Below are 57671 nucleotides of genomic sequence, written 5' to 3'. Positions count from 1 at the left end.
CATGCGCATGAGCGTTGGTTCGGAAACGCCAATGCGCTGCGCCCACGCCTTCAAGGGCTCGCGCCGGCGCTTGCGCGCGATGGACAAGTCCTCGCCCAGGCGGCGCAGGTGTGCCAGCACGGCGGAGGGCAGGCTGTCTATGGCACCGGAGCGTTTTGGCATACATATATATTAGTATCTGCAATGAAATACAAAAATTAATATTTGCTGGCCAATAAACTTGTTGATGCTCCTCACCAGCGGTTTTCGTAGCCCGCAAGCCTGGGCGGCGCGTCCCCTACCTCGTCATGCCCGCGAAGGCGGGCATCCACGAGCGCCGAGGTGGAGCCTTCGAACCGCATCGCTCAGGGCCAATGCCGGCGCGCCAGCACCCAGGCAGGCGTGGATACCCGCCTTCGCGCACTGCTGTCCGGGGAAAACTGAGAAGGACTTCGTATCCCGTGAGCCCATGCGTTTCGCCCCCTACGTCGTCATGCCCGCGAAAGCGGGCATCCACGAGCGCAGGGGTAGGACCTTCGAACTGCGTTGCCCAGGGCCAGTGCCTGCACGCCAGCACCGCGGCAGGCGTGGATACCCGCTTTCGCGGGTATGACGGATGAGGGTGCGAAGCGCTCTTGCCTCAGGGCTGACGGGGCGTCACCACTTTTCCAGAACAGCAGTGCACCTGCGCAGGGATGACGAAGCAACAGGTGCAGCACAACACCTTGCAGCTTGCGGTCGGCGACTTTTGTACCTCGCACACCCGCACGGCCTTTGTGTGTGGCGAGCCCTCAACAGAATTACTGCGCATTCCCGCGCATTCACGCGCAGCACCCCGCCCCGCTTCACTTCCTCCCCAGCAGCCCATCCAGCCGCATCAAGAACCCCGGCACGTCAATCGGCTTGGTCCAGAAATCCGCAAAGCCCGCCGCCAGCGCCCGCTTCACGTTGTCGGGCATGGCGTCGGCCGAGAGGGCGATGCAGCACAGGTCGCGCGTGGCCTCATCCGCCCGCAGGGCCGCCAGCACCTCGTAGCCCGTCATGTCGGGCAGGTTCATGTCCGTCAGGATCAGGTCCGGCTGCAGCCGACGCGCCATCGCGATGCCGGCGGCGCCATCGGCGGCCTCGTGCAGCGTGCAGTTGGGCCGCAGCGCCAGGATGTGCTTCACCAGCAGCGCGTTGACCGGGTCGTCCTCGATGTAGAGCACCGAGGCCGGCGCGGCGGGCACCGCCGCCTCGCCACCCGCGGGCCCGCCCTGCGGTGCCGCGGCGGGCTGCGCCACGGCCGGCACAGCAGCCTCAGGCGGGTGCGCTCGCGGCAGCTCCAGCGTGAACACGCTGCCCCCGCCCTCGCGCTGCGCCGCATGCAGCTCGCCTTGCATGAGCTGCGCCAGCCCCTTGGCAATGACCAGCCCCAGGCCCGCGCCCTCGATGTCCGTCTTCTCCGCGCCCAAGCGGTTGAAGGGTTGGAAGAGATGCGCGAGCTGCTCGTCGGTGAGGCCGCGGCCGCAGTCGGCCACCTCGATGCGCACGCGCCCCGATTCCTCCCGCGCCGACAGCCGCACCCAGCCGCCGCGCACGTTGTACTTGACGGCGTTGGCGGCCAGGTTGAGCAGCACCTGGTGCAGCCGCAGGCCGTCGGCCAGCACGGCCGGGGCGCCGGCACCCACGTCGTTGATGAGGCGCACGCCCGCGGCCTCGGCCAGCGGCTCCACGCTGCCCAAGCTGCCGCGCACCAGGGCATGCAGGTCCAGCGCCTGCAGCGCCAGCGGCGTGCTGCCGGCCTCTATGCTGGCCAGGTCCAGGATCTCGCTGATCATCGCCAGCAGGTGGCGCCCGGCGGCGTGCACCTTGCGCAGCCGCTCGGCCTGCGCGCCGCGCAAGGGTGCGTCGGCATCCATCTCCATCATCTGCGCAAAGCCCAGGATGGCGTTGAGCGGCGTGCGCAGCTCGTGGCTGATGCGCGCCAGGAAGCGGCTCTTGGCCTCGCTGGCCTGCTCGGCGGTGCGGCGCGCGGCGCGCTCCCGCTCGGCCTGCTCGCGCTCCGTCACGTCGCGGAAGTACACGGTGATGCCGCCGTCGTCCGACGGGTAGGCCGACACCTCGTAGCGCTTGCCCAGCGGCGGGTAGTGCTCCTCGAAGCGCACCACCGTGCCCGTGCGCATGCACAGCTCGTACTCGCGCTGGAAGCGCGAGCCCACGGCCTCGGGGAACTCGTCCCACACCGTGCGCCCAAGCAGCTCGCCGCGCCGGCGCGCCAGGAACACCTCGGCCTGGCCGTTGACGTAGGTGAAACGCCAGCCGTCGTCCAGCGAGAAGATGCCGTCGGTGATGCTCTCCATCGTGGCCGTGAGCCGCGTGGCCAGGGCGCGCGCCTCCTGCTCCAGCCGCTTGTGGTCGTGGATGTCCACCGAGGAGCCATACCAGGCCATGGTGGCGCCGCCGTCGATGTTGACCGGCTGCGCGCTGATGAGGTGCCAGCGCCAGGCGCCGTCGAAGCGGCGCAGCCGGTACTCGATCTCGAAGGGTTTCAACTGCTTCACGGCCTCGCCCCAGCGCTGCACCAGCGCGGCCTTGTCGTCGGGGTGCACCAGCGCCAGCCAGCCATGGGGAATGGCCTGCTCCACCGGCACGCCGGTGTAGCGCTCCAGGCGCGAGGAGGCGAAGTCCAGCGTTCCGTCCTGCCGCGCCGTCCACACCACGATGGGCATGGATTCGGCCAACAGCCGCCATTTCTGCATTTGCACGTGCTGCTCGGTGTTGTCCCGGAAATAGACGGCCAGCCCCTCGTCGGTGGCGAAGGCCGAGATGTCGTGCCAGCGGTCCTGCGGCCGGTAGTGAAACTCCAGCCGCCGCGTGCGGCCGTCGGCCATGGTGGCGCGGTACAGCTGCTCCAGCGGCGAGCCCACGGTGGCCGGGAAGGCCTCCCACAGGGTGTGGCCCAGCAGCTCGCGGCGGCTGCGCCCCAGCAGCCGCTCGGCCGCGGCGTTGAAGTAGAGGAAGCGCCAGTGGCCGTCGAGCAGGTAGAAGGCGTCGCTCATGCGCTCCAGCGTGGCCTGCAGTTGCCGGCCGACCTGGTAGGCCGCCTCCACCGCCTCCACCTGCTGCGAGATGTCCTGGAAGATGCCGTGCACCCGCACCACCGCGCTCGAGCCGGCGCCCGGGCCTGCCACGCCGCGCACGGGCTTGCCCACCGAGCGCGTCCAGCGCGTGAGGCCCTTGCGGCAGGTGAACTTGAGCACCAGGTCGTAAGGCGTGCCGTGCTCGCAGGCCTGCTCGAAGGCCAGAGAGATGGCGCGCTGGTGGCCGGGCTCGAACAGGGCGATCACCTGCTGCGGCGTGGGCGTTTCCGCCGGCTCGAAGCCCAGGATGCGCAGGTACTCCGCGTCGCCGTGCAGGCGCTGGCGCAGCACGTCGAACTCCCAGGTGCCCAGGTGGCCCATCTCGCAGGCCAGGCGCAGCCGCTCGCCGGCGCGCTCCAGCGCCTGCGAGCGCTGCTGCAGCGCCAGCAGGGCTTCGTGCTCGGCCGTGACGTCCTGGATGGTGCCGGCCAGCCGCTGGCCGAAGGGCTCGGGGCCTTCGCGCAGCGCGGCGCGCTCGTGCACGCAGCGCCGGCTGCCGTCGGGGCGCAGCACGCGCACGCGCAGGTCCATGGGCGCCTCGCCCGCGCGCGCGATGGCGTGCTCCAGGCGCGGCCTGTCCTCGGGGTGGACCAGCGCGAAGTACGCCTCCCGCGAGGGCACGAAGGTGCTCTCGTCCAGCCCAAGAATGCGAAACACCTCCGCCGACCACTGCACCGAGCCCGACGCCAGCTCACGCGACCAGGTCCCCACGTGGCTGAGCGACTGGATGTCGGCCAGTTGCTGCGCCGTTTCCTCGTGGCGGCGGCGCTCCAGTTGCCGCTCCAGCAGGCACACGGCCTGGCGGGCCAGGGTGCGCAGCCAGTCGCGCGCCGCCTCGTCCAGGCGCCGCGCGCAGGTGTCGAAGACCGAGAGCGCGCCCACGCGAGCGCCGTCGGCCAGGGCCAGGGGCACGCAGGCGCAGAAGGCAATGTGCGGCGGGCCGCTCACCGGGGCCAGGCCGCGCAAGGCCGCGTCGCGCGTGGCGTCCTCGACCTCGAAGAAGTCCCCTGCCCCCAGCGCCCGCGCGCAAAGGGAGTCCTCGCGCGAGACCTCCGGCATGGGCGGGCCGAAGGTGGCCTTGGGCCAGGTGCGGTGCTCGTCCACCAGCGTGAGCGCGGCCGACGGCGTGCCGCACAGCGTGGCGGCCAGGCGGGCCAGATCGTCGTACTCGGCCTGCGGCGCCGTGTCCAGCAGGGCCAGCTCGTGCAGCGTGCGCAGGCGGCGGACTTCTTCGTTCATCGGCCTGGCGGTGCTCCCTGTACTGTTGCGTGGACGGTTGGCTGTTTCCCGAGGGCCGCGGGTTCGTCCTGGGCCAGTCATTGCGCAGCGGGGCGGCAAACCAGATGCCCAGCCCGGGCCGTGGGGCACGGCCACGGGAGCGCCCGCCAGGCGCCGCGCCCACGGCTTGGAACACCGGAAGCTGCGGCACACTGCCGGCGCTTCGCACCGCCGCAGCACACAAGGACTTGCCCATGCCCCTTCCGGACACCGCCCGCCCCTGGCTCGTTGACAGCCCCGCCGTTGCCGCCGCGCGCGCGGCCGGGCGACCGCTGGTGGCGCTGGAATCCACCATCGTCGCGCACGGCATGCCTTACCCGGAGAACGTGCGCACGGCGCGCGAGGTGGAGGCCGTCATACGCGCGCACGGCGCCGAGCCCGCGACCATCGCCGTGATGGACGGCCGCCTGCGCATAGGCCTGGCCGACGACGAGCTGGAATTGCTGGGCCGCAGCGGCCAGGCGCAAAAGGTCAGCCGCCGCGATCTACCGGCCGTGCTGGCCAGCGGCGAGATGGGCGCCACCACCGTGTCGGCCACCATGATTGGCGCGCAACTCGCGGGCATCGAGGTGTTCGTCACCGGCGGCATTGGCGGCGTGCACCGCCAGGCGCAGCAGACCATGGATATATCGGCCGATTTGCAGGAGCTGGCCCGCACGTCCGTGGCCGTGGTCTGCGCCGGGGCCAAATCCATTCTCGATATCGGCCTGACGCTGGAATACCTGGAAACCCACGGCGTGCCGGTGATTTCCGTGGGCCAGGAGAATTTCCCGGCCTTTTATACGCGCGACAGCGGCTATAAGGCCGATCGCCGCGTGGACGATCCGGCGGATATGGCCCGCATCGTCCGCACCAAGTGGGATCTGGGTTTGGAAGGCGGCGTGGTCGTGGGCGTGCCCGTGCCGGAAAGCGATGCGATGGCCCGCGATGAAATCGACGCCATCATCGAGCAGGCGTTGTCGGAAGCTCAATCCCGCGGCATCGCCGGCAAGGAGGTGACGCCCTTCCTGCTGGCCCGCATCAAGGCGCTGACCGGGGGGCGCAGCCTGGCGGCCAATATCGCGCTCGTGAAAAACAACGCGGCGATGGGGGCGAAACTCGCGATGGAATTGGGCCGCGGGCGCGGCGGAAAAACCGGCATGTGGGTTTGAAGCAATTTCAAACCCGGCCACGCTCCTCGGCGTGAATTTGCGCAATCGTCTGCCGTATCAATTGCCGCGTGGTGTCACGCAGCGGGCCGGACGAGTTTCTGCGGCGCAGCAATATTTTCAGCGCTGATTCGGCGATGACTTTCATGATTCAACTCCGTTGACTTCATGGATGCCTTCGCGCGCTCATTTTCAAACATCCACGCCCCCAATATAGAAACCGCCGGCGCGGTTCGGTCGTAGGGATGCGACACGGTCTTGTGCGTTTGCGACATGCGCGCTGGCCGCGCCGGTATCGGCCCCGTCCTACAGCCGCGCCCGCCCCTTTCCGATGTTCCCGGCCGCTGCCGGTGTGAACCATGGGGCGCATGTCCGCGCACAAACCTCTCGTCTGGCTGCCGGCCTGCCACCGCAACCTCGACCTCTGCGACCCCGGCGGCTACACCGTGCTGGCCGACCGCTATGCCGCGGCCGTCTGCGGGCTGGGGCTGCAGCCCGTGCTGTTTCCCATGGCGGGCGCGGCCGACGTGGCCGACCTGCTGCCGCTGGTGGACGGCGTGCTGCTCACGGGCTCGCCCTCCAACGTCGAGGCCTCGCACTTCGGCGCCTCGGCCCTGGCCTCGGACCTGCTGGACCCGCGCCGCGACCGGCTGACCATGGCGCTCGTCCCCGCAGCCGTTGCCGCCGGCACGCCGCTCTTTGGCGTGTGCCGCGGGCTGCAGGAGATGAACGTCGCCCTGGGCGGCAGCCTCTACCAGCAGGTGCACGTCGAAACCGGCCTCCTGGACCACCGGGAGCCAGAAGGCGAGCCGGAAGAGGTGCAGTTCGCCGTGCGGCACGAAGTCATCTTCAAGAGCGGCAGCGCCTTCATGGACTGGGCCGGCGGCGAGCGCGCCATGGTCAATTCGCTGCATGGCCAGGGCATCAAGCGCCTGGGCCAGGGGCTGATGGCCGAGGCCATGGCGCCGGACGGGCTGGTGGAAGGCGTGCACGTGGAAGGCGCGCGGGCCTTCGCCTATGGCGTGCAGTGGCACCCGGAGTGGCGGCACGAGCAGACGCCCTTCTACCAGCGCACGCTGCAGGCCTTTGCCCAGGCCTGCCGCGAGCATTGCCGCGAGCGCATGGGGCCCTGCCTGTGACGCCGGCTGACTCCCACCCCGGCGGCACCGCCGCCGCCGCGTTGACCACCGGACTTCCCGCCGAGGCCGTGCCCTGCGTCTGGGTCGTGGCCAGCCACCGCGAGCTGGGCAACGAGCACGGGCACCCGCAGCCCTACACCGTCATGGACGAAGGCGGCCTGCGCACGCTGGTCAGCCGCGGGCTGCAGCCGGTGTGCTTCCCGCGCGTGCCCGCCGGACGGCTGCCGCTGATGCTGGAGCACGTGCAGGGCGTACTGTTGGGCGGCTCGGCCACCAACGTGCATCCGCGCCACTACGCGGAGGAGCCCGTCAGCGAGGACATGGAATTCGACCCCGACCGCGAGGCCGTCTCGCTGCCGCTCATACGCCTGTGCATCGAGCGTGGCGTGCCGCTGGTCGGCTTTTGCCGCGGCTCGCACGAGATCAACGTCGCCATGGGCGGCAGCCTGCACCAGCGACTGCAGGCCCTGGGCGGCGGCGTGGTGCACTGGGAAGACCCGGAAGAATCGCTGGCCCAGCAGTACGCCGAGCGCCACGAGGTGGGCGTCGTGCCCGGCGGCGAGCTGGAGCGCATCACCGGCTGCCAGCGCTTCGCGGTGAGCTCGCTGCATTCACAGGGCGTGAAGCGCCTGGCGCCGGGGCTGGTGGCCGAGGCCCATGCCGACGACGGCCTGGTGGAGGCCTTCCGCTGGCACGACGCGGCGCAGTTCGCCTGGGGTTTCCAATTCCATCCCGAATGGGGCCACCAGCTGCACCCGCGCTACGGACGGATCATGGAAGCCTTCGTGGACGCGTGTTGGGCGCGCTTGCGGGCCCAGGCGGAGCCGGCCGCTGCCGCCGCGCGGGAAACAGCTTGAATCGTCCGCCTCGCGGGCAGGTGCATCCTTGGCGCGCTGCCCCGCCGCTGCCCCGCCACTGACCCACGAGCGGGCGCACGGCCTGCCTGCAACCGCCCCGCCCAGGAGAACGCCCCCATGCCGGAAGACCTGACCACGCCCGCCGCCGAGCTTTCCGCCGCGGACCCAACGGCCCCCGACCAGGCCCCCAGCGAGCTGCTCTCGCGCCGCCACCAGATGTTCCCGCTGCTGAGCGCGGCCGACGTGCAGCGCATGCGCCGCTTTGCGCACGAGTGCAGCTTCGACGCCGGCAGCCTGCTGCTGCAGGCCGGCCAGCCCGGCGCGGGGCTGTACGTGCTGCTGCAGGGCGCGGTGGAGGTGGTGCAGCGCGACGGGCTGGGGCACGAGCGCCCCATCATCACCATGCGCGCCGGGCACTTCGTGGGCGAGGTGGGCTCGCTCACCGGCAAGCCCTCGCTGGTGGACGCTCGCGCGCAGGAGGGCGTGCACGCCCTGTGCCTGCCGCCGGAGCAGTTGCGCGCGCTGATCATCGCGGAGGCCGACCTGGGCGAGCGGATGGTGCGCTCGCTCATCTTGCGCCGCGTGGGCCTCATCGAGGCCGGCGCCAGCGGCCCTGTGCTCATAGGCCGGCCGGACTCGGCCGACCTGCTGCGGCTGCAGAACTTTCTTCGCCGCAACGGCCACCCCTACCAGCACCTGGACGCCACCCGCGACGCCGAGGCTGCCTCGCTCATGGCCCAGTACGGCGCCGCGCCCGCCGACGCGCTGGCCGTGTGCCCCGACGGCTCGGTGCTGCTCAACCCGGACAACGAGGCCCTTGGGCGCTGCATGGGCATGGTGGACGAGGCGACGTTGGCCGAGGTGGTGGACGTGGCCATCGTGGGCGCCGGCCCCGCGGGCCTGGCCACCGCCGTCTATGCCGCCTCCGAAGGGCTGCTCGTGGCCGTGCTCGACTGCCGCGCCTTCGGCGGGCAGGCCGGCGCCAGCGCCCGCATCGAGAACTACCTGGGCTTTCCCACCGGCATCTCCGGCCAGGCGCTGGCCGGGCGCGCCTACGTGCAGGCGCAGAAGTTCGGCGCGCGCATGCTCATTCCGGCGCAGGTGGCGCATCTGCAATGCCACCGCGAGGCGGGCGCTGGCACAGACGCGAACGCGGCCGCGGGGCAGGACCAGCGCGGCGCCGCCGCGGCCAAGGCGGCCAAGACGGTGGACGGAGGCGACGCCGGGGCGGGCGCGGGTGCGGCCGGTCCCTTGTCCGTGGAGCTGACCGACGGCCGGCGCCTGCGCGCGCGCTGCGTGGTGGTGGCCAGCGGCGCGCGCTACCGGCGCCCAAGCGTGCCGCGGCTGGAGGATTTCGAGGGCCGGGGCGTGTGGTACTGGGCTTCGCCGGTGGAGGCGCGCATGTGCGCGCGCACGGAGGTGGCGCTGGTGGGCGGTGGCAACTCGGCCGGGCAGGCGGCCGTGTTCCTCAGCGGCCATGCGTCGCGCGTGTACATGCTGGTGCGCGGCGCCGGGCTGGCCGCGAGCATGTCGCGCTACCTCATAGACCGCATAGAGGCCACGCCCAACATCGAGCTGCTCACGCACACCGAGATCACGCAACTCGAAGGCGGCGACTCGGGGCTGGAGGCCGTCACCTGGCGCCACCGCCAAAGCGGCGAGCAAAGCCGCCGCAACCTGCGCAACCTGTTCCTGTTCGTCGGCGCCGACCCGGAGACCGACTGGCTGCAGGGCTGCGGCGTGGAGCTCGATTCACAAGGTTTCGTGCGCACCGGTGGGGCGGTGGAACGGCGCAAGGGCGGCACGCCGCCCGCGCCGCTGGAAACCAGCGTGCCGGGCGTGTTCGCGGTGGGCGACGTGCGCGCCGGCTCCGTCAAGCGCGTGGGCGCCGCCATCGGCGAAGGGGCGGCGGCGGTGGCGCAGATTCACCAGGTGCTGGCGGGGCTGTGAGCGCGGTGTAGGGGCGTAGGAATCGCGCCACGCGACAGGCGCCGCCGCCCGACCCCACTGCTACGCTTGAGGGTTACGGCCTGTACAGGCCGGCCCCGCCCTTCGCAGTAACGCTCCTGGCCGCCCGGCCGCGAACTCAGCCGTACCGGTTCTCCGCTCCTACATGACTCCTCAAAACCTCTCGGCCTTCATCTGGTCCGTCGCCGACTTGCTGCGCGGCGACTACAAGCAAAGCGAATACGGCCGCGTCATCCTTCCCTTCACCGTGCTGCGCCGCCTGGACTGCGTGCTGGAGAGCACCAAGCCCGCCGTGCTGGCCGAGTACGAGGCCAGGACCAAGGCCGGGCTGAACGCCGACCCCTTCCTGCTGCGCAAGGCGGGCCAGAGCTTCTACAACACCTCGCCGCTGGACCTGAACAAGCTCCTGGGCGACCAGGACCATATCCGCCAGAACCTCTACGCCTACGTGCAGGCCTTCTCGCCGTCGGCGCGCGACATCTTCGAGCGCTTTGACTTCCATACGCAGGTGGAGCGGTTGGCCAAGGCGGGCTTGCTGTACCTCGTCGTTGAAAAATTCGCCCACATCGACCTGCACCCCGAGGCGGTGGACAACGCCAGCATGGGCCTGGTGTTCGAGGAGCTGATCCGCAAGTTCGCGGAAATCTCCAACGAGACGGCCGGTGAGCACTTCACGCCGCGCGAGGTCATCCGCCTCATGGTGAGCCTGCTGTTCATCGAAGACGACGACGTGCTCACCGCCGGTAACGCCGTGGTGCGCACCATCTACGACCCGACGGCGGGCACGGGCGGCATGCTCTCCGTGGCGGGCGAATACCTGCTGGAGCACAACCCGCAGGCGCGGCTGACCATGTACGGGCAGGAGCTCAACGACGAGTCCTATGCCATCTGCAAGGCCGACATGCTCATCAAGGGCCAGGAGGTGCGCAACATCGTCGCCGGCAACACGCTCAGCGACGACGGCCACGCCGGCCAGAAGTTCGACTACATGCTCTCCAACCCGCCCTTCGGCGTGGAGTGGAAGAAGGTCGAGAAGGTCGTCCGGCAGGAGCACGAGCAAAGGGGCTTCGACGGCCGCTTCGGCCCCGGCCTGCCGCGCGTGAGCGACGGCTCCATGCTGTTCCTGCTGCACCTGCTGTCCAAGATGCGCCCGGCACAGGACGGCGGCAGCCGCTTCGGCATCGTGCTCAACGGCTCGCCGCTGTTCACGGGCGGCGCGGGCAGCGGCGAGAGCGAAATCCGCCGCTACGTGCTGGAGAACGACCTGGTGGAGGCCATCGTCGGCCTGCCCACCGACATGTTCTACAACACCGGCATCGCGACCTACGTCTGGATCATTTCCAACCGCAAGACCGACGATCGCCAGGGCTACGTGCAGCTCATAGACGCCAGCGGCTTCTGGCAAAAGATGCGCAAGAGCCTGGGCTCCAAGCGCAAGGAAATGAGCGAGCAGCACATCGCCACCGTGACGCGGCTCTTCGGCGACTTCACCGAGGCCGAGTTCGTCACCGTGCTGGACGCGGACGGCAAGCCGCAGGGCGAAGCCCAGCTCGTCACCAACAACGACATGCCGCCCGTGGCGCCGGAGGGCGGGCGGCTCAAGCGCGTGCCCATCTCGCGCATCTTCCGCAACGAGGATTTCGGCTACACGACCATCACCGTCGAGCGTCCGCTGCTCGATGAGAGCGGCAAGCCGGTGCTGGGCGTGAAGGGCAAGCAAAAGGGCAAGCCGCAACCGGATTCATCGCTGCGCGACACCGAGAACGTGCCACTGGCCGAGGACATTGGCGACTATTTCAAGCGCGAGGTCTTGCCGCACGCGCCGGATGCCTGGATTGACGAAGAGAAAAGCAAGGTGGGCTATGAGATTCCGTTCAACCGGCATTTCTACGTGTTCGAGCCGCCTCGCAGCCTGCATGCGATTGATGAGGAATTGAAGGCGGTGTCGGCGCGGATCATGGGGATGCTGGGAGAGCTGGCGGAATGAGGGGCCGAGCCGCGCCAGTGCAAACGATGAGCAGTCCACCCGGCGAAGGAGGCGGCCATGCGTGAGGCCGCCGATCTGCTGCGGGAGTTGAACGAGCTCGACGAGTCCATTGGCATCGAAGCCAAGCGCGCCAGTGAGGTCGGCAAGTCGATCCTGCAAACCGTGGTGGCCTTCGCCAACGAGCCGGGGCTTGGCGGCGGCCACCTGCTGCTGGGCATCGACTGGAAGACCGACGAGAAAGGCGACGTGGTGTATTGGGCCGCCGGCCTGCCTAACCCGGACAAGGTGCAACTCGACCTGGCCAGCCAGTGCGCAAGCATGTTGAGCACCGTGCTGCGGCCTGAAATGCGCGTCGAATCCATTGACGGCCGGCCGGTGCTGGTCGTTTTCGTGCCGGAGGTGGACGCCTCCCAAAAGCCCGTCTACCTCAAGGCCTCGGGGCTGCCTTTGGGCGCGTACCGCCGTATCGGTTCGTCGGACCAACGCTGCGTCGAAGAGGACATCTGGGTGCTGCGCGGGGAAACGCAGCCGCAGATGGGCCCGGACATGATGGTCATGGCAGACGCCTCCCGCGACGACCTCGATCCCCAAGCCATTGCCGAGTACCGGCGGCTGCGTGCCGAGGCCAACCCGGGCGCTGAGGAATTGAGCTACGCGGACGACGAGTTGCTGGAAGCCATCTGTGCGCTGCGCCGCAGCCAAGGTCAGCTCAAGCCCACCGTGGCTGGCATCGTCCTGTTCGGCAAGCCATTGACGCTGCGGCGCTTGATGCCCGCGCTGCGCGTGGACTACGTGCGCGTTGCCGGTACGCAGTGGGTGGAGGACGCTGACGAGCGTTTCGTGAGCACGCTGGACGTGCGCAAGCCGCTGCTGCTGACGCTGCGGCAGATGCAAAACACGATTCTTGATGAGCTGCCCCGGGGCTTCAGGCTGGACGCCGGGGAGCTGCAAAGCCGCCAGGAGCCGGTGCTACCGCGCAAGGTGATACGCGAGGCGCTGGCCAACGCCACCATGCATCGCAGCTACCAGGTGAACAGCCCGGTGCAGGTCGTGCGCTACAGCAACCGCATCGAGATCATCAATCCGGGCTTTTCGCTCAAGCACCTGGCCGACTTGGGCACGCCAGGTTCACGGTTGCGCAATCCGGCCATCGCGGCCGTGCTGCATGACTTGCACTGGGCGGAGACCAAGGGGTCGGGCGTGCGCACCATGCGCCGACTGTCCCTGGACGCTGGCCTGCCCTCACCGGAGTTCCAGTCCGACCGCCAGCGCAACGAGTTCAAGGTCACGCTGTTTTTGCATCACCTGCTGACCGAGGACGACTACCGCTGGCTCCGGGTGCTGGCGGGCGACACCTTGTCCGCCGACGAGGCCAAGGTGCTGATCTACGCGCGCGAAACGGGCGCGGTGGACAACACGGCGTGCCGTGACGTGTCGGGCCTGGACACCCTGACGGCCAGCCGCGTGCTCCGGCGCCTGCGCGACCGCGGGCTGCTGGCGAAACAGGATTCTGGAAGCCGCACCCACTACACCCTGGCCCGCCAGGACGCGCCGCAGCCCTCGCCCCCGCAACGCGAGCTGCCGCTGGACACGGCCGCCGCATTCCCCCCAGCTCCGCCGGCAGCAGGGTGGGATTGCGGCAATCCCCCCCTGCTCCAGCCCGAATCCCCCCCTGCTGCGCCAGACATCCCCACGGGGTTGAAAGAGCGCATTGCCGCGGCGGGACGCAAGCCACGGCAGGCGGTGCTGAGGGCGCTGTTGGTAGAGCTTTGCGCGCTGCGCCCTTTCACCGTGGCCGAGTTGTGCCGATTATTGGAGCGCAGCGACCCCAAGGAATTGCGCCGCAATCACCTGCGCCCATTGCGTGAGGCCGGGTTGTTGAGCCTGCTGTACCCGGAAACCGAAAAACACCCCCATCAAGCCTATACCACGGCAAAAAAACAGAAGGAGCCCGATGCGGGCTGAGTCAGCCAAATATGGTTTTGGAATTCATGTGCCAAAGGCGCGTGAACCAATTCAGCCTACGGGACATGAGGAACAAAAATGAAGCGGTATTCTGAATATAAGGACAGTGGGGTGGCTTGGTTGGGCGATATTCCTGCGCATTGGCAGGCAAGCCGGCTCAAGAAAATCGTTCACAGCATTGACTCTGGTGTCAGCGTGAACGCGGTTGACGAACCGGCCGAAACCAATGCATATGGCGTATTGAAAACCAGCTGCGTATATCAAGGCTTTTTCGATCCAAGCGAGAACAAAGCCGTTCTTCCTGAGGAAATGGGCCGGGTAGCATGCCCCGTGATGGCCAATACGCTGATCGTTAGCAGGATGAATACCCCGGCACTTGTGGGCGCAGCAGGCCTAGTAACGAGGAATTTTCCAAAACTGTTCTTACCTGATCGCTTATGGCAAGTTCGCTTTACTGACGCCCTACCCAAATTCGTCCACTACTGGACACAGTCACCCTTTTATAGAACTCAGGTTCAAATGGCTTGCGCAGGCTCAAGCGCCAGCATGCAAAACCTTTCCCAGGATGATTTTCTTGGCTTTTTCCTGGCTTTGCCGGAAATCGATGAACAAGCCACTATTGCTTGCTTCCTTGATTTGGAAACTGCCAAAATTGACGCCCTGATCGCCGAGCAGGAAAAACTCATTTCCCTGCTGGCCGAAAAGCGGCAGGCCACTGTCTCGCACGCGGTTACCAAGGGGCTTGATCCGCAGGTGCCGATGAAGGATTCCGGGGTAGCGTGGCTGGGAGAAGTGCCGGCACATTGGGAAGTTGTTCGCATTCGACACGCCTTGACCATAGATAACAGTCCGCGCCTTCCAATCAATCGCGAAGAGAGGGCAAAAATGGCAGGGCAGTATCCCTATTGGGGGCCAACTGGGATTATTGATCACATCGATCATTTCCGATATGAGGGTGCCCGTGCATTGATCGGTGAGGATGGCGACCATTTCACCAAGCATTCGATCTGGCCAATGACCCAGTGGACGACAGGCCAGTTCAATGTCAACAACCATGCGCATGTAATTGCTGATGGCCCCAGGTGCACAGCCAAGTGGTTCTACTTTTCTTTCCTCCACCGAGACATTGGCAACGATTTGATCGCTCAAGGTGTTTCGCGACTCAAACTCACCCGCGAAGGGCTGTCGAATTTGTGGCTGGCAGTCCCGCCATTAGACGAACAGCTCGCAATAATTTCCGATTCAGAAGCAACGCTTGAGCGCCATATTGAGCTAACCAAATCTGTTCAGCGTCAAATATCTCTTCTAGAAGAACGCCGCAACGCCATAATCGCCGCCGCTGTCACCGGCCAGATCGACGTGCGAAATTCGCCCGCCGCACCTACTAAAACAACCGAAGAAATTCAAGAAGCCTTGCAATGAGCTATACCCTCACCGCCAAGGAAAAGCCGCTGGCCAAGATATTCAGCGCGGATTACGTCTTCACCATTCCCGGTTATCAACGCCCGTACTCCTGGGGCATTGAGCAGGCCAAGGAACTGCTTGAGGACTTATTGGGTTACATGCAGGACAACGGCGCCCCATCCAATACCTCGGCACCTTATTTTCTCGGCAGCATCGTCCTTATCAAAGACGAACACTCAGCCGATGCCACCGTGGTGGATGGCCAGCAACGCCTCACCACGTTGACACTGTTGCTGTCCGCCATTCGTGCTTCGATAAAAGATTCCACTGCCCAAAATAGCATCACCAAATGCATTTATGAGCACGGCGACGACATATTTGGCAATCACGCCTGCTACAGGCTCTCACTGCGCGAGCGTGACAGGGATTTTTTCCGGGACTACGTCCAGCATGAGGACGGCATATCCAAGCTGGTTACTTTTGAAGGCATATTGTCAGACCCGCAGAACCGGCTGCGCACCAACGCCCGGTATTTCATGGATACGCTACGTGTACTGGATCAGAAAACCCTTGCAAGCTTGACGAAGTTTATTGTCACGCGCTGCTATCTCGTCACCGTATCCACACCCGATCTCGACTCGGCATTCCGCATTTTCGGCATACTCAACAGCCGTGGCTTGGACCTGAGCGCCACGGACATTCTCAAAGCCGAGATTATTGGCTTCATCACCGAAGATGGGCGAAAGGTTTACACCGACAAATGGGAATCCATTGAGGAGAAACTGGGGCGGGACGATTTTGGCGACCTGTTCAGCCATATCCGGATGATATACCGCAGGGCCAAGCCAAAAAATAACCTGCTCAAGGAATTCCGGGACCATGTAGATATATCCCAACCGGTTGATTTTATCAGCCAAGTTTTGATGCCTGCATCGGAAGCGTACCTGGCTATCGTGAACGCGAACCACGCAAGCACCAAGCACGCGGAGCAGATTAACGAGCATTTCAGCTGGCTCAATCGCATTGAATTCAAGGATTGGCTGCCACCTGCCTTGGCATTTTTCATGAAGCATCGCCATGATTCTGAGGCCATGCTGGTTTTTTTCAGGGACCTGGAGCGACTGACCTATTCAATGCTGGTGCGCAAAACGGGCATCAATGACCGTATTGAACGGTTTTCAAGCCTGACCGGTGCTATCGAGAAAAATACGGACCTGCAGGCCGATACATCGCCCCTGCAATTGACGCCAGAAGATCAGCATGCGACTTACGAAATGCTGTCCGGCCCGCTGTACGAAACCCATTCGGCCCGCGCCCTGGCTGTCATTCTGCTGAGGCTGGACCGATTACTGGCCGACACGGGCGCCTCTTACGATGACAAGGTTGTGAGCGTTGAGCATGTTCTGCCACAGTCACCGCCGCAGAGCAGCCAGTGGCTGCAGTGGGTTTCCGACCCCGCTGACCGGCTGTACTGGACACATCGGCTTGGAAACCTAACCCTGCTCAGCCGACGCAAGAACAGTGCCGCCAGCAACTATGAATTCGAAAAGAAGAAAAACACCTATTTCGCCAAAGGCGGCATATGTCCATTCATGCTGACGGTCCAAGTGTTGCAACAGCACGAATGGTCACAGGATGTGATGGAGGCCCGCCATGCCCAGCTACTCGCGGTTTTGGAGGAACACTGGAAACTCGAAGACCGGCAAAGTCCAAATGCGTGGGCAGAGAGGGAGCTGATTGATTTGACGGGCACTGACGATTTACCTGTCTTTGAGTTAAAAAACCCAAAAACCGGCTTAAAGACGTTTGCTCGCGAAATTGCCGGAAAATTCGTTGTCCAGGCTGGTTCTCAGGCAAGGCGCAAATGGATTGGCCAAGATCACAGCTATCGGCAGTTGCATGCCTCCTTGATCGAAGACAAAACCCTGCGCGATACTGGCGGCGATTATCTTGAGTTTGCCGCGAACTATTCTTTCAAAAGCCCAAGCGCCGCATCGGCTGTTTCTCTGGGCCGCCCAGACCAAGGAACAACGAGCTGGTGTTTACAAGGCACTGGCATCACCTATGCGGCCTGGAAGAAGAGCCAAGGTGCGACGGCATCCAAGGCTGCGCCTTAGTTAAAGGAAATCGCCGAACGGACCACTGCACTAGGGAGAACCCGTGGATCTGCACAAAGAGGCCCGCTTCGAGGCCGAGATCTGCCAGCACCTCGCCGCCCACGGGTGGCTCTACGCCGAAGGCGACGCCGCCCACTTCGACCGCACCTCCGGCCTCTTCTTCCCCGACCTCCTGGCCTGGATAGAAGCCGCCCAGCCGGACGCCTGGCAGCGCCTGAACAAAACCCACGGCCCGGCGCTGCGGCAGATGCTCGCCGAGCGGGTGCGCAAAAGCCTCAACGAGCGCGGCACGCTGGACGTGTTGCGCCGCGGCGTGGAAATGGTGGGCCTGAAGGAACCGCTGCTGCTGGCCCAGTTCAAGCCCGCGCTGGCGCTCAACCCCGAGACGCAGGCCCGCTACGCCGCCAACCGGCTGCGCGTGGTGCGGCAGGTGAACCACTCGCCCAATCACCCGAAAGACGCGCTGGACCTGGTGCTGTTCCTCAACGGCATCGCCGTCGCCACGGCCGAGCTGAAGTCGGACTTCACGCAAAGCGTGCACGACGCGGTGGACCAGTACCGCTTCGACCGCCACCCCGCCCCCAAGGCCGGCCTGCTGGAGCCGCTGCTGGCCTTCCCCGGCGGAGCGCTGGTGCACTTCGCCGTCAGCCAGTCGGAAGTGATGATGAGCACCCGGCTCGCCGGCCCCTCTACCGCCTTCCTGCCCTTCAACCGCGGCAACAACGGCGGCGCGGGCAACGCACCGAATCCCGAGGGCTTTGCCACGGCCTACCTGTGGGAGCAGGTGTGGGCGCGCGAGAGCTGGCTGGACATCCTGCACCGCTACCTCATCGGCAAGCGCGACGAGAAAAAGCAGCTTCAGGCCGTCATCTTCCCGCGCTTCCACCAGCTCGACGCCACCCGAAAACTCGTGGCCGACGTCCTCTCCCTCGGCCCCGGCCAGCGCTATCTCATCCAGCACTCCGCGGGGTCGGGCAAGACCAACTCCATCGCCTGGACCGCCCACTTCCTGGCCGACCTGCACGACGCGCAGCACCAAAAAATCTTCGACAGCGTGCTGGTGGTCAGCGACCGCAACGTGCTGGACGCGCAGCTGCAAGAGGCCATCTTCGACTTCGAGCGCACCACCGGCGTGGTCGCCAGCATCACCAGCGAGCACGGCAGCAAGAGCGCGCAGCTCTCGCAGGCGCTCAAGGACGGCAAGAAGATCATCGTCTGCACCATCCAGACCTTCCCCTTCGCGCTGGCCGCCGTGCAGGAGCTGGCGGCGACGGAGGGCAAGCGCTTTGCCGTCATCGCCGACGAGGCCCACAGCTCGCAGACCGGCGAGGCCGCGGCCAAGCTCAAGCAACTGCTTTCCGCCCAGGAATGGGCCGAGTTGCAGGACGGCGGCGAGATCGACACCGAGGCGCTGCTGGCCGCGCAGATGGAAGCGCGTGCCGGCGCCGCGGGCCTGACCTACGTGGCCTTCACCGCCACGCCCAAGGCCAAGACGCTGGAGCTGTTCGGCCGCAAGGGCGCGGACGGCAAGCCCGAGCCCTTCCACGTCTACTCCATGCGCCAGGCCATAGAGGAAGGCTTCATCCTCGACGTGCTCAGGAACTACACCAGCTACAAGCTGGCGTTCAAGCTGGCCCACGAAGGCCAGGCCTACGACGAGCAGACCGTCGAGCGCAGCGCCGCCATGAAGGGAATCATGCAGTGGGTGCGGCTGCACCCCTACAACATCGCGCAGAAGGTGCAGATCGTCGTCGAGCACTACCGCGAGAACGTGCAGCCGCTGCTGGCCGGCCGCGCCAAGGCCATGGTGGTGGTCAGCAGCCGCAAGGAGGCCGTGCGCTGGCAAAAGGCCATATGCGCCTACGTCGCGCGCCAGGGCTACCCGCTGGGCGTGCTCGCGGCCTTCTCCGGCGAGGTGGACGACCCCGAGAGCTTCCCCGGCCCCGTCACCGAGGCCAGCAAGGACCTCAACCCCGGCCTCAAGGGCCGCGACATCCGCGAGGCTTTCAACGAGGCCAACCACCACCTGCTGCTGGTGGCCAACAAGTTCCAGACCGGCTTCGACCAGCCGCTGCTGTGCGGCATGTACGTGGACAAGATGCTCGGCGGCATTCAGGCCGTGCAAACGCTCTCGCGCCTGAACCGCGCGCACCCGGGCAAGGACACCACCTACATCCTCGACTTCGTCAACGAGCCGGCCGCCATCCTCGAAGCCTTCCAGACCTACTACAAGACGGCCGAGCTGCAGGCCACCACCGACCCCAACCTGGTCTACGACCTGCGCGCCAAGCTCGACGCCTCAGGCCACTACGACGAGTTCGAGGTGGAGCGCGTCGCCAAGGTGGACCTGGACCCCAACGGGACCCAGAAGGCGCTGGATGCCGCCATCGCCCCCGTGGCCGACCGCCTGCTCAAGCACTACAAGGCCGCGCAGCAGCAGAAGCTGGACGCTGAATCACAAGGCGACGACAAGGCGGCCCAAGCCGCGAAGGACACGCTGGACGCGCTGCTGCTGTTCAAGGGCGACATGGGCGCCTACGTGCGCCTCTACGCCTTCCTGAGCCAGATTTTTGATTACGGCAACACCGGCATCGAGAAGCGCTTCCTGTTCTTCAAGCGCCTCATCCCGCTGCTGGACTTTGGCCGCGAGCGCGACACGGTGGACCTGAGCAAGGTGGTGCTCACGCACCACACGCTGAAGAACCGCGGCGCCAGGGCCATGGCGCTCAATCCCGACGGCAGCTACAAGCTCCAGCCCCTGGACGCCGTGGGCAGCGGCGCGGTGCAGGAGAAGCAGAAGGACTACCTCGCCGAGATCATCCAGAAGGTCAACGGCCTCTTCGAGGGCGACCTCAGCGATGGCGACCAGCTCGTCTACGTCAACGGCGTGATCAAGGGCAAGCTGCTGGAAAACGCCACGCTCGTGCAGCAGGCCGCCAGCAACAGCAAGGAGCAGTTCGCCAACTCGCCGGACCTGAAGGACGCGCTGCTGGACGCGATCATGGACGCCTTCGAGGCCCACCAAGCCATGAGTACGCAGGCCCTGGGCTCCGAGCGCGTGCGCGACGGGCTGTGCGACATCCTGCTGGGCCCGGCGCAGTTGTGGGAGGCGCTGCGGGCCAAGGCGGGGCCGGGCGCCGCCGCGGTTCGGTAAGCGTTGTCAGCGGCGGCCGTCAGCCGCCCTGTTCAATGGCCTGCGCCGGGCTGCCCAAAGGTCAGGACAGCCCTCTGAGCCTCAAACGCTCCAGGCCGGCGCCCCACCGCCCACGCCGCGCTGCTGCGGCTGCGCCGGCGCGGGGGCCAGGCCGCTGTGGCGGCCGGAGTCGCGGAACAGCGTCACCGCCTCGGCCAGGCGTTCGGCCTGGCGGCTCAGCGACGAGGCCGCCGCGGCGCTCTCCTCCACCAGCGAGGCGTTTTGCTGCGTGGTGCCGTCCAGCTCCATCAGCGCCTGGTGGATCTGCGCCACGCCCAGGCCCTGCTGCATGGAGGCGTCCGAAATCTCCGACACCAGCTTGGAGACGCGGCGCACCTGCTCCACGATGCGCTCCATGGTCGCGCCGGCCTGCTCCACGTGGCGGCCGCCGGAGTCCACGCGCTGCACCGTCTCGTCGATCAGCGCCTTGATCTCGCGCGCGGCCGTGGCCGAGCGCTGCGCCAGCGAGCGCACCTCGCCGGCCACCACCGCAAAGCCGCGCCCCGCCTCGCCCGCGCGCGCGGCTTCCACCGCGGCGTTCAGGGCCAGGATGTTGGTCTGGAAGGCAATGCCGTCGATCACGCCGCTGATGTCGGAGATGCGCTGGCTGTGGCTCTGGATGCCGGCCATCTCCGAGCGCACCTGCTGCATGGCCTCGCCGCCGTGGGCGGCCACGTCGAAGGCCTGCTCCGACACGCGGCGCGCCTCGTCGGCCATCTCGGTGTTGTGGCTGATGGTCTGCGTGATCTCTTCCATGGAGGCCGCCGTCTCCTCCAGGTTGGCCGCCGAGGCCTCGGTGCGCCGGCTCAGGTCCGTGCTGCCCGCGGCGATCTGGCTGCTGGCGCTGGCCACGCCGTCGGTCTGCTCGGCCACGTCGTCCACCACCGCGCGCAGGTTCAGCCCCGCCTGGTTGACCGCGCGCATGAGCAGGCCGATCTCGTCCACGCGGTTGAACGGCTGCGCCGGCGCGGTCAGCCCGCTGGCCACGTTGTTGGCGTGCGCCAGGATGTCGCGCACCGGCGACACCACCTGCGCCTGCAGCACCAGCCCGCTGACCAGCATGCCGCCCAACGCCGCGCCCACCGCGATGAGCGACTGCACGCCGGTGGCCGCGCCCAGCAGCGCCGGCAGCGCCGCCACGCCGCAGCCCAGGCCGAGCGCCAGCACGATGCGCTGGCGCAGCGACATCACCTGCAGCGCCGACATCCACGCCCGCAGCCCCGTGCGCACCACCAGCCCGCGATGCACCTTGCGCCCGCCGGCCTGGTTGTTGCGCATGCGCTCGTACAGCGCCTCGGCCGCCTGGATCTGCTCGCGGCTGGCGGGCGTGCGCACCGACATGTAGCCCACGAGCTGGCCCTCGCGCCGCATGGGCGTGGCGTTGGCCTGCACCCAGTAGTGATCGCCGTTCTTGCGCCGGTTCTTCACCACCGCCGTCCACGACTGGCCGGCCTTGAGCGAGGCCCACATGTCCGCAAAGGCCTGCGCGGGCATGTCGGGGTGGCGCACGAGGTTGTGCGGCTGCTTCATCAGCTCGCCAAGCTCGAAGCCGCTGGAATGGATGAAGGCCGCGTTGGCGTAGGTGATGTTGCCGTGGACATCCGTGGTGGACATCAGCGTCACACCAGGGGGTATGCCGTATTCACGGCCCGTGACGGGCAAGTTGACTTTCATGGCAGCGCGGCCTCCAGGTGTTGTCGCCTCCGAAGACGCCGCCAACACAGGCCACGCACCCCGGGGAAGCCGCGCATTTTCTTGGGCCGAGTCATCCTTCCGGTTGACTTACATCCAAGCCGCTTCGTGCGTAATTCGCATGAGGCGCTCATAAATCCAAAAAGTGTCTAGTTGGTCACGACTTTTTGGACGCAAAGCTGTATGCAAGCCGCGGCGTCGCGCCCGGTGCCGCGGCAGGCGCGCTCAGCCGAACAGCTTGGCCGCCGTGCGGGCCACGAGCTCGCCCTGGAAGCGGGCACCGTCCAGCTCGGTCTGCGAGGGCTGGCGCGAGCCGTCGCCGCCGGCAATGGTGGTGGCGCCGTAGGGTGCGCCGCCCACGACCTCGTCCAGGCGCATCTGGCCCTGGAAGCTGTACGGCAGCCCAACCACCACCATGCCGAAGTGCAGCAGGTTGGTGATGATGGAAAACAGCGTCGTCTCCTGGCCGCCATGCTGCGTGGCCGTGGAGGTGAAGGCCGCGCCCACCTTGCCGTTGAGCGCGCCGCGCGCCCACAGGCCGCCGGTCTGGTCCAGGAAGGCGGCCATCTGCGAGGCCATGCGGCCGTAGCGCGTGGGCGAGCCGATGACGATGGCGTCGTACTGCTCCAGCTCGGCCACGCTGGCCACGGGGGCGTCCTGCTCCAGCTTGAAGTGCGACTTCTTGGCCACTTCTTCCGGCACGGTTTCGGCCACGCGGCGCACGTCCACCGTCGCGCCGGCGCCGCGCGCGCCTTCGGCCACGGCTTGCGCCATCTTTTCCATGTGGCCGTAGGACGAGTAGTACAGAACGAGAACACGGGCCATTTGAAGCTCCTGGGTAGTGATGCGCAGGCCGTGCGGGGCCTGCTGCGGGGTCGGGGCACCGGGGCTGAGCCCGGCACCCGTGGGCGGGAATGGACGGGAACGATGGGGCGATGGCGGCGGCAAGCCACGTGCCGGCCGCCCCGCCGCTGGGGAGGCCGCCTCCCGGGAATGCGCCGGCGGCGGCGCTTACAGGCGCGCCAGGTCGAACACGAGCACCTCGGCGTCCTGCCCGCGGCGCAGCGCCAGTTGCGTCTCGCCGTCGAGCATGACGGCGTCGCCGGCCTGCAGCGCGTGGCCGTTGACCTCGATGGCGCCGCGCGCCACGTGCACGTAGGCCAGCCGCGCCGGGTCCAGCGCCACGGTGGCGGACTCCTCGCCGTCGAACAGGCCCGCGGCGATGGAGGCGTCGGCGTTGATGCGCAGCGACGTGCCCTCGCCTTGCGGCGTGACGATGGGCAGCAGCCGCCCGCGGCGCAGCGAGGCGTCGAAGTGCTTTTGCTCGTAGTCCGGCTCCACGCCGCGGCGGCTGGGCAGCAGCCAGATCTGCAGGAAGTGCGTGGTGCGGTCCTTGGCGTGGTTGAACTCGCTGTGCAGCACGCCGCTGCCCGCGCTCATGCGCTGCACGTCGCCGGGGCGGATGACGCCGGCGTTGGCGCCGCCGGCGCTGCCGTTGCCCATGCTGTCCTTGTGCGCCAGCTCGCCTTCGAGCACGTAGCTCACGATCTCCATGTCGCGGTGGCCGTGCGTGCCGAAGCCGCTGCCCGGCGCCACCTTGTCCTCGTTGATGACGCGCAGGTTGCCAAAGCCCATGTGCGCCGGGTCGTAGTACTCGGCGAAGGAGAAGCTGTGGCGGCTGTCCAGCCAGCCGTGTTGAGCGTGGCCCCGGTCGGAAGACTTGCGCAGCGTGATCATGGTGTTGACCCTTTCCTTCGATGGTTTCGATCTACGATTTGATGCCGTACATCAACGACATAGATGCATTGTGTTGATCCTCATCAAGCTTGAGCATGAGAGTGTTCGGTGCTCATCATCGAATTCATCGAAAATGAAAAATGAGGGCCTTGCATGGGCAAGCTGACCCTGGAGGGGCTGGAGCTGCTGGACGCCATCGCGCGCAAGGGCTCCTTCAGCGCCGCGGCCGACGAGCTGCACAAGGTGCCCTCCACCATCTCCTACACGGTGGCGCGGCTGGAGCAGGATTTGCAGGTCCAGCTTTTCACGCGCAACGGGCCCCGCGTGGAGATCACCGAGGCCGGGCGCGAGCTGGTGCGGGACGGCCGGCTGCTGCTGCAGGCGGCCAGCGACCTGGAGTGCCGCGTGCAGCGCGTGGCCGCGGGCTGGGAGAGCACGTTCCAGCTCGCGGTGGACAGCATGGTGCCCACCGAGATCCTGGCGCCGCACATGGCGGCGTTTTGCGGGGTGGCGGACGCGACGCGGCTGCGCGTGCAGGAGGAGGCGCTCACGGGCACGTGGGAGTCGCTGCTGCAGGCGCGCTGCGACCTGGCGCTGGCCACGGGCGCCGGTCCGGCCGGCGGCGGCTACCTGGCGCGCGAGGTGGCGCAGGTGCCGTTCTGGTTCTGCATCGCGCCGTTTCACCCGCTGGCGCGCGAGGACGAGCCGCTGACCGAGGCGCAGATCCGCCGCCACCGCGGCGTGGTGGTGGCGGACTCGGCGCGCCAACTGCCCGTGCGCAGCGCCGGGCTGCTCAGCGGGCAGCAGACCATCACCGTGCCCACGCTGCGCGCCAAGCTGCGGCTGCAGGCCGAAGGTCTAGGGGTGGGCTACCTGCCCGCGCCCTGCGTGCAGGAGCTGCTGCAGGCCGGCGTGCTGGTGCGCAAGCGCGTGGAAAACGAGCGCACGCCGGAGACCATGAGCGTGGCCTGGCGCGTGGGCGCGCAAGGCAAGGCGCTGGAGTGGTGGCGGCAGCGGTTGGCTGACAAGGACGCCATCGCCGCGCTGCTGGCCAGCGTGGGCCGCAGCTACGCGGCCGCGCACGGGTGACGCTTCAGGCCGTGGGCAGCACCTTGCTGGCCTTGCCCTTGGTGCTGCGGGTGACGTGGACGATGTCGGAGCCGTCAATGGTCCAGTTGTCCAGGAAGCCCTCGTTGACGAGCTGCTGCAGCGCCACGCGCAGCGCCTTGCGGAAGTCGGTGAGCCGCGCGGCGCGCGAGCCGGTGAGGCCTTTCAAGGTCTCGACCTTGAGCGGGTAAGGCGCCTCGTGGGTGGAGAAGTAGCTGTGCAGGTACTTGGCCAGCGCGCTGCGCAGCCTCAGGCGCTGCTCCCACCAGACCTGCGTGTACGTGCTGGGTCCGAAGAGCTTGATGATTTCCGGCTCCAGCCAGACCGTCCACTTGGCCTTGGGCTCGTCGCCGCTGGCGGATTTGCCGGTGAACTTGCGCAGCAGCGCGCCCTGGTAGAGGTAGAAACCGTCGGCGCCGGAGGCGTCGGAGCTCAGCCGGATGCTGGTGAACTGCAGCCGGTCGAAGCTGGCCTTGAGGCGGTTGTAGCCCTCGACGCTGCGCTTCCAGCCCAGCTCCTTGAGGAAGGAATAAGCCGTGAAGCTCACCGCCTCGCCCAGCGGGCGGCAGCGGGCCAGGTGGATGAGCTGCAGGAAGACGTCCTCGTCGTCCTGGCGCAGCTCCTCGCCGCGCACGGTGAGCACCCAGCCGGCCAGGGTCTGGATGGTGCGGTGCTCGCGGTAGAAGTTGCGCGGCTCGTTCTGGTTGCCGACGGTGAACAGCGAGGAGCGGGCGATCGGGTTGGGCAGGCCCCGCACCCGGTCGTGCCACAGCGGCAATTGCGACGGCGCGGCGGCCACGGGAGCACGCGGACTGCTGGGCGGGCTTTTTTCCGGTGGCATGGTTGAGAAACGTCGTCGTTGTGGCCGGCTGTACCGGGAGTCAAAAGGCGTGGCGGTGGCGGTTGGACGACCCGCCGGCTCACCGTTCGCAGCCATGCCTGGCGCCGGTGGGAGCCAGAAGGCGATTCAGTGGGACGGCGGATCGGCCGAACCGGCGGTTGCAGCGCCGCGGGGCGAGTGTCCGCGAGCGTTGCAAGGGCCGACAAGCGCACGCGCACGCCTTCTGACTCCCTATGCACGCCTTGTGACTCCCAACCCACGCCCGCTGACTCCCAAAGCCGCCGCCGCCGTCCCCGCGGCACGCCTTCTGGCTCCCGCTGGCGGGGCGATCAGGCGCCGTGTGGGCGGCTGACTCCCGGTGGCAGCCTGCTTTGGCGGCCCTTCGTGGCGGGGCATCGCCGTTCACGCCTTGTGACTCCCGCCGCCCAGGCATTTCCCGGGCGGGCGGCACGTCCTGTGGCTCCCACCGGGGCCAGCGGCGGCGCACACGCCTGCTGACTCCCTCCGGATGCGCCTTCTGACTCCCAGGCGGTGCCGTCGGCCACCCCGGCCGTGGGAGTCAGAAGGCGATCCCTGGCGCCGCGGTGGCGAGTTGACGGTCCGCGTGCGTGCCTTCGGATGGCGTGACGGCCCCCGGCACCCACGCCCAAGCGGCTTGAGGGCTCCGGTGCGGGTCCACACACGCCTTCTGAGTCCCGGTTTGTAGTCGCATCCTCCTTCGCCGGATGCTTCGACTTCCGCAGTCAAGGCCTTGGCGCGCCGGGTTTTCCTCCTGATCGCCCAACGTGGGCAGGAAACGGTGCTTTTCGCGCAGCGCCAACGCCTTCAGGCTCCCGGTTTTTGCTGATTCAAGACGGATTCAAAGACGATTAAAGACGATTCAGCCTTGTGAATAAGCAATGTAAGTTGTTGATTTTAAATGTGCTTCTGACTCCCAGGTGGGAGCCAGAGGGCGCGGCTGCGGGAGTGAGCGGGCGTGGGTGGCGGGAGTCAGCGGGCGTGTCGCGGGGGAGTCGCAAGGCGTGGGTGGGCGGCGGCGGCGGCTCTCGTAACTGGGAGTCAGCGGGCGGGTTGGCGAGAGTCAGAAGGCGAGCCTGTGGATAACTCGGCTGGGACTGCGGGGTAAGGGCGCATTGGGCCGGCTCGGAGGGCGCGGGCCGTGCTCAACGCCCGCGCAGGTGGTGTGCAATGCATTCACGGGCTGGTTGCACGTTTTGGCTTGGGTTTGGGACGTCCCAAACTGAACACTCTGAAGCCCATTTGACGACGGTATGCGCGATGGCTTGCGCAAAACCAGCTTGTGCCGGCCTCCCGAAAGCCCAGACGTTTGGCAATCTCATCCGTCATTCCCGCGAAGGTGGGAACCCGGGTGGTTCCGCACCGGAGCGAAGGGGCGACGCGAAGGAGCGGCGGCTCAAGACTTCATGACGCCGGCCGGCGAACGGTCCGGCCGGCTTTGGGGCCTCCTGGTTTTTCGCCTTCGCGGGAATGACGGGTGGGAGTCAGCAGCCGAGTCGGCTAAGGCTGGCGCTTGTCCGCACTCACTTTGCAGGCGCGGCATGGTTTGGGACGTCCCAAACCCTAGCGGGCTGGTCATACGCTCGCGACTTGTCCGGGCTCCATGCCGTTGTCTCCGTATGCCCAGGCCTCGCATCCGGGCGTCGGTTTGGGACGTCCCAAACTGAACGCCTCGGAGCCCACCTGCGCGGCGGGCTGCCCGGCAGGTCGCACAAAGCCAACCCCCGCTGGCAGCCCGAGAGCCCAAACGTTCGGCACCCTCGCCCGTCATTTCTGCGAAGGGGGAACTTCGGCGGCCCTGCGCCGGAGCGAAGCAGCGACATGGAAAAGCGGCGATTCAGAACCTCGCGACACCGGTTCTCGCACTGGCGGCCAGCTTAGGGGACCCCTGGGTTCCCTGCTTCGGTAATGACGGGTGGGAGTCAGCGGCCGAGTCGGCTGCGGTTGGCGCCTGTCTGCGCTCACTCTGGGGACGAGGGGTGGTTTGGGACGTCCCAAACCGAGGTTGGCGTGCAAGCCGTTTGTGGCGCGACGGCGTGCACTGCACCCTGCAGTGATCGGCGAGCGGATGAAGGCCGGTTGTTTGGGACGTCCCAAACTGCACTCCTTGGAGCCCATCTGCGCTGCGGGATGCCCGCTCGTTCGCACCAGGTCAACCCACGCTTGCATCCCGTGAGCCCGGGCGCTCGCCCCCACTTCGTCATTCCCGCGCAGGCGGGAATCCAGGCGGCCCCACGCCAGAGCGAAGGGGCAACGCAGGAGAAACGGGGGTTGGACCTTGTGACGCCAGCCCATGAGCTGGTGGCCGGCTTGGGGGCCACCTGGATTCCCGCCTGCGCGGGAATGACGGCTCGGGGGCCGCCGCGGGTCAGTCCCTGGCTGGGGGGCCTCAACTTCCCCCGGACAGCCGTGCGTCTTCACGGGAATGACGGTTGAGTGTGCGCGGCGGTGCCGGCTGCGGCTGACGCTTGTCCGCGCTTCTTACTCTAGACAGAACGGGCCGTTTGGGACGTCCCAAACCGGGGCAGGCGTGTGCGCCGTTTGAGGTACGACGGCGTGCAATGCGCTGTCTGTGGTGTTCGGCAAGTGGACTCGAACACCGGTTTGGGACGTCCCAAACCAAGGCGGACCGTGCGGCATGTGGGTTCAACCATTGTTTGGGACGTCCCAAACCGAACTCCTCGGAGCCGTACCTGTGCGGCAAACGCCCCACGCTGGCGGCCGGAGAGCCCAAACGTTCAGCACCCTCGCCCGTCATTTCCGCGAAGGCGGGAACCTGGGCGATCGCTGCGCCGCAGCGAAGACGCGACACGGAAAAGCAGCGATTCAAGCCTTGCGATACCGGCTTTCGCACTGGTGGCCAGCTTGGGGACTTCCTGGGTTCCCGCTTTCGGGAATGACGGGTGGGAATCAGCGGCCGAGTCGGCTGCGGCTGGCGCCTGTCTGCGCTCACCTCTGGAGACGAAGGGTGGTTTGGGACGTCCCAAACTCCCCGCGCACCTGCCCCAAGCTCCCCGACTGCGAACCGCATGCGTCGCATGCGCCCCACACTTTCCGGCACCCAGCAAACTTTACGGTGCATCAAAGCGCAAATCCGGTGCTGGGGTGCCGTGTATCGCCGCAAAATCGCGCCTTCAGGAGGCGGACGTGATTCTGACGATTGCAAATATCAAGGGCGGTGTGGCCAAGAGCACCATGGCGGTGTGCCTGGCCACCATGGCGGCATCCGAGGGCGCCTCGGTGGTCATCGTGGATGCCGACGACAAGGGCACCTCCACGGACTGGGGCAACGCGCGCAGCGAGGACGGCGTGGAGCCGCCCATCAACGTCGTGGGCGTCATGCGCCAGTGCGCCCGCACCATCGCCGCGCTGGCGCGCGAGTACGACCTCGTGGTCGTGGACATCGGCGCGGGCAACAAGGCCGTCATCAAGGAGTGCGCCGAGATCTCCAACCTCGTGCTGCTGCCCTGCGGGCCCATGCAGCCGGAGATCGCGCGCACGGTGCAGACGCTGTCGCTGCTGCAGGACGTGCAGGTGCCCGTCTATGTGCTGCTCAACCGCGTGGCGCTGCACCCGCGCGCCAAGGAAACGCAGTTCGTGCGCCGGCAGTTCAGCGACGCGGGCGTGCGCGTGTTCGACGCCGTGCTGCCGCGGCGCAAGGTGTGGGAGGCCACCGGCAACGGGCTGGCCATCCACGAGATCTCCGGCGCCGGCGCGGCCGAGACGGAAATGCGCGCCGTCTACGACGAGGTGGCTCGCCGCATCAACGAGATGGAGGCCGCATGAGCTTCAAGCAGAAATTCCGCCCCATCCAGCTCGACCCCCAGCGCGTGGCCAAGGCCGAGGCGCAGGGCGCCAAGGTCAGCGCCGAGGACGCCGCCGCACTCCAGGCCGAAGCCGCCGCAGTTGACGCCGCGCCCGCCGCCGCCCAAGCCGTCGCCGCACCCGCTGCGGCCCCGGACACCGCCCCCTCCAGCGCGCCGGCCCGTCAGGCGGCGGTGGCGGCCCTGGCCGCAGCCGCCGCACCCGCCGCGGTGCGCGGCCTCATCGCCGCAGCGCCGGACGATGGCGTGGACGGCGAGTTTGGGACGTCCCAAACCGCCCTCTACTACGGCCCCTGGCAGGTTGGGCAGGTCTACGAGGTGCCGCACGAGTGCCTGCGGCCCAACCCGGTGAACCCGCGCATCTTCTACACGGTGGACGCCGTGGAGAACATGGCGCAGTCGCTGCTGGACGAGGGCCAGACCACCGCGGCCACCGGCTACGTGGAGGACGACCACGTCGTCCTCATCGAGGGCCAGACCCGCCAGAAGGCCTGCCAGCAACTCAACTGGCCCACGCTGCGCGTGGAGATCCGGCCCAAGCCGCAGAGCGTGCGCACGCTGTACGAGACGGCGCGCGCGGCCAACGAGGCGCGCTCCAACCCCTCCAACCTGGACGAGGCGCTGCGCTGGAAGGAGCTGCTGGACACCGGCGTCTATCCCCACCAGCGCGCGCTGGCCGAGGCGCTGCGGCTGCACGAGGGCGACGTCAGCCGCGTGCTGTCGCTGGCCAAGATGCCCAGGAGCATCCTGCAGGCGCTGGCCGAGGTGCCGGCGCTGCTGTACGCGCGCACGCTGGCCTCCATCCGCGCCTACTGGGAAACCTGCGGCGACGACAAGACGCTGGAGCTGGTCGTGCGCGCCCGCGCCCGCGGCATGAGCTTTCGCGAGATAGACAACCTGCGCAAGGCGGCGGAGAAGGGCCCCTACAAGCGCCCGCACGCCTCGCGCATGAAGGTGAGCTTCGGCGCGGGCAAGGGCGAGCTCAAGACTTTCGAGGACGGCCGCATCCAGCTCCTGCTCGAAGGCCTGAGCGACGACGAGGCGCGCGACCTGCAGCAGCGGCTGCAAAAGGCGCTCAAGGTTTGACCAGGGCAGGTCACGCCGGCCACCCGCAGCAAGGTTTTTGGGCATGCGAAATGTGAAGCTCGTATCGCTGTGGCAGCAGGCCGCGCAGCGCCAGGTGCGCAGCGTCGCGCGCGCCGGCCAGCGGCTGACGCAGGACATGGTCAAGGCGGTGGCTGCGGCCCACGCGCCGCCGCCGGGGCCGGGCGACTGGCTCAGCGGCACCGTGCTGGGCCCGGCCGGCGCGCGGCGCTGGCGGCTGTACCGCCCCGAGGGGGCAGGGCGGTCCACGCCGCTGCCGCTGCTGGTCATGCTGCACGGCTGCAGCCAGGACGCGCACGGCTTTGCCATCAGCACCGGCATGAACCGGCTGGCCGCGCGCGAAGGCTTTTTCGTCCTCTACCCCGAGCAGGACAGGCGCGCCAACCCGCAAGGCTGCTGGAACTGGTACGACACGCGCAGCGGCCAGGCGCTGGCCGAGGCGGCCACGCTGGTGGCGGCGGTGGAGCAGGTGGCGCTGGCGCAGGCGGTGGACCGCAACCGCATCGCCGTGGCGGGGCTGTCGGCCGGCGCGAGCATGGCGGCGCTGCTGGCCGTGCGGCGGCCGCAGCTGTTCAAGGCCGTGGCCATGCACTCCGGCGTGCCGCCGGGCGTGGCGCGCTCCTCGGCCACCGCGCTGCGGGCCATGCTGGGCCACGGCGCGCAGGGCGTCGTCCCGGTGGGCCCGGCGCTGCTGGCGGGCGCCTCGCTGCCGCCGCTGCTGGTGCTGCACGGCAGCGCGGACGCGGTGGTGTCCTCGCGCAACGCGGCTGCCGCCGCCGAGCTGTGGGCCGAGGCCGTGGGTGCCCGCGGCGGCGCCGCACGCGTGGTGCAGCGCGGCCAGCGCCACGCCATGCACGTCACCGACTACAAGGCCGGCCGCCGCACCGTGGCCACGCTGTGCGAGATACAGGGCCTGGGCCACGCCTGGAGCGGCGGCGCGGCGCGCGAGCGCTTCAGCGATCCGGCCGGCCCCTGTGCCTCACGCCTGGTCTGGCGCTTTGCGCGCAACTGCTTCGACAAGGGCTGAGCGCCCGGCGCCGCCGAGGCCCGCACGCCGTGCCCGCAGCCGCCCTTGGGGACCGCTGCGGAGGCGGGCCATTTGGGACGTCCCAAACTGCCCGCGGTGGCACGGCCGGCAGCGGCTGAAGCCCGTGCTTTCTGGCCTCGTTGGATCGTCCTGCCGCCTCAGCGCTGCGTGCGCAGGTAAGCCAACAAATCGTCGATCTGGCGCGGGTCGCCCAAGCCCCAGAAGCGCATCTTGTTGCCCGGCACGGTGCGGTTGGGCGATTGGATGAAGGCGCGCAGCCGCTCCTCGGTCCAGGCGAAATCCGCGTTCTTCAGGGCGTCGGAATAGTGGAAGTCGGCGGTGCTGCCGGCCTTGCGGCCCACGATGCCGTTGAGCTGCGGCCCAAACCCGCCGCGCGCCGACGGCCCAAGCTGGTGGCAGTTGGCGCAGCGCGCAAACACCGCCTTGCCTGCCACGGGGTTGCCGCCGCCGCCCGCACCGCCGGCCTCGGCGCCCAAGGCGGCGGATGCCGGCGCGGCCAGCAGCAGACACGCGGCTGCGTGCGCCCATGTCGGCCGGCCAGGCTTCAAAAACGCGCAGTGCATACCGGAAAGTCCTGGAAATCTGGAGACATTCAGGCGCGCCGCGCGCGGTGCAGCCCTGTGCCGGCCGGTGGCAAGGCGGCGGCCGGGGGGCGGTGCGCAGGGCGCTGCCTAGAATCCCCGTGAATGAATGTCGGCATTTTGTATGCGGCCCTGGCCTACGTGGCCTGGGGCCTGTTTCCCCTGTACTTCCGCCAGGTCTCCGCGGTCCCTTCGCTGGAAATCGTCTTGCACCGCACGGTGTGGTCGCTGGTCTTCCTGCTCGTCGTCCTGGGCGCGATGCGGCGCTTTCACCTGCTCAAGCCGGCGCTGAAGTCGCCGCGCCAGCTCCTGCTGTTTGCCGTGAGCGCGCTGTTGCTGGCGGGCAACTGGCTGGTCTACGTGTGGGCGGTCAACAACGGGCACGTCATAGACGCCAGCCTGGGCTACTTCATCAACCCGCTGGTGTACGTGCTCATGGGCTACGCCTTCCTGCACGAGCGGCTGCGCCCGCTGCAGTGGGCGGCCGTGGCGCTGGCCGGGGCCGGGGTGCTGTGGCTGACCTGGCAGGCGGGGCAACTGCCCTGGATCGCGCTGCTGCTGGCGGCGTCCTTCGGCCTGTACGGGCTGATGCGCAAGACCGCGCCGCTGGGCACGCTGGAGGGCCTGGCGCTGGAGACGCTGCTGCTGGCGCCGCTGGCCGTGCCGGCCCTGGCGCTGTGGACGCTCTCCGGCAGCAGCGCCATCGCCCAGGCCGATGCGCCCACCGTGGGCTGGCTGTTGCTGGCCGGGCCCATCACCGCGGTGCCGCTGCTGCTGTTTGCCGCCGGCGCGCGCCGCATTCCGCTGGGCACGCTGGGGCTGCTGCAGTACATCGGACCGACGCTGCAGCTGCTCATGGGCGTGTGGGTGTTCCACGAGCCCTTTCAGGGCACGCGCGTGCTGGGCTTCGTGCTGATTTGGGCGGCCCTGGCGCTGTACAGCGCCGAGGGCCTGTGGGCGGCCCGCCGCCGCGCGGCGGCGGCCGTGGCCTGAGCCCGGCCGCTCAGGCGGGCAGCGCACCCATTGGGCGTCCGCGCGCGCGGCGGCGCGTCCACCCGGCCAGCGCCGCCGCGCCCAGCGCCAGCAGCAGCGGCGCCGGGGGCTCCGGCACGGCGGGCACCCGCACGCGGAAGGCGCCGGCGTTGTTGCTCCACTCGTAGCCGTCCATGGTGCCCAGGTACAGCCGCGTGGCGCCTTCGGGGACGAAGAACTGCTGACGCTCGCCGCTGCCGCGGCCGGTGAGCCCGTCGCCGATGAAGAAGGTCTGCTTGAGCTGCGGGTGCAGCGTGCGGAAGTCCAGCCCCAGGCCGCTGCCGGAAAAATCAAGGTCGTCCGGCGTCGGCCCCGCGGTGGGCAATGACGGGCCCAGGAACACGCCTATGAGCGAGTTGATGGGCGCGCGCAGGTTGGACATGCCGTTGACCGGCGCATGGGTGAACACCTCGGTGGCGCCGTCCACGCCCGGCACCGGCCCGTCGGCGCGGGGAAAGGCCCGTCCGCACTCGGGGCAGCAAAAGGTGCTGGTGCTGGTGGCCGGGCAGTTGGCCACGCCGCCGCGCACGCTGAAGGTCAGCACGTCCAGGCGGCTCAGGTCCAGGCCACTGAGCAGCACCGGCGACTGCGCGGGCGCGCTGTCCGGCGGGTCGATGCTGCCGTCCGGCATGCCGGCCAGCCATGGGTTGGCCGTGCCCGGCACCCGCACGCCCAACGCGTGCGCCTGCAGCGGCGCGCCCAGCGCCGCGAACGCCGTCGCCAGTGCCGCCAGCCAGCGCAGCGCGGCACCCCAGCCGCCGCCCGCACGCCAGCGCCCGCGACGGCCCCATGTGTCAAAAATCCCCTCCAGCATGGCCATACCTCCTGCTGTCGCTTGAACCAAGGGGCCGCCAGCGTAGCGGCGAGCCCGGATCCAGCCGATGCCTTCAATCGGCTGGCGCAAAGCAACGTTGCGGAAAAGCGCGGTTACGGGCGGCCGACACTTTCTCAACCCTTTCAGGTGGGATTGCGTGGAGGCGTCTGGGGCAGGGCCTGCGCAAGTGCTTGTGGTTCCACGAGGCTCAACAAGCGATAGCCAATGGCGGCGATCTTGCTGAAATTTATGAATAGCAAAGATTATGGGTGATTATCTGGTCTATCTTGTCTTACTCGTGCGACTTTATGTAGCTACAATTAGTCGTGCACATCGAGTACGATCCTGACAAGCGAGCCAGGACGCTGACCGAACGGGGCCTGGACTTCGAGGACGCGCGCAAAGTGTTCGCCGGCCCCACGCGCAGTGCGCCCGACACGCGCATGGACTACGGCGAGCCACGCAGCATCACCTTCGGGATGCTGCAAGGTCGCATGGTTTGCCTGGTCTGGACACCACGCGGCGCGGCGCGCCGCATCATCTCCATGAGGTACGCCAATGAGCGCGAAATCGCCCGCCACCAAGCAGCCCTGGATTGACCCGGACGACGCGCCGGAGCTTGACGAGGCGTTCTTCGAAAGGGCGGACCGCAGGATCGGCGAGCGCGAAGTGTCGCGCGAGGAATACGCCGCGGCCGTCAAGGCGGCGACGAAGATGGGACGCCCGAGGCTGGAGCGGACCAAGCGGCCGGTCACTGTGCGCTATGACGCCGACGTGATCGACGCGTTCAAGGCCACCGGCCCGGGCTGGCAGACCCGCATGAACGACGCGCTGCGCGACTGGCTCAAGTCCCATCCGGGCGGTGCGTCCGGGGCACGTTGAGCCAACGCATGTTCCCCGTATTGGCGAGAGCGTGAAGCTGCGGCACCAGGTGCTGGCCAGTGAGAGATCGTCTTCGCCGATCGAACAGCAGTCTCGATGGCGCGTTACACCAACCCTGGCCAAGCAGCCGCGCAGTTGTGAACCGGACAGACCATGAAACCGGCGGCTGGCCGTTTGCCTGTGGCGAGATGGCGCAGCGCTTGTCCGGTCATGACTGGGCAGCCACGCCACTGGGTGCCATCGCTACCTGGCCTGTGCAGTTGCGCATGGTCGTGAGCCTGATGCTCGCAAGCCAGCAGCCCATCTATGTCACCTGGGGGCCGCAGCACATCTCGCTCTACAACGACGGCTACATTGCGTTCCTGGGCAACAAGCACCCTGATGCGCTGGGCAGGCCCTACGCCCTGGTGTGGCCGGAGATCTGGGAGGAATACCGGCCCATGCTCGAAGCGACGCTGCTGCGCGGACAATCCCACTACTTCATCGATCGCCCGGTGGCGTTGCAGCAGCGCGCGGGACAGCCCTTGAGCTGGTTCACCTTCTCCTGGACGCCGTTGCGCGACGACGAAGGGCAGGTGGTCGGGCTCTTTTGTGTGGCCACCGAGACCACCAACCAGGTCCTGGCACGGCAGGTCTATCAGCAGTCCGAGGCTCGGCACGCCTGCTTGCTCAAGCTCAGCGACGCACTGCGGCCGCTGGCTGACGCGCAGCGCATCAAGGCCATGGCCACACGCATCCTTGGTGAAGAACTGGCCACCGACCGGGTGCTCTACGCCGAGCACGTTCGCCGGGACGGCGAGGATCTCTGGCTGATCGAAGATGCTTACTGCCGACCCGGCCACGTGTTTCCGGATGGCCTATATCCGCTCAGCAGTTTCGGCCGCGACGCCTACGCGTCGCTGCAGGGGCGAGCGGTCGCCGTCGGCGACGTGTCTCAGGATGCCGGCATTGCGCCGCCAGCCAAGGAGACTTTCAAGGCGATGTCGATTGCAGCGTACGCAGTGCAGCCCCTGGTCAAGGAAGGCCGATTCGTTGCGCTGCTGGCGATGAACCAAGCCACGCCGCGCCCGTGGACACCGCTGGAGCTGGAGTTGCTGCAGGAGACGGCCGAGCGCACCTGGGCGGCCGTCGAGCGTGCACGCGCTGAAGCGGCGCTGCGCGACAGCGAGGCTCAGTTGCGCCTTGCGCTCGACGCTGGCGGCATGGGCATCTTCGTCTGGGACTTCAGCGCGGACAGCCTGGAGTGGGACGCGCGACAGTACGAGCTCTTCGGCGTCGACAGGCACGAAGGCGAGATGACCGGGGAACGGGCCCTGGCGCGTGTACACGCCGAGGACCGCCCGGCGCTGGAAGCCGCCATCCGCGCCGTGGTCGAGGCGGGCCAGGGCACGTTCCGCTTCGAGTTCCGTGTCCCGCAGCCCACGGGCTCGATGCGCTGGGTGGCCGGGCGCGCGCAGGTCCTGCCCGGGCCGGACGGGCGCGCAGCCCGGATGATTGGGCTCAACTTCGACACGACGCAGGCTCACGAAGCCGAGGCGGCGTTGGCCCGCAGCAATGAGGAACTGCGCATTGCCGCAGAGCGTGTGCAGCTGGCGCTGGCCGCGGGAGCCATCATCGGCACCTGGCTGTGGGACCTGCCGGCCGATTCCTTGATGGTCGACGAGCGCTTGGCGCAAAGCTTTGGCTTGCCCCCTGCTCTGGGCCGTACCGGGCTGAAGCTGGAGCAGGTACTGGTCAACGTTCACCCCGAGGATCTGCCTGGAGTGCGTCTGGCCATCGACGAGGCGGTGGCACGCGGCGGCCCCTACAGGCGCGAATACCGCGTGCGCGGCCTCGATGGCGTCTACCGCTGGGTCGAGGCCAACGGCCGCGTGGACCTAGCCGAGGACGGGCAGCCGCTGCGCTTTCCGGGCGTGCTGCTCGACATCGAGCGCCGTCGCGCGCTGGAAGCCGAGCGCGATCGGGCCATGGAGCTGCTGCGCGCCTTTGCCAATGCCGTGCCGGGCATCGTGTACGCCAAGGATCGCGATGGGCTGCTGCTGGTGGCCAACCAAGGCTTGGCCGATCTTCTTGGCTGCCCACCGCAGAGCTTCCTGGGCAAGACCGAGCTGGAATTTCGCGCCGACAAGGTCCAGGCCGAAGCCGTGATGGCCGCGGACCGCCGGGTCATGGACAGCGGTGTGGCGGAGCAGTTCGAAGAGACGGTGACGTACTCAGACAGCACGACCGCGGTGTGGCTGTGCACCAAGGCGCCGTTCACCGATGGGCAGGGGCACGTGATCGGCGTCATCGGTGCATCGCTCGACATCACCGCGCGCAAGGCGGCCGAGCATGCGCTGGCCGCGCTCAATGCCACCCTGGAGCATCGGGTCGCGCATCGAACGGCCGAGCTGGCTGCCGCGCGCGATGCGGCCGAAGCCGCCAGCCGCGCCAAGAGCGCCTTCCTGGCCAACATGAGTCACGAGCTGCGCACACCCATGAACGCCATCCTCGGCCTGGCGCACCTGCTGGCCCAGGAGGCCCTGGAACCCGGCCACGCCCGGCAGGTGGCCAAGATCGAGGATGCGGCGAGGCACCTGCTGTCGGTCATCAACGACATCCTGGACATCTCCAAGATCGAGGCTGGCAAGGTCCAGCTGGAGCGGCGCGACTTTGCCCTGGCCGCGCTGCTGGAGCAGGTGCGTTCCATCGTGGGCGCCAGTGCTGCGGCCAAGGGATTGGGCATCGAGGTGGACAGTGGCGACGTGCCGGCTTGGCTGCGCGGCGACGACACGCGCGTGCGGCAGGCGCTGTTCAACTACGCGGGCAATGCGGTCAAGTTCACGGCCAGCGGCCACATCGCGCTGCGGGCGAGGCTGGAACGGCAGGACGGCACGAAGCTGCTGGTGCGCTTCGAGGTCGAGGACACCGGCATGGGCATCGAGCCGCAGCAGGTGGCGCGGCTCTTTGAAGCCTTCGAGCAGGCCGATGTCTCCACCACCCGCGAGCACGGCGGCACGGGACTGGGGCTGGCCATCACGCGGCGCCTGGCCGAGCTCATGGGCGGCAGCGCTGGTGCGCAGCCCAGGCCGGGTGGCGGCAGCGTCTTCTGGTTCACGGCTTGGCTGGGTCGTGGGACCACCATGGCCGTGGCTGCTGCCACGCCGCCCCAGGGCGCCGGCGCCGAACTGCGCCAGCGCCACGCCGGCGCGCGGGTACTGGTGGCCGAGGACAACGCCGTCAACCGCGAGGTGGCATTGGCGCTGCTGCGCGGCGTGGGGCTGGAGGTGGACTTTGCCGAGGATGGCCGCATGGCGGTGGCTAAGGCGCAGCAGGCGGTCTACGACCTGATGCTGATGGACGTGCAAATGCCCGTGATGGACGGGCTGCAGGCCACGCGGGCGCTGCGCGCGCTCCCGGGGCTGCGGTCGCTGCCCATCCTGGCCATGACGGCGAACGCCTACGACGAAGACCGCGCGGCATGCCTGGCTGCAGGCATGAACGACTTCGTCGCCAAGCCGGTGCGGCCGCAGGTGCTGTATGCGACGCTACTGAAATGGCTGGACTGCGGGCGTGGGCAGACATGACTCCGTCCAAAGGACGACCCAGCCGGTCAACGTACCTTGCAGCGGTCTACGGAACAAGTACGGCACTGGCTTCGGAACCGGCAGTCGTTCAGGCGCAACTGCGTGGCGGCCCCATGCACGCCAGCCCATCGTTCACTCGCCTCAGGTGTGCGATGCAGCCATCAATGCGCTCGGCCACGCGGTACATCAGCATCGAATTGGGCTGTGCCGCACTTCGCTGTTGCTCCAGATCCCGTTCCGCTGCGAGAAGTTCGCGCTCCAGCTTGATGCGCTCGTCGTTGAGGCGTTGCCACTCGTCCATCAGGGTACTTTATGTAGTTGTGGGCTGGGCTGCAGCCGGCAGCAGCAGCAGCAGCAGGCCGCAGCCAGTGAAGTCCCTGCCGAACCCGGGGAAGGTTCACCTGTCCAGCCGCTTTGGCCTGCTCAGCGCTGAAGGTCTCGGCTGTCTCATGTGCGTGCTGGATGTCGTCGCCGACCACGCCACGGGCTGCGATCCTCTGGCGCATGGGTCATGCGCGAGCCCGTCGCGGCCGCGCGCCGGGAATCAACATTTGTCGGAACTGCCAGCAAGCGGCCAGATTAGTTGCCGTCCTGCACGGGCCTCAAAAGCATGACTTGGTGCCGCGCCCTCCGAGCGCGACCGAATCGGTAACAGACCGGGCCCGTCGGTGTCGTCGTCACGGCTACGCTACCCGCGTGAACATCACTGGATATGACATCGAAACCGTTTCGTGGCCCTTTCACAAGGGCCAGATGGCACAGCGCATTCGCGCTCACGATTGGGCGGCGACGCCGCTGGGGCCGATTGAGCGCTGGCCACCAAGCCTACGCGCTCTGGTCGACTTGATGCTGCAGAGCCCGCGCATGATGGCGCTGTCCTGGGGAGAGCAGGCGCTGCTGCTCTACAACGACGCCTACAGCCGCCTGATCGGGCCGCGCAGCGCCATCGCGCTGGGTCGCTCAGCCCATGAGACCTTCGCCGATGTCAGCGCCGTCTTCGAACCTCATCTCAGACAGGTGCTGGCCGGGCAGACGGTCCAGTTGCGTGACCAGTACTATCCGTTCATCCGCACCACCGAGCTGGAAGATGCCTGGTTCGACGAGATCCACCACCCGGTGCACTCGGACGAAGGCACGGTGGTCGGCGTGTTCAGCATTTTGGAGGAAACCACGCCGCGGGTGCTGGGCGAGCGCTATCGCCTGCAGGCACAAGAGCAGTTGCGCCAGAGCGCGGCACGCGAGGCCTATCTGCTGCGGCTCAGCGACACGTTGCGCGCGTTGAGCGATCCGGTTGCCGTCATGGCCGAGGCGTCGCGCATGCTGGGCCAGCACCTGGAAGCCAGCCGCGTGATGTACGGGGAAGTGTCGGCCGACGGGGCGGAACTGCTTATCGAGCGCAGCCATGTGGCCGAAGGCTTGCCTGAGCTGACCGGGCGCCACCGCACAGCTGAGTTCGGACGCTCGCTGCGGGACGCGTTGGTGGCCGGGCGCACGGTCGTGGTGCCCGACGTTACCGCGGTGCCCGAGCTGTCCGATGGCGAGCGGGCTGCCTTGGCGGCACAGGGCATCGCAGCGCTGGTGAGCGTGCCGCTCATCCTGGACGGGCGTTTCGTCGCGAACCTCAATGTCTGCCAGGCAGCCCCGCGCTTGTGGACACCGGGCGAGGTGTCGCTGGTCGAGGCCACCGCGGAGCGAACCTGGGCCGCGATCAAGCAGGCACGCGCGGAGAGCGCACTGCGCGAGAGCGAGGCCAAAGCCAGGCGCGCCGCCGATCTGCTGGAACAGCTCATCGAAAGCGCGGCTGATCCCATCTGGACCAGCGACAGCGAAGGACGCATGGTCGTGCTGAACTCCGCCACCGCCGCTGTGCTGGGCCGTCCACGCGGGGCGCTGATGGGCATGCGCAACAGCGAGGTGCTGCCAGCGGAGGTGGCCGCCCAGGCGCAAAGCGAGGACCGGCGCGTCTTGCAGGAAGGCTGCACCATTCGGGTCGAGCAGACGGTGTTCGATGCCAGACATGGAGAGCCTCGCGTGTTCTTCACCATCAAGGTGCCGTTGCGGTCCCCTGACGGGCATGTCATGGGCATCGTGGGCATCGCCCGCGACATCACCGAGCACAAGGCGGCCGAAGCAAGGCTTGCCGAGCTCAACGCCACGCTCGAGCAGCAGGTGCACCAGCAAACGGCCAGGCTGCGCGCACTGCTCGACAGCGCCGGCAGCGCCATCGTCGCGACGGACCTGGCTGGACGCATCACGCTCTTCAATCCGGCTGCCGAACAGATGTTCCGTCTCCCGGCCGTACAGGCGGCAGGCAGGCCGATGTTGGACTTCCACGATCCTGGGGAAGTACAGGCCAAGGCGGACATGATTCCGAAGATCCTGCGTGACCATGGCCACGGGCAGCCTGCCTTGCTGGAGCGGGCGATCCGCAACAGCTCGGTGTCGGCCTCGGCGCAGCCTGGAATGCAGACGGAGTGGACCTACGTGCGCGCCGACGGCACGCGCTTCCCCGGGCTGCTGAGCATGAGCGTGCTGCGCCAGGAAGCAGACACGCCCGTGGGCTTCATGGGCATCATCACCGATCTCACCGAGCGCAAGGCGATGGAAGAGGCCCTGCGCCAGCGCACGGCCGAGCTCGAAGCGATCACCGCACGTGAAAAAGCCCTTTTCGCCAGCGCCGCCAGCGGATTCATCATCACGGACTTGGCCAACAACATCAGCGCCCTCAATCCAGCCGCTGAAAGGATGCTTGGCCTGTCGCAGGCGCAGGCACGGGGGCGTCCAGTGCTGAGCTTCCATGACCCTGAGGAGGTGCGCCGGCAATTGCACCTGCTCCCGCTGGAGGTGCGCACGATGGCCACCGGGCTGTCCGACGCCTTGTCGGCCGACCAGCAGCAGGCCGAGCCGCAGGACCCGGGGGCCGGCCAGCAAACGGAGTGGACCTACGTGCGCGCCGACGGCACACGTTTTCCCGCGCTGCTCAACATCAGCGTATTGCGCGATGCACGAGGCGCACCGCTGGGTTTTCTGGGCATCGTGACGGACCTCACCGAGCGGAAGGCGTTGGAAGAGCAACTGCGCCAGCGTACTCGCCAGGCCGAGGCTGCCACCGCGGCCAAGAGCGCGTTCCTGGCCACCATGAGCCACGAGTTCCGCACGCCGCTCAACGCGGTCATTGGGCTGAGCCAGCTGCTGCAGCAGCTGGAGCTGCCCGAGCGCGCGCGGGCCTTCGTCGGGCACATCGCCCAAGCCGGCGAGCAGCTGCTGGCGCTCACCAACGACGTGCTCGACCTCTCGCGCATCGAGGCCGGTGAGATGCATCTGGAGGCCGTGCATTTCGAACTGCTGCCACTGCTCGATGCGGTGCGGACCCTGGTGCAGTCCCAAGCTGATACCAAGTCTTTGCCGCTGGTGGCCGATGTCGCACCGGCGCTGCCGCGGTTCCTCGTCGGCGACCCCTTGCGGCTGCGCCAGGTGCTTCTCAACCTGCTGTCCAACGCGGTGAAGTTCACGACCAGTGGCAGTGTGACGCTGCGTGTGCGGCAGCTCGCACGCAATGGGCAACAGGCCACCCTGCGCTTGGACGTGGTGGACACGGGCATCGGGATCACGCCCGAGCACCAGGCGCGCATCTTCGAGCCGTTCACCCAAGCCGATGGCTCCATCACGCGGCGCTTTGGCGGCACGGGGCTGGGCCTGTCCATCGTGCGGCGCCTGGTGGACATGATGGGCGGGACGCTGCAAGTGGCGAGCTTGCCGGGGCAGGGCAGTACGTTCAGCGTCACGCTGACACTGGAGGCGCCGCCGGGTCAGGATTGACCTGTGGCTGCACACGCTTGCTAGCAGCGGCGCGCTGTACCTGCCTGGGCTCAGGGCTTGCACGGAGGGTTGGCGCCGGCGCACTGCTTCACAGCGCGCGTAACCAGCCACGCTGGGCGGCTCGGCAATGGTGCAGCGACACCATCGCGTGTTCGATGGCTTCAGGGTGTTGAAGTCCGTTATCAACCCGGCAATTAAAAAGAGTACGTGGCCCGTGAGCTGGCGTACACGGCCTGCTCGTCTTCGAAATAGCCCCTGACACGCTGTGGCATGTCGCTCAGCGCCTCCATGAAACGCAGGGCAATGCGCTTGAGAGTGCTACGGTCGCTGCTGCCAGGGCGCATGCGCAGTTCAGTCTTGAGGTCACGGTTGACGAGTTCGTCGGGGTTCATCTGCGGCGAATACGGTGGCAGGTAGAACAGCTCGATGTCATCCTTCCTGGCCTGCGCCCACTGCCGTACCTTTTCGGCGCGGTGCACGGCCAGGTTGTCCACGATGAGAAACACTTTGGCCGGCGAGTCGTGCACCACATCGGCCATAAAGTCGATGAAGCGCTCGGCGTTGATGGCGCCATCATGAAAGCCAAAGCGCAACAAGCCCTGGTTGGTAAGCGCCGAGATCATCGTGATGCCGGGCGTAGGGCGCCGTGCAGCGTGCTCGATCACGGGCGTGTGGCCTTTGGGTGCATAGCCGCGCACCCAGGCCGTATCCTGGCGCACGGCCGTCTCATCCGCCCAATGCACCAGGGCCCTTTCGACCTTGGCACGCCGCACAATGGTTGGATACTCAACCTCCAGCCATTGCCGAACTTGCTCGGGTCGCTGCTCCAGCGCCCGCTTGGCTGGGCGCTGCGGCGTGAAGCCCCAGCGCCTCAAGTACTCGCCCACCGTGCGGACGGGCATGTCAATACCAAAGTCGAGCTTGATGGCCTCCTGCACCGCCTTGCGGCTCCACAGCGCATAGGGCAGTCCCAACCGCGCCGGGCTGCCGCCCACGATCTGCTCGCGCAGCCGTCGCTCGTCTTCGAGCCCGAGCGTGCGCTTGTCGCCCAGCAGCCGGCCGCGGCGCGTCGAAGCCACGTCTGCGGGCTGCTGCTCATTGAGTCGGTAGCGGTTCACCCAACTCATGACCGTGGAGCGGTGTAGCCCCACGATGGCTGCGATCTCGTCCCACGTCTTGTGCGCCTGTCGCAACCGGTGCGCCTGACGACGCAGTAACTGCAGCGATTCCTCGGAAAGTTTGCGACCGTCGGGCTTGTCCATGAGTACAAATTAGGCGGTCGGGTCTCTTATTGCCAGGTTAATAATCGTGCGACCCCGGTCCACCCGGGGTGCGAGCGGGAACTGCGCGTAACCACTTGTCTTGCATAGAGAAACCGACGCGTTGGCCGTGACTTGGAAGTGTCGCGGCGTTGCCTCACCCTGCAAGTCGGCGGTCCATACATCTTGCGAGTGTTGTGGCCCACGGTTACTGCGAATGGCGTCCACGGTTATTGCGATGAGGCCAGTCAGCCGAGCCACGGTAAGTCGTTGTCGCGTCTTGGTAAAGCGTTATCTTGGCGACCTGTGGGCAGGGTGAGCCATCAGCCACGAGCCATGCGCCCCCGGTTCAGGGTTTTTGCAACTGCGGCTGGCGCGTCCACGATTGGTGCGAATGCGTACCGACGCCCCCCCGGTGGGACGCACATCGACAGCCGCGCTGAGGAAGTCATCGATGCCGTGCTGTCCCGGTGGCTGCCACGGCAGCGCTTCCTGGCGCACCCGCTGCTCGACATCACGATGGAGATCCAGCGCCGCTGCGCGGCAGCCGGGATTCCACCGCCATCGCGCAATACGGTAGCCCGGCGCTGGGCGCGACATCGAGAAATGCAAGCCCTGCGACGTGTCAACGCTCCAGGCGCGCAGATCCCGCCGGGGCACCTCGTAGCCGACGCGCTGCTGGAGCTGGTGCAGATCGACCATACCCAGGCCGATCTCATCGTCGTGGACGAGCTGTTGCGCCAGCCCATCGGCCGTCCATGGATCTCGCTGGCCATCGACGTGGCCACCCGCTGCGTCGTGGGCCTTTACGTGGCGCTGGAACGACCTAACGCTGCCATCGTCGCGCTGCTGCTCACGCGCGTGGTGCTGCCCAAGACGGCGTGGCTGCAGTCGCTGGGGGTTGAGGCCGACTGGCCGATGAACGGCATCCCGAAGTGTCTGCACCTGGACAACGCTGCCGAGTTCAAGAGCCGCGCACTGTGCACGGGCTGTGCCCAGTACGGCATCGAGCTGACGTACCGCCCGGTGGGCCGGCCACACTTCGGCGGCCACGTCGAGCGGCTCAACCGCACGCTCATGGAGCGGCTCAAGGGCCTGCCTGGCGCCACGGGCAATTCGTCCAAGGGCCGCAAGGAACGCCAGCCGGAGAAGGGCGCGGCAATGACGCTGGCACAGTTCGAGCGCTGGCTCGTGCTGGAGGTCGCGCAACGCTATCACCACAGCGAGCACCGAGGCCTCGCGGGCGCCACGCCCGCCGGCGTGTGGGCGGACATGTGCAACCGCGCACCGCCGCGCTATCTTCTCTTTGAGCCGGAGGCAGCGCTGCGCTTTCTGGTGCAGTTCCTGCCGCTGGAGTTGCGCACCATCCAGGGCGACGGGCTGACCCTGTTCTACGTGCGCTACTGGCACCCGATCTTCGCCGCCTGGCGCGAGAGCCGGCACAAGGTCCTGGTGCGCTATCACCCCGAGGACCTGTCGCGGGTGTTCGTCACCGTCAACGGCAAGACCTACGTCGAGGCCCGGTACGCCGATCTGCGCCGCCCGCGCATCTCGCTGTGGGAGCAGCGCCAGGCGTGCCGGCGGCTGCGCCAGCAGGGCCACCGCGAGCTGTACGAGACCCTCGTGTTCAAGGCCATCGAGGAGCAGCGCCGCATCGTCGAGCGCGCCCGCACCCAGACCCGCACGGCGCGGCGCAAGGCGCCGGCTACGGCCGAGGTTCGGCGGCCGGCCGACGTCTGGACGCCACCAGCGGCGCAGCCGCCCGCAGAACCCGTGGACTACAGCCTCGACGTCGAGCCGTTCCCGGTGGAGATCTGGTGAACGTGGAGACGCAAGCCCTGGGTCACCTGCATCCCGCCGCACGGGCCGAGGCCGCGCTCGACGACGAGGCGCGCATCCGCCACCTGCACCGCGACCGCTGGATCGACTACCCGCGCGCGGCCCAGGCGCTGCAGCAGCTCGAGCGCCTGCTGGTCCTGCCTGAACGCCAGCGCATGCCCTGCATGGTGCTGCACGGGGATTCCAACATCGGCAAGACGCTCATCACCGCCAAGTTCCTGCGCGAGCACCCGCCCGTGTTCGACGAGCTACGCGGCGTGGAGCAGCGCCAAGTGGTGGCTATGCAGATGCCGGCCACGCCCGACCAGCACCGCTTCTACACCGCGCTGCTGTTCGAGCTGGGCGCACCGCACAGCGCCGCGGCGTCGCTGTCGGTGCTGGAGCGCCTGGCGCGTGACCTGCTGCGCCGCATTGCCCCGCGCATGCTGATCGTGGACGAGGTGCATCACCTCTTGGCTGGCGGCTACCGCGAGCAGCGCGCAGCGCTGAACCTGCTGAAGTACCTGGCCAACGACTTGCGGCTCAGCCTCGTGGTGGTGGGCACCGCCGATGCGCCGCTCGCACTGGAATCCGACGCGCAGATGCGCAGCCGCTTCACGCCGCTGGAGATCCCGCGCTGGCGCGAGAGCGATGACTTCCGCCGGCTGCTGCGGGCCTTCGAGAGCGTGCTTCCCTTGCGCAGACCTTCCGACCTGTCGCAAAAGCCCATTGCCCAGTTCCTGCTTGCCGCGAGCGCCGGACTGCTGGGCGAAGTAGCGAGGATACTCACCGAGGCGGCCGAACTGGCGATCCACGACCGCTCCGAGTGCATCTCGCTGGCCCACCTCGAGACTGTAGGTCGTGCCACAACATGACCGCCCCTGGCCTGTAGCGCCGCGCCCGTTCGCGGACGAGCCGCTCGGCACCTGGCTTGGCCGGGTAGCGGCGCGCTACTGCATGGGGGTCGTGCAGCTGTGCGACGCCCACGCCCTGGATATCGACTTCCAGGGCAGCAGCCTTGGATGGATCCTTTTTTGCGCCGGCAGCCGGTCCGAATCCTTCAGCGTCTTGCGACGCTGGCGCGCCTGACCCTGCGTGACGTGGAGGCAATGCAGTCCGGTGCCGAGTGGCCACTCGCTCGCACGCAGGCTTTGTATTGCCCTCGCTGCCTGTTCCTAAACGAACTCGACGTCACAGCGCCAGTCTGGAAGCGCAGCTGGCTGGCTCCTGGCGCAGCCTATTGCCAGCGGCACGACAGGTCCTTGGGGTCAATACCGGCGGGGAAACTTCGGCACTGCAGGAACTTCGACGATGTCGTTCACGCTGTCGGGCGCCAAGAGAAGCGCCTGCGAAATGCCGAGCTCGCGCATGCCACTGTGTTCAAGACCAGTACAGACAGATGGCGGTCGCCCACTTCATAGGCCGTTGCCCGCTCAACATAGGGTGGCCACATTCGCAGAAACCTTGGACCTATTCGCAATAACCGTGGACCTCAACACAAGCCCAGCCCCGAGCCGCCGTAGCGCCGCGTGATGGAGCCATCGGCCTGCACGAAGGGCTCAAAGATCCGGTCGAACTTGTCCGAGGCGATGCCAATGCCGGTGTCTATGACTTGCATGCACAGCAGCGCCCACTCGCCGTTGTGGCCGAGCAGCCTCGCACGCAGCGTAACGCTGCCGCGAGCCGTGAACTTCACGGCGTTGGACAGCAGGTTCAGCAGCACCTGACGCAGCCGCAACGGGTCGCCCACGAGGCTGGCAGGCAGCTCGGGGTCGATGTCGGCCACAAGGTGCAGGGCTTTGGCTTGCGCCTGTGGTGACACCATGGCCAGCACGGTATCGAGCAGCACCTGCGGCTCGAACGCCACTGACTCCAGTTCCATTTGGCCGGCCTCGATGCGCGAGAGGTCGAGCACGTCGCTGGTGAGGCCCAGCAACTGCTCGCCGGCGTCGTGGATATGACCGACGAACCGCTCCACGTCCTTGGGCAACGAGCGCTGCTGTAACAGCTCAGACAGCCCGATGACGGCGTTGAGCGGCGTGCGCACCTCGTGGCTCATGTGGGCCAGGAAGGCGTTCTTGGCATTCGTTGCAGCATTGGCCCGGTCGCGTGCAAGCTCCAGTTCGCAGATGACCACCTTCAGGCGGTCGCGCTCCTGGCGCAGTTCACCAGACAGGCGTTCCTGCTCGCTCGTTTGCTGCTGCAGCGTGTGCAGCCCTGCGTAGAGCAAGGCGCCCAACACCAGGGCCAGCACCACGGCCGCCAGCGCCAGCCGGGTCTGCAGCGACAGGCCCAGCGCCGCACCACCGGACACCACGAACGCCTGCAGCACCGGTCCGAGCACGACACAAGGCAGCCCCACACGCAGGCTGCGACTCATGAGGTCGCGCCCGGCCATCATGCGTGCAAAGGGCAGGCTCGGGTGCAGCAGTGTCGCCACCCCCAGCAGCCACAACACGGAAGCCGTCAGCACGGACATGGTGTCGAAGATGGTCGGCGTCATCTCGACCGGCCCCGACAGTCCCAGCTTGAGCAGCCGCACCGAGGCCACGGCCAGCACCGGCAAGCCCAGCGCGGCCACCAGGCGATGGTGCCGCTTGCCGTACGCCAGCACGGCTGCTGCGCCGGCCAGCAGCCCTACCGCGATCAGCGTTGCGGGGGCGGGTAGCTTGAGCCAATCCACCGTGGCTGCCCAGCCGCCAAAGCGCAGGACGGACGCGGCTAGCACCACGCTTATGGCCAGCGCGACAGCGGCTGTGGCCGCACGGCGCCTGCCGTGTGCCGAGGCATGCAGGGACAGGCCCACGCACAACAGCGCCAGCGCCGTTGCCGGCACGGTCTGCGGCCAGGTCGGGACGATCCGTGTAGCGGGCATCCACTCGCCCAGCCAGCCGGGTCCCAGCACGGTGGCCATCGCCGCCAGGGACACGCCCACGGCGGCATTGAATAGGGGCGGCATGCCGGTGACCGAGAGCGTGAAGGCGGATCGCATGAGTAGGGTGGATGGATGGCTCGAGGCAAAAGCAGCAGGCAGCATGCGAGGGTGCCCTTTCGCTGCCAGGCTGCAAGACCTACTGAGCATCGGCAGGCGCATCTTCCACCAGACACACTGGACGCCACTGCTGGCGATACAGGGCTCGGTGAGCGAGCTCAAGCTCAAGGTGCTCGACAGTGCCGGACAGCGCCCATGGCCTTTAAGGCGGTGCGGCGCACGACCGCGGGAACCGTCCGGCACGAGGTCGTGGCCTTCCTGGCGCACGATCGCCACCAATCGTGACCGAGCGGATGCATGCCGAGCAGGCGCTACGGGCGAGCGAGGAGCGCTACCGCATGCTGTTCGAACGCATGACCGAAGGCTTCTGCACCATCAAAGTTTTCTTCGACGATGACGGCCGTCCCGTGGACTACCGATTCGACGTCGTGAACCCGGCCTTCGAGCAGCAGACCAGCCTGCAAGACGCCGCCGGGCGGCACATTCGCGAGCTCGTGCCGGAGCACGAGGCCTATTGGTTCGAGGCCTATGGGCACGTGGCCCGTACCGGTGAAGCCATGCACGTCGAAGCCGTGGTCGAGGTGCTGCAGCGGCACTTCGAGTGCACATATCTTTCGCATCGGCCGGCCTGAGGAGCGCCGCGTGGCTGTTCTGTTCAAGGACCAGCCGCTGGAGCAGGCCGTGATGCAGCGCACGCAGGCCGAATCCTGGCTGCGCCAGCGCCACGCGGGCGCCCGCGTGCTGCTGGCCGACGACAACGAGATCAACCGCGAGGTGGCCGTGGAGCTCATGCGGGCGGCGGGGCTGGAGGTCGAGGTCGCGGAGGATGGACAGGTCGCCGTGGAGAAGGTGAGCGCCGGTGGCTTCGACCTGGTGCTGATGGACGTGCAGATGCCCGTGGTGGACGGGCTCAGCGCCACCCTGATGCTGCATGGCAACCCGAGGTACGCGCAGTTGCCGATCCTGGCGATGACGGCGAACGCGTTTGACGAGGACCGCGCGGCCTGCCTGGCCGCCGGGATGAACGACTTCGTGTCCAAGCCCGTGGCGCCTGGAGAGCTGTACGCCACGCTGGGCCGCTGGCTGCCCGGCAGCGCCGACAGGGCGGCCCAGGTCCCCGCTCCCCTGCCTGCGCCGGACCCGGGTGCCGCCCGGGAGGACCTGGTGCTGGCGCGGCTGGAGCGGTTGCCAGGCTTCAACGTCCACCAAGCCGTCGCCAACTTGCTGGGAATGAAGGACCGGTACTTGGCCGTGCTGCGGATGTTTTGCGAGCACCACAGCGGCGACGCGCATCGCATCGCGCAGCTGGTCGGCAGCGACGAACCGCGCAAGGCACGCTTGGCGGCGCACTCGCTCAAGGGCGCCGCGGCAACGCTGGGTGCCCACGGCATTGCCGAGCTGGCCGCGGCCGTCGAGAGCCGCCTGGCGGGCGAGCCCAGCGGTGTTGTGGCCTTGGAGCTGGCCGGTCTGGTAGATGAGCTGGACCTGCGGCTCCGCGCCGTGGCCGAGGCGGCGGATGTGCCCGGTACCGAGCGGCCCTGAAGCGGGTAAGTCTCCGGACCTGCCCGGATGCTTGGAAGTCGTCTTTCGCCCTTGAGCGTCAATAGTCCACACAGCGGACAGCCGGTGCTTCTGGAGCGAGCTCAGATGGCTGTGTTGGTAATCCACCTCGGTCCAGCCCTCAGCGCAGCAAGCGCCACTTCTTTTGCGCGTCCAGCAGCCGCCGCCATAGCTGGGCACTCCGTTACCAGCCCGGGCACCGTGGTTGGCGTCGGCAGCGCTGTTGCGCCCAGGGACCACAATCCGCTCATGATCATGGACTTCACCAGATCCAGGCACCAGATGCCTGGACAACGTTGCGTGTCGCTGTCGCGCACGGCAAAGGCTGCGCGCGCAGGTGCCGCATGACCACGACGTCGGCGCTAATTCTGAACGTCGATGACACCGAGGCCGCCCGCTACGTGAAAAGTCGCACGCTGCAGCAGGCAGGTTTTCACGTGACCGAGGCCGGTTCGGGCGCCCAGGCACTGGAGAAGGTGGCGCAACTGCAGCCCGCACTGGTGGTACTGGATGTGCGTTTGCCTGACATCAGCGGTATCGACGTCTGCAGGACTATCAAGGAGTGCTGGCCGACGACCATGGTGCTGCAAACTTCGGCTGTTTTCACCAGCGCCGCAGACCGTACGCGCGGGCTTGAGAGCGGGGCGGATGCCTACCTGATCCAGCCGATAGACGCCGACGAATTGGTCGCCACGGTGCGCGCACTGCTGCGGCTGCACGCCGCGGAGAGCCATACCCGCCAGCTCAACGAAAGCCTGGAACAGCGAATCGAGGAACGCACGCGCGAGCTCCACGACGTCAACAGCCGGCTGATGGAGCAAATAGCGCAACGAGAAAGCGCCGAGGCGTTCGTGCGGCAAGTAGCCAACAGCATCCCGGGCCTGGTCACGTACTGGGATACCGGCCAGCGCTGCCGCTTTGCCAATGACGCCTGCATCGCATGGCTTGGGAAGCAGTTGGAACAGGTCATCGGCTGGCAGCTCATCGACGTGATCGGTGCTGTGCCGTACCGAGAAAGGGCAGCTTGCATCCGCGCCGCGCTACAGGGCCGGCGCCAGGACTGTCAGCACGACACTTTTCAACCGGATGGCACTCCACTGCACATACTTGCGAGCTACGTCCCGCATGTTGTGAACGGTGTGGTGCAAGGCTTCATCATCGCCGAAACCGACGTGACAGCCCTGAAGCAGGCCGAGCAGCGACTGGCTTTGCTCAACCAAGCGCTAGCCGCACGCGTCGAGCACGCCGAGTCGGCGACCCAGGCGAAGACGGCCTTCCTGGCCAACATGAGCCACGAGATCCGCACGCCGCTGCATGGCATGCTGGGTATGGCGCAGCAACTGCTGGACGGGACGCTGCCGCCCGCACAGCGCAAGCAGGCACAGGTCATCGAGCGCTCGGGCCGGCTGCTGCTGGGCGTGATCGACGACGTGCTGGACTTCTCGCGCATCGAGGCTGGCCGCCTTGAACTCGAGCGCGTGCCCTTTGACTTGGTGCAACTGGCGCAGGACGCCATCACCCTTTTTGAGCCGCCGGCCCACGCCAAGGGCCTGTCGCTGCAAATGGTGCTGGAGCCGGCGCTCACACAGGCCTGGCTGGTCGGCGATCCGCTGCGGCTGAGCCAGGTGCTCAACAACCTGCTGTCCAATGCCGTGAAGTTCACGCTCTCGGGCAGCGTGGCCCTGCACGTGAAAGCGCTTGATGGTGCGCGCTGGCGATTGGCCGTGCGCGACACGGGCATTGGCCTGGGCAGGGCCGAGCGCCATCACGTCTTTGAGCCGTTCAGGCAGGCAGACGGCTCCATCACGCGGCGCTTCGGCGGCACGGGACTGGGCCTGGCCATCGTGCGCCGCCTGGTGCAACTGCACGGCGGTGAACTGGGCGTGGAAAGCGAACCAGGCGAAGGCTCGGAGTTCTGGTTCGTGTTGAACTTGCCAGCAGCGCCCGCACAGGAGTTGTTGGCCCCACTGCCACCCGTGCCCGTGCCAAGCCTTGCGGGCCGCCGTGTGCTGGTGGCCGAGGACAATGAGGTCAACATGCAACTGGCCCGTGCGGTGCTGCAGACCCTGGACATGGAGATCTACCAAGCCATCGATGGCGCGCAAGCCGTGCAGGCGTATGAAGCGGCGCGCCCGCACCTGGTCTTGATGGACATGCATATGCCCGAGATGGACGGCTTGGCGGCCACGCAGCACATCCGCGCGCAGGAAGCCGCACGTGGCTGGTCACGCACACCGATCGTGGCGCTCACGGCCAGCGCGCTGCCTGAGGACCGTCAGCGCTGCCTGGACGCCGGCATGGACGACGTTCTGGTCAAACCATTCGGGTTGGAACAGCTACGGCGTCTGCTTGAGCAACACTGCCGCTGAGCCGGTGCTCCTGATCTGGTAGGCCGCCACGCAGCCGCGGCCGGCAACCGCAGCGTCACGCTGCGGCCAAGCGACCTTCACCTGTTGCGCGAGGTGTTGAAGGGTAGGGATGCTCCAGCAACAGAGCTGTCCTTACCACTCCAACCGTGGCCCGACACCAGCGCTGTGCTGTGTTCGCGGGCTTATTCTGCTTCTCGCGCGCCTGGAAATTTGAAGAACGCTTGCGGGCACAGCCAACGACACAATACGCGGGCGAGTTGGCGGCGCGCTTCCCACCGTGAAAAATTCACGACTGCAATAGGGTACCAACAACGTGGCCGGAGCGTGCACGGCCCTCGTTCCCGAAGCCGTGCCTGGCGCGCCGCCACGCCGCCCTTGTCGGCCGCACCAAGGATCACGGTGTAGGCTTCAGCAACGACGCCATGGCGCCCACAATCGAGTCACGTGCCTTGGGAGAGTATGTGAATGACGCCGTCAACTGGCAGCCGAGCGCGATGCTTGCGACATCGCCAGCCAGCCGCAAAGAATGCAGATTGGTGCAGACAGTCGCTGTGGTATCGCTGCTGCTGTTCGCCGCGGCGGTTCCCTGGGCGCGTCTGCCGCTGGCACAGGTATGGGCCTTCATCCCCCTCTACGAGTCGGCGCTTGTCCTGGTCGATGTCATCACGGTCGTGCTCTTGTTCGGCCAGTTTTGGATCGCCAGATCATGGGCGCTGCTCGCATTGGCCAGTGGCTACCTGTTCACGGCCTGTGTCACCGTCGCCCATGCCCTGACGTTTCCCGGATTGTTCGCGCCGGCCGGCTTGCTTGGATCAGGTCCACAGAGCACGGCCTGGATCTACATGTTTTGGCACAGCGGCTTTCCGTTCTTCGTGGCCGGCTATGTGCTCCTTCGCGGCAGTCGCTTCGAGTCCTTGTGCGGCCGCAGTCGCGTACGTGCGGCTGCCGCCATGTGCGTCGCTGTGGTCGCTGCGGCGGGTGCCGGCACGCTGTTGGCCACGGCCGGTCAGCGTCTCTTGCCGCCGATCATGCAGGGGAATCACTACACCCCCACGATGGTCGTCGTGGTTGCTTTGGTCTGGCTGGCCAGCCTCGTTGCGTTGGTCATGCTGCTCACGCGGCGGCGCCCCTACACCGTCCTCGATCTTTGGCTCGCGGTCTCGCTCAGTGCCTGGCTGTTCGATATTGCCTTGGCCGCAGTACTGAATGCGGGACGCTTTGATCTGGGTTTCTACGTGGGGCGCATGTATGGCCTGCTGGCAGCAAGCGTTGTGCTCATGCGCCTGCTGCTGGAGAACAGCGCGCTGTATGCCCGACTGGCCCATGCTCACGTGACCGAGCAGCGACGCTCCGACGAACTCGACCGGCTTGCACAGCAGTTGCAAGCTGCCAATGCTTCGCTGAGCGAGTCGAACCGTCGGCTCGAACAGCAAAGCCGCTTCAAGTCGGAGTTCCTCGCCAACATGTCGCACGAGCTGCGGACACCGCTGAACGCCATCATCGGATTCTCCGAACTGCTCAGGAACGGCACGGCGGGAGAGCTCTCGCAGACTCAACACTCCTTCGCAGGACGCATCTTTGAGGGCGGGCATCACCTCTTGTCTCTGGTCAACGACATCCTGGACCTGTCCAAGATCGAGGCTGGCAAGCTAGAGCTGGAAGAGCAAGATTTCTCGTTGCTGGCGCTGCTGGACAACGTGACCTCCATGCTCAGCAGTGCAGCGGCAGCCAAGGGGCTGCGCATTTTCGTAGACGCGCAGGCCACGCCGCCCTGGCTATGCGGCGATGAGACCCGGGTGCGCCAGGCGCTGCTGAACTACACCGGCAACGCGGTGAAGTTCACCAGCACGGGCAGCGTTACGTTGCGGGTGGGCGTTGTGCAGGAGCAGGGCGAACAGTTGCTGGTGCGCTTTGCAGTCGAAGACACCGGTGTGGGCATCGCCGCCGATGTACTGCCGCGGCTCTTCGGGGCTTTTGAACAGGCTGAGGCTTCGACCAACCGCCGCTTCGGGGGCACCGGCTTGGGCCTGGCCATCACGAGGCAGCTTGCCGCACTTATGGGCGGCACGTCCGGAGCGCACAGCGAGCCGGGCCGCGGCAGCACCTTCTGGTTCACGGCATGGCTTGGGAAAGGTCGGCCCATCGCACCAGCGGGTCCGCCACAGGAACAGGCCGAGTCCTGGTTGCGCCAGCGCCACGCCGGTGCCAGGGTTCTGCTGGCTGATGACAACGAGATCAACCGTGAGGTGGCGGTGGAACTGCTGCGCGCGGCGGGCGTCCAGGTCGATGTCGCGCCGGACGGCCAGATCGCGCTGGAGATGGTTCGGCGCGGCGCTTACGACTTGGTGCTGATGGACATGCAGATGCCTGTGGTGGACGGGCTGGACGCCACGAGGCAACTGCGCAGCGAGCCGCGCTTCTCGACGTTGCCGATCTTGGCCATGACGGCCAACGCGTTCGACGAGGACCGCAAGGCGTGCCTGCGCGCCGGAATGAACGACTTTGTACCCAAGCCGGTGGAGCGCAGTGTGCTGTACGCGGCGCTGCATCGCTGGCTTCCCGGCGGCGAAGGCGGCTCTGATGCATCGGTGCCTGGGCTGCCGCCCTTTCAAGCGGCTGGAGCGGCGCAGGAGGACATCGTGCTGGCCCGGCTGGCTCTTCTGCCCGGTTTCGATGCACACCAGGTGGTGACGAACCTGCTGGGCAGGAAAGACCGCTACGTCGCCTTGCTGCGCGTCTTCTGTGAACACCACACTGGCGATGCGCAGCGGATCGCACAGATGGTGGCCCAGCAGCAGTGGCACGAGGCCCGGCTCGCCGCCCACTCGCTCAAGGGCGCAGCCGCATCCTTGGGGGCTCACGGCGTCGCTGAGGTGGCCTCAGCCATCGAGCACCGGCTGCAAAGCGAGCCCAGTGGCAGCGCCACGCTGGAGCTTGTATCCATGGCTGACGAGGTGGACGTCAGGCTGCGTGCTGTGGTGGAAGCTGTAGAGCAGGACAACTTGGACTCGCGCAGCCGGGAGGCGGGCCGCTGAAGTGCAGTGCCCGCGGGCTGCTGGCCGCGCGCGTGAGACGGCCCCACCGAGGGCTGGATCGCCGAGGCGGCCGAACTGCCGATCTACGCTCGCTGCGAATGCATCTCGCTGGCCCACCTCGATGCTGTTGGTGAAGTCCAGCAGTTGGAGTTGTTGTGCTTTTCCGGAATGTTGGTGCGCTGCCGGCCGACTTCTTGTTGGTTGACAAGCACTTATGAGGTCCGTCCAACATCTACTGTTGACTCAGGATTGGCCTAAAGCGTAGTAGTACGGGTGTTGTCTCTTGCCTTTAACGAGGTGCTCCATGCGCCCGTATCTCCATACCTGCCAATGTGCCGAGCGCCTGTCGCAGGGCGACAACCCGACACGTGCACTGCACGAGCAGATCAATCTGTTCCTGAGCCGTCTCGACGAGCAACAGCGGCGCTGGTACGTCGCGCTCAAGGCACGCCAACTCGGATATGGCGGAGAGCGGCTGATGTCGTGCATCACTATCAGTGTGAAGACGATTCATCGCGGTCGGTGTGAACTCGATACGCAGCTCATTGAGCGCTCCGTGGGGCGTGTTCGCCATGCAGGTGGAGGACGCCCTTTTACGGAAGAGCACAATCCGCAGCTTGAGCAGGCCTTGGAGCAGATCCTGGAGGCTGAGACAGCCGGGGATCCGCAAGGCGGGCGCAAATCCAAGCGCAGTTCGCTGCGTCAGCTCAGCCAGGGCCTGCGTCAGGCAGGCCACAACGCATGTCCTACGACGGTATCGCGGCTGCTGCGCAAGCTGGGCTACTCGCCCAAGGTCAATGCACGGCGCAAGGAGGCCAGGTCTTCACTGGCACAGCGTGATGAGCAGTTCCACCATATCGAGCAGCAAAAACAAGCGTTCTTGGCTGCTGGTGAGCCGGTCATCAACGTAGACACAAAAAAAGGAATTGATTGGTGACGTCAAGAACGCCGGTCAGGCATGGTGCCGGGAGCTTGAAAGCGTGCTGGTCCACGACTTCCCTCAAGACGCCGTGGGCCAAGCCATTCCCTATGGCATTTAGGATTTATCCGTAAATAATGTTTATCTTCAACGGGACTTTGCGGAAGGCGATGATGGCCGCGGCCAGATGGTTGAGCGCGACGAAGCTGCGTTCGAGCTTCTCGTAGCGCACGAGCAGCTTGCGGAACCGGTTGAACCAGCCATGACAAGCCTCCACTACCCACCGTCGAGCCCTCTTTTTCGGGTCCCGCCGCTTGATGTGCGCTTCCTTGCGACGATCGACGACGTGAGGGATGTAGCCGTGCTCCTCGATGATGTTCAGGCACTCGGCGCTGCGGTAGCCAGCGTCGGCACACAGATGCTTGCTGCGTCGCAGCGGTGGGGCCTTGCGCTTGACCATGATGGCGCTGAGCACCTCGTCAAGCCGCTTGCCATCATTGACGTTGGCCCCGGTCACGATGAGGGACAACGGGACGCCACACCCGTCGACCAACAGGTGACGCTTGCTCCCATTTTTTCCCCCGATCCGTCGGGTTTGGACCGACAGCTTCTTGTGCCAGAGGAGCCTTCATCATGGCCCCGTCGATGCTTTGCCAGCGCCAAGCGATGCCCTGCATGTCGTCGTACTCGGCAAGGCCGGCACACCACAGCGCCTCGAAAAAGCCCGCTTCCTCCCATTCGAGGAAACGCTTGTGGATGGCACTGGCGCTGCCAAAGCGCTCCTTGGGCAGCGCCTTCCACTGGCAGCCCGTGCGCAGCACGTAGACGATGCCTTCGAACACCTGGCGCGCGGGCTTGGCCGGCCGTCCCGCACCGGGCTTGCGAAGATAGACCTTGTCCGGTGAGGGTAGGCGCTGGGGAACCAACGGCTCCACTCGCTGCCAGAAATCATCCGTCACGTCCCAGGACTCAACCCGCTTGCCCACCCTCGCGCTCCGTCACCGCATCAAGAACGGTTCGGAGCCATTTTAACTAATTACGGATAAATCCTTACACACTCAACGACAATCAGGGACATGTTTGCGTCGGCGACTGCTTCGACACGCCACGCTTTGCTGTGCAGGCCATCACAAACTGGTGGTGGAATGAAGGGTCGAAGCGATTCCCTGACGCGCACCAGTTGTTGATCTTGGCTGATGCCGGGGGATCCAACAGCTGTCGCTCCCGGGTATGGAAAGCGCAGCTACAAGAGCAACTCTGCGATGAGTACCGGATTCCAGTGAAGGTGTGCCATTACCTGACCGGCTGCTCCAAATGGAATCCAGTCGAGCACCGGCTCTTCAGCCACATCAGCATGAACTGGGCCGGTAAGCCGCTGCGCAGCTTCAACCGCCAGTGCTGCCCGGACTCGGCTGCGAGCGGTGAGCTGGCCGCGTCGGCATTGGCCTGGCGCCTCGCGGCCATACCATCGATGCAATGACTAACCCGGATATTTCA

38 protein-coding genes and 2 pseudogenes (1 of these 40 running past the window's edge) are annotated in these 57671 nt (G+C 67.1%); 27 read left to right on the top strand and 13 right to left on the bottom strand.

Translation table 11 applies throughout. The annotated features are described in order from the left end of the window. Window positions 1-162: the 5' end (the start) of a helix-turn-helix domain-containing protein gene (locus ALA01S_RS07195; RefSeq protein WP_066334039.1), read on the bottom strand. Its footprint begins 222 nt before the window's first position; 162 of the gene's 384 nt are visible here — the first part of the coding sequence; its start codon is at window positions 160-162; its stop codon lies beyond the left edge, outside the window. A gap of 662 nt (window positions 163-824) precedes the next feature. After that, window positions 825-4340 carry a PAS domain S-box protein gene (locus ALA01S_RS07190; protein ID WP_066334036.1) on the bottom strand — a complete coding sequence of 1172 codons (3516 nt, stop codon included), beginning with the start codon at window positions 4338-4340 and terminating at the stop codon, window positions 825-827. A gap of 233 nt (window positions 4341-4573) precedes the next feature. On the opposite strand from ALA01S_RS07190, the gene ALA01S_RS07185 reads away from it, so the two are divergent. Further along, window positions 4574-5530 (top strand): pseudouridine-5'-phosphate glycosidase, encoded by a 957-nt coding sequence (locus ALA01S_RS07185; protein ID WP_066334034.1) that lies wholly within the window; start codon window positions 4574-4576, stop codon window positions 5528-5530. Window positions 5531-5537: 7 nt separating this feature from the next. Here the strand turns inward: ALA01S_RS07185 and ALA01S_RS32615 are convergent, their stop codons facing one another. Continuing rightward, complete coding sequence (locus ALA01S_RS32615) at window positions 5538-5675, bottom strand: hypothetical protein (protein WP_157118806.1); 138 nt, start codon at window positions 5673-5675, stop codon at window positions 5538-5540. Between the two features lie 220 nt (window positions 5676-5895). Between ALA01S_RS32615 and ALA01S_RS07180 the strand changes: the two genes are divergently transcribed. From ALA01S_RS07180 to ALA01S_RS07145, 9 genes and pseudogenes are all read left to right on the top strand, one after another. Next, window positions 5896-6666 carry a gamma-glutamyl-gamma-aminobutyrate hydrolase family protein gene (locus ALA01S_RS07180; protein ID WP_169805864.1) on the top strand — a complete coding sequence of 257 codons (771 nt, stop codon included), beginning with the start codon at window positions 5896-5898 and terminating at the stop codon, window positions 6664-6666. Beyond that, on the top strand, window positions 6663-7523 hold the full coding sequence (locus ALA01S_RS07175; protein WP_066334026.1) for a gamma-glutamyl-gamma-aminobutyrate hydrolase family protein: 861 nt from the start codon (window positions 6663-6665) through the stop codon (window positions 7521-7523). The genes ALA01S_RS07180 and ALA01S_RS07175 overlap by 4 nt, the downstream gene beginning before the upstream one ends. A 216-nt stretch (window positions 7524-7739) precedes the next feature. Beyond that, window positions 7740-9473, top strand: coding sequence for an FAD-dependent oxidoreductase (locus ALA01S_RS07170; protein ID WP_084267299.1), 1734 nt, complete (start codon window positions 7740-7742; stop codon window positions 9471-9473). Window positions 9474-9636: 163 nt separating this feature from the next. Beyond that, on the top strand, window positions 9637-11478 hold the full coding sequence (locus tag ALA01S_RS07165) for a type I restriction-modification system subunit M (RefSeq protein ID WP_066334021.1): 1842 nt from the start codon (window positions 9637-9639) through the stop codon (window positions 11476-11478). Between the two features lie 57 nt (window positions 11479-11535). Next, window positions 11536-12255: pseudogene (locus ALA01S_RS35560) on the top strand (AlbA family DNA-binding domain-containing protein); the annotation flags it as partial. Between the two features lie 111 nt (window positions 12256-12366). Further along, complete coding sequence (locus tag ALA01S_RS35425; protein WP_373862978.1) at window positions 12367-13443, top strand: ATP-binding protein; 1077 nt, start codon at window positions 12367-12369, stop codon at window positions 13441-13443. Between the two features lie 78 nt (window positions 13444-13521). Beyond that, entirely contained in the window at window positions 13522-14865 is a 1344-nt protein-coding gene (locus ALA01S_RS31525) for a restriction endonuclease subunit S (protein ID WP_084267294.1), read from the top strand. Continuing rightward, window positions 14862-16964 (top strand): DUF4357 domain-containing protein, encoded by a 2103-nt coding sequence (locus ALA01S_RS07150; RefSeq protein ID WP_066334014.1) that lies wholly within the window; start codon window positions 14862-14864, stop codon window positions 16962-16964. Before ALA01S_RS31525 ends, ALA01S_RS07150 begins: the two co-directional genes overlap by 4 nt. 43 nt (window positions 16965-17007) lie before the next feature. Continuing rightward, entirely contained in the window at window positions 17008-20118 is a 3111-nt protein-coding gene (locus ALA01S_RS07145) for a type I restriction endonuclease subunit R (RefSeq protein ID WP_066334013.1), read from the top strand. A gap of 81 nt (window positions 20119-20199) precedes the next feature. On the opposite strand, the gene ALA01S_RS07140 is transcribed toward ALA01S_RS07145, so the two are convergent. The 3 genes from ALA01S_RS07140 to ALA01S_RS07130 all read right to left on the bottom strand — a co-directional run bounded on the left by ALA01S_RS07140 (window position 20200) and on the right by ALA01S_RS07130 (window position 23586). Next, the gene (locus ALA01S_RS07140) at window positions 20200-21831 is read right to left on the bottom strand and encodes a methyl-accepting chemotaxis protein (RefSeq protein WP_084267293.1); all 1632 of its coding nucleotides are present in this window, start codon (window positions 21829-21831) and stop codon (window positions 20200-20202) included. 243 nt (window positions 21832-22074) lie between these two features. Continuing rightward, window positions 22075-22674 (bottom strand): NAD(P)H:quinone oxidoreductase, encoded by a 600-nt coding sequence (wrbA, locus tag ALA01S_RS07135; RefSeq protein WP_066334011.1) that lies wholly within the window; start codon window positions 22672-22674, stop codon window positions 22075-22077. Window positions 22675-22860: 186 nt separating this feature from the next. Further along, entirely contained in the window at window positions 22861-23586 is a 726-nt protein-coding gene (locus ALA01S_RS07130) for a pirin family protein (RefSeq protein WP_066334009.1), read from the bottom strand. A 153-nt stretch (window positions 23587-23739) separates the two neighbouring features. On the opposite strand from ALA01S_RS07130, the gene ALA01S_RS07125 reads away from it, so the two are divergent. Next, a complete protein-coding gene (locus tag ALA01S_RS07125; RefSeq protein WP_066334006.1) occupies window positions 23740-24675 on the top strand; it encodes a LysR family transcriptional regulator in 936 nt (311 codons plus the stop codon). Between the two features lie 4 nt (window positions 24676-24679). Here the strand turns inward: ALA01S_RS07125 and trfA are convergent, their stop codons facing one another. Next, window positions 24680-25492: a plasmid replication initiator TrfA gene (gene trfA / locus ALA01S_RS07120; protein WP_066334003.1), complete on the bottom strand. Its 813-nt coding sequence runs from the start codon at window positions 25490-25492 to the stop codon at window positions 24680-24682. 3207 nt (window positions 25493-28699) lie between these two features. On the opposite strand from trfA, the gene ALA01S_RS07115 reads away from it, so the two are divergent. From ALA01S_RS07115 to ALA01S_RS07105, 3 genes are read left to right on the top strand one after another with little or no spacing between them, the layout of a single operon-like run. Beyond that, a complete protein-coding gene (locus tag ALA01S_RS07115) occupies window positions 28700-29338 on the top strand; it encodes a nucleotide-binding protein (RefSeq protein ID WP_157118805.1) in 639 nt (212 codons plus the stop codon). Then, complete coding sequence (locus ALA01S_RS07110) at window positions 29335-30462, top strand: ParB/RepB/Spo0J family partition protein (RefSeq protein WP_238455719.1); 1128 nt, start codon at window positions 29335-29337, stop codon at window positions 30460-30462. Before ALA01S_RS07115 ends, ALA01S_RS07110 begins: the two co-directional genes overlap by 4 nt. A gap of 43 nt (window positions 30463-30505) precedes the next feature. Beyond that, the gene (locus ALA01S_RS07105) at window positions 30506-31507 is read left to right on the top strand and encodes an extracellular catalytic domain type 1 short-chain-length polyhydroxyalkanoate depolymerase (RefSeq protein WP_066333997.1); all 1002 of its coding nucleotides are present in this window, start codon (window positions 30506-30508) and stop codon (window positions 31505-31507) included. Window positions 31508-31665: 158 nt separating this feature from the next. Here ALA01S_RS07105 and ALA01S_RS07100 read toward each other — a convergent pair whose 3' ends face one another. Next, window positions 31666-32091: a c-type cytochrome gene (locus tag ALA01S_RS07100; RefSeq protein WP_084267290.1), complete on the bottom strand. Its 426-nt coding sequence runs from the start codon at window positions 32089-32091 to the stop codon at window positions 31666-31668. 123 nt (window positions 32092-32214) lie between these two features. Between ALA01S_RS07100 and rarD the strand changes: the two genes are divergently transcribed. After that, entirely contained in the window at window positions 32215-33102 is an 888-nt protein-coding gene (rarD, locus tag ALA01S_RS07095; protein ID WP_066333993.1) for an EamA family transporter RarD, read from the top strand. 10 nt (window positions 33103-33112) lie between these two features. Here rarD and ALA01S_RS07090 read toward each other — a convergent pair whose 3' ends face one another. Continuing rightward, window positions 33113-33955: a PEP-CTERM sorting domain-containing protein gene (locus ALA01S_RS07090; protein WP_157118804.1), complete on the bottom strand. Its 843-nt coding sequence runs from the start codon at window positions 33953-33955 to the stop codon at window positions 33113-33115. A gap of 326 nt (window positions 33956-34281) precedes the next feature. Between ALA01S_RS07090 and ALA01S_RS07085 the strand changes: the two genes are divergently transcribed. The 3 genes from ALA01S_RS07085 (at window position 34282) to ALA01S_RS07075 (ending at window position 38403) form a co-directional block, all read left to right on the top strand. Further along, entirely contained in the window at window positions 34282-34554 is a 273-nt protein-coding gene (locus ALA01S_RS07085; RefSeq protein WP_066333990.1) for a BrnT family toxin, read from the top strand. Next, window positions 34514-34837 carry a BrnA antitoxin family protein gene (locus tag ALA01S_RS07080; protein ID WP_066333987.1) on the top strand — a complete coding sequence of 108 codons (324 nt, stop codon included), beginning with the start codon at window positions 34514-34516 and terminating at the stop codon, window positions 34835-34837. The genes ALA01S_RS07085 and ALA01S_RS07080 overlap by 41 nt, the downstream gene beginning before the upstream one ends. Window positions 34838-35037: 200 nt before the next feature. Further along, complete coding sequence (locus tag ALA01S_RS07075) at window positions 35038-38403, top strand: PAS domain-containing protein (RefSeq protein WP_169805863.1); 3366 nt, start codon at window positions 35038-35040, stop codon at window positions 38401-38403. Between the two features lie 88 nt (window positions 38404-38491). Here ALA01S_RS07075 and ALA01S_RS07070 read toward each other — a convergent pair whose 3' ends face one another. Continuing rightward, window positions 38492-38704 carry a hypothetical protein gene (locus ALA01S_RS07070; RefSeq protein WP_066333982.1) on the bottom strand — a complete coding sequence of 71 codons (213 nt, stop codon included), beginning with the start codon at window positions 38702-38704 and terminating at the stop codon, window positions 38492-38494. Between the two features lie 317 nt (window positions 38705-39021). Here ALA01S_RS07070 and ALA01S_RS07065 point away from each other — a divergent pair, with 317 nt between their 5' ends. After that, window positions 39022-42222, top strand: a complete 3201-nt coding sequence (locus tag ALA01S_RS07065) for a sensor histidine kinase (protein WP_238455720.1) — start codon at window positions 39022-39024, stop codon at window positions 42220-42222. A 194-nt stretch (window positions 42223-42416) separates the two neighbouring features. Here the strand turns inward: ALA01S_RS07065 and ALA01S_RS07060 are convergent, their stop codons facing one another. Further along, on the bottom strand, window positions 42417-43484 hold the full coding sequence (locus ALA01S_RS07060) for an IS630 family transposase (RefSeq protein WP_066333975.1): 1068 nt from the start codon (window positions 43482-43484) through the stop codon (window positions 42417-42419). A 603-nt stretch (window positions 43485-44087) separates the two neighbouring features. On the opposite strand from ALA01S_RS07060, the gene ALA01S_RS07055 reads away from it, so the two are divergent. Continuing rightward, window positions 44088-45302, top strand: coding sequence for a TnsB C-terminal domain-containing protein (locus tag ALA01S_RS07055; RefSeq protein WP_066333972.1), 1215 nt, complete (start codon window positions 44088-44090; stop codon window positions 45300-45302). A gap of 2 nt (window positions 45303-45304) precedes the next feature. After that, the gene (locus ALA01S_RS07050; protein WP_066334127.1) at window positions 45305-46174 is read left to right on the top strand and encodes a TniB family NTP-binding protein; all 870 of its coding nucleotides are present in this window, start codon (window positions 45305-45307) and stop codon (window positions 46172-46174) included. A 617-nt stretch (window positions 46175-46791) separates the two neighbouring features. Here the strand turns inward: ALA01S_RS07050 and ALA01S_RS07045 are convergent. Next, the gene (locus tag ALA01S_RS07045; RefSeq protein ID WP_066333969.1) at window positions 46792-48291 is read right to left on the bottom strand and encodes a histidine kinase dimerization/phospho-acceptor domain-containing protein; all 1500 of its coding nucleotides are present in this window, start codon (window positions 48289-48291) and stop codon (window positions 46792-46794) included. A gap of 338 nt (window positions 48292-48629) precedes the next feature. Between ALA01S_RS07045 and ALA01S_RS07040 the strand changes: the two genes are divergently transcribed. The 5 genes and pseudogenes from ALA01S_RS07040 to ALA01S_RS31520 all read left to right on the top strand — a co-directional run bounded on the left by ALA01S_RS07040 (window position 48630) and on the right by ALA01S_RS31520 (window position 56295). Further along, window positions 48630-48923, top strand: a complete 294-nt coding sequence (locus ALA01S_RS07040; protein WP_238455718.1) for a hypothetical protein — start codon at window positions 48630-48632, stop codon at window positions 48921-48923. 10 nt (window positions 48924-48933) lie between these two features. Then, window positions 48934-49833, top strand: coding sequence for a response regulator (locus ALA01S_RS07035; RefSeq protein WP_066333965.1), 900 nt, complete (start codon window positions 48934-48936; stop codon window positions 49831-49833). A gap of 362 nt (window positions 49834-50195) precedes the next feature. Continuing rightward, window positions 50196-52220: a response regulator gene (locus tag ALA01S_RS07030; protein ID WP_066333962.1), complete on the top strand. Its 2025-nt coding sequence runs from the start codon at window positions 50196-50198 to the stop codon at window positions 52218-52220. Between the two features lie 461 nt (window positions 52221-52681). Further along, window positions 52682-55255 carry an MASE4 domain-containing protein gene (locus tag ALA01S_RS07025; RefSeq protein ID WP_218011436.1) on the top strand — a complete coding sequence of 858 codons (2574 nt, stop codon included), beginning with the start codon at window positions 52682-52684 and terminating at the stop codon, window positions 55253-55255. A 304-nt stretch (window positions 55256-55559) separates the two neighbouring features. Continuing rightward, window positions 55560-56295, top strand: a pseudogene (locus ALA01S_RS31520) (ISAzo13-like element transposase-related protein). Between the two features lie 3 nt (window positions 56296-56298). Here ALA01S_RS31520 and ALA01S_RS31510 read toward each other — a convergent pair. Next, window positions 56299-57160 (bottom strand): IS5 family transposase gene (locus ALA01S_RS31510; protein WP_157118800.1). Its coding sequence is split into 2 segments (ribosomal slippage): window positions 56299-56752 and window positions 56751-57160, totalling 864 coding nucleotides; the frame shifts between segments, so codons are not numbered across the junction. A 56-nt stretch (window positions 57161-57216) separates the two neighbouring features. On the opposite strand from ALA01S_RS31510, the gene ALA01S_RS35420 reads away from it, so the two are divergent. Next, window positions 57217-57654, top strand: a complete 438-nt coding sequence (locus tag ALA01S_RS35420; protein ID WP_084267284.1) for an ISAzo13-like element transposase-related protein — start codon at window positions 57217-57219, stop codon at window positions 57652-57654. The last annotated feature ends 17 nt before the right edge of the window (window positions 57655-57671 follow it).

It is taken from the genome of Azohydromonas lata NBRC 102462, from assembly GCF_001571085.1.
In the GTDB taxonomy this organism is placed as follows: Bacteria; Pseudomonadota; Gammaproteobacteria; order Burkholderiales; family Burkholderiaceae_C; genus Azohydromonas; species Azohydromonas lata.
This window is presented reverse-complemented; position numbering and strand designations above follow the sequence as displayed.

What these genes read in the sequence shown, in the direction of transcription:
- ALA01S_RS07190 (WP_066334036.1), bottom strand. Translation starts at nt 4,340, where the DNA reads ATGAACGAAGAAGTCCGCCGCCTGCGCACGCTGCACGAGCTGGCCCTG.
- ALA01S_RS07185 (WP_066334034.1), top strand. Translation starts at nt 4,574, where the DNA reads ATGCCCCTTCCGGACACCGCCCGCCCCTGGCTCGTTGACAGCCCCGCC.
- ALA01S_RS32615 (WP_157118806.1), bottom strand. Translation starts at nt 5,675, where the DNA reads ATGAAAGTCATCGCCGAATCAGCGCTGAAAATATTGCTGCGCCGCAGA.
- ALA01S_RS07180 (WP_169805864.1), top strand. Translation starts at nt 5,896, where the DNA reads ATGTCCGCGCACAAACCTCTCGTCTGGCTGCCGGCCTGCCACCGCAAC.
- ALA01S_RS07170 (WP_084267299.1), top strand. Translation starts at nt 7,740, where the DNA reads ATGTTCCCGCTGCTGAGCGCGGCCGACGTGCAGCGCATGCGCCGCTTT.
- ALA01S_RS07165 (WP_066334021.1), top strand. Translation starts at nt 9,637, where the DNA reads ATGACTCCTCAAAACCTCTCGGCCTTCATCTGGTCCGTCGCCGACTTG.
- ALA01S_RS35425 (WP_373862978.1), top strand. Translation starts at nt 12,367, where the DNA reads ATGCAAAACACGATTCTTGATGAGCTGCCCCGGGGCTTCAGGCTGGAC.
- ALA01S_RS31525 (WP_084267294.1), top strand. Translation starts at nt 13,522, where the DNA reads ATGAAGCGGTATTCTGAATATAAGGACAGTGGGGTGGCTTGGTTGGGC.
- ALA01S_RS07150 (WP_066334014.1), top strand. Translation starts at nt 14,862, where the DNA reads ATGAGCTATACCCTCACCGCCAAGGAAAAGCCGCTGGCCAAGATATTC.
- ALA01S_RS07140 (WP_084267293.1), bottom strand. Translation starts at nt 21,831, where the DNA reads ATGAAAGTCAACTTGCCCGTCACGGGCCGTGAATACGGCATACCCCCT.
- wrbA (WP_066334011.1), bottom strand. Translation starts at nt 22,674, where the DNA reads ATGGCCCGTGTTCTCGTTCTGTACTACTCGTCCTACGGCCACATGGAA.
- ALA01S_RS07130 (WP_066334009.1), bottom strand. Translation starts at nt 23,586, where the DNA reads ATGATCACGCTGCGCAAGTCTTCCGACCGGGGCCACGCTCAACACGGC.
- ALA01S_RS07125 (WP_066334006.1), top strand. Translation starts at nt 23,740, where the DNA reads ATGGGCAAGCTGACCCTGGAGGGGCTGGAGCTGCTGGACGCCATCGCG.
- ALA01S_RS07110 (WP_238455719.1), top strand. Translation starts at nt 29,335, where the DNA reads ATGAGCTTCAAGCAGAAATTCCGCCCCATCCAGCTCGACCCCCAGCGC.
- ALA01S_RS07105 (WP_066333997.1), top strand. Translation starts at nt 30,506, where the DNA reads ATGCGAAATGTGAAGCTCGTATCGCTGTGGCAGCAGGCCGCGCAGCGC.
- ALA01S_RS07100 (WP_084267290.1), bottom strand. Translation starts at nt 32,091, where the DNA reads ATGCACTGCGCGTTTTTGAAGCCTGGCCGGCCGACATGGGCGCACGCA.
- rarD (WP_066333993.1), top strand. Translation starts at nt 32,215, where the DNA reads ATGAATGTCGGCATTTTGTATGCGGCCCTGGCCTACGTGGCCTGGGGC.
- ALA01S_RS07090 (WP_157118804.1), bottom strand. Translation starts at nt 33,955, where the DNA reads ATGCTGGAGGGGATTTTTGACACATGGGGCCGTCGCGGGCGCTGGCGT.
- ALA01S_RS07080 (WP_066333987.1), top strand. Translation starts at nt 34,514, where the DNA reads ATGAGCGCGAAATCGCCCGCCACCAAGCAGCCCTGGATTGACCCGGAC.
- ALA01S_RS07070 (WP_066333982.1), bottom strand. Translation starts at nt 38,704, where the DNA reads ATGGACGAGTGGCAACGCCTCAACGACGAGCGCATCAAGCTGGAGCGC.
- ALA01S_RS07060 (WP_066333975.1), bottom strand. Translation starts at nt 43,484, where the DNA reads ATGGACAAGCCCGACGGTCGCAAACTTTCCGAGGAATCGCTGCAGTTA.
- ALA01S_RS07055 (WP_066333972.1), top strand. Translation starts at nt 44,088, where the DNA reads ATGCAAGCCCTGCGACGTGTCAACGCTCCAGGCGCGCAGATCCCGCCG.
- ALA01S_RS07045 (WP_066333969.1), bottom strand. Translation starts at nt 48,291, where the DNA reads ATGCGATCCGCCTTCACGCTCTCGGTCACCGGCATGCCGCCCCTATTC.
- ALA01S_RS07040 (WP_238455718.1), top strand. Translation starts at nt 48,630, where the DNA reads ATGCTGTTCGAACGCATGACCGAAGGCTTCTGCACCATCAAAGTTTTC.
- ALA01S_RS07030 (WP_066333962.1), top strand. Translation starts at nt 50,196, where the DNA reads ATGACCACGACGTCGGCGCTAATTCTGAACGTCGATGACACCGAGGCC.